Source organism: Novosphingobium profundi, assembly GCF_018491765.1.
Classification (GTDB): domain Bacteria; phylum Pseudomonadota; class Alphaproteobacteria; order Sphingomonadales; family Sphingomonadaceae; genus Novosphingobium; species Novosphingobium profundi.
Genome location: NZ_JABWCU010000011.1, coordinates 1 through 56,496, shown reverse-complemented (window position 1 = coordinate 56,496; position 56,496 = coordinate 1). Strand labels below are relative to the sequence as shown.

Below are 56,496 nucleotides of genomic sequence, written 5' to 3'. Positions count from 1 at the left end.
GCGTGTTCGGCCGCCTCGAGCGCGCGGTTGGGGCCTTCGCCCTCGCCGGTGCCCATCATCGCTTTGCCCATCTCGCCCATGACCGAGCGCACGTCGGCGAAATCGAGGTTGATGAGGCCAGGCATGATCATCAGGTCGGTGATCGAGCGCACGCCCTGCTGGAGCACCTCGTCGGCGAGCTGGAAAGCCTCCTTGAAGGTGGTTTCCGCCTTGGCGACCAGGAACAGGTTCTGGTTGGGAATGACGATGAGCGTGTCGACGTTCTTCTGCAGTTCCTCGATGCCCGATTCGGCGGCGCGCATGCGCCGCGTACCCTCGAACAGGAACGGCTTGGAGACGACGCCCACGGTCAGGATGCCCTTCTCGCGCGCGGCGCGGGCGATGATCGGCGCCGCGCCGGTGCCGGTGCCGCCGCCCATGCCGGCCGCGATGAAGACCATGTGCACGCCTTCGAGAATGCGCCCGATCTCCTCGAGCGATTCCTCGGCCGCCGCACGCCCCACTTCGGGACGCGCGCCCGCGCCGAGCCCCTGGGTGATCTCGTGTCCGAGCTGGATGCGGGTTTCCGCAATCGAGTTGTTGAGAGCCTGCGCATCGGTGTTGGCGACGACAAAGTCGACGCCTTCGATCTGCGCCTGGATCATGTTGGCGATGGCGTTGCCGCCCGCGCCACCTACGCCGATGACGACGATACGCGGGCGAAGTTCGTCGATCGTCGGCAGTCCGATGTTAATGCTCATTTGTGACTCCTGCCAGACACATGCGCGTCAGATAATACTTGACCATCCTGATTGCACGCTTCGACTCATCGAAGCAAAGGATAGCAACGTGTTGTCCACAGCCAAAACCCCCGAATCCAGCGGTCTTGACCACCCCCATCGCTCCTGCGGCACGACCCGTCCGAACGTTGGGAAATACTTTCCCGATCAGGCCACTATAGGCCAACTCAAAAATATTCCTTGAGCGCCTGAAAGATACGCCCGAACATTCCGTTCCAGCCCAGCTTCACCGTGCGGTTCTGGTGGCGCGCGAAGCTGCGGATGTCGACCGGGTCGTTCGAGGCATAGAGTACCAGACCCGTCAAAGTGGAGAAACCCGGCTTGAGGTGCGCCTCGGCAAGACCGGACAGGTGCGGCACGCGCCCGATACGCACCGGGCGCCCGATCGCGGCCTGCGCGTAATCGGCCAGGCCCACCAGCTCCGCCCCGCCGCCGGTGAAGACCACCTGCTTGCCGCGCTGGCTGGAGAACTGCATGACCTTGAGCGCCTTGTTGACCTCTTCCATCAGCGCACCGAGCTGCCCCGTGATCACCCCGATCAGTTCCGCGCGCGGGATGCGGTTCTTGTCGTCGGCGTGGCGCGCGATGGGGCCGGTGCCTTCCTCGCCCGGCGCGTTGACCGGGATCATCTCGCGATGGTCGTGCGGGCTGGCGATCGCCGAGCCGTTGACGCACTTCAGGCGCTCGGCCTGGTAGCGGCGGATGCCGAAGGCCGAGGCGATCGCGTCGGTGATGTCGGCCGAACCGATCGGGATCGAGACGAGGTCGCGCAGCATGCCGCCCGCGTAGAGCGAGACGTTGGTCACTTCCGCCCCGAACTCGACCAGCGCCACGCCTAGCTCGCGCTCCTCAGGCGAGAGGCAGGCGAAGCCCGCCGCGATCGGCGAGCCGACCACAGCCTCGACGTCGAGGTGTGCGCTCTGCACCGCCTCGGTGAGATTGCGGATCGGGGCCCCGTCGGCCAGCATGACGTGGATGTCGACCCCCAGACGCTCGGCGTGAAGGCCGCAAGGATCGGCAACCCCGTGCGCCCCGTCGAGCCGGTACTGCGCAGGCTGCGCGTGGAGCACCATGCGCCCGTCGGGCTGGATCGCGTCGCGCGCGGCGACGAGCAGCTGGTCGATGTCCTCCTGCTCGATCCGGCGTCCGCCGATCTCGGCGTCGAAGGGCAGCAGGCGGCTGGCGAGCCCCGCGCCCGAGCAGCCGATCCACACCTTCTGGACCGAAACGTCGGCCATGCGCTCGGCGCGCTCGATGGCATCGCGCACGGCATAAGTTGCCGCCGCCATGTCGGTGACGAAGCCGCGCTTGATCCCCTGGCTTGCCCGGTGCCCGGAGCCGAGCACGACGAGGTCGCCGCTTTCCGAGATCCCCGCGATGATCGCCGAGATGCGGAACGAGCCGATATTGACCGCCCCGAAAACCTTGCTGATCCGTGTGCCCGCCATCAGATCGTCCCTGTTGCCCACCGAGGGTTCATGGTCATTGCCCGTTGCCCTCCGAGGCGAGCGCCACTGCGCCGCCCGAGGTCGAAAGTTCCTGCCCTTCGCCTTCGGGCACGCGCATGTAGACGCGGTCGGGCGCGCGCATGTCGAAGGCCAGTGCCTTGCCGCCGATCAGGCGGTTGGTGCCGTCGAGCCGCGCGAAAGTGACGAGCGCGCCGCTCGCCTCCTGCGCGCCTTCGGGAAGCGCGAGGACCTGCCCGGTCTCGAACACCAGGTTCCAGCGCCGCTCACCCACCCACTGCGCCTCGCGCACGCGCGGTTTCAGCGCGGGCGCGGCGTCAAGCAAGTGCGAAAGCTGGAGGATCCGCTGCCCCGCCCCCTCGCCCGAGACGATCAGCTTGCCCTGCGCGTCCTTGCGGCTGATGTCCTGCAGCTCGTGTCCGGTTTCGTCGATCAGCGCGTACGTATCGGCCTTGCGCAGCACCGCGCGCGGGGTGCGCTCGACAATGTCGATGACGATTGTCGAGGGCAGCTGGCGCGAGACGCGCGCGTCCTTGACCCACGAGAGCTGGAGCAGGTCGTTGCGCAATTCGTCGAGGTCGACCAGCGGCATCGCGCGGTATTTCTGCGAAAGCGCGCGCTCGTAGACCTTGAGCCCGTTGATGTTCTTCACCCCGCGCAGCTCGATGTGCTTGACCTCGAAGCCGGCCTGCTTGGAGACTTGCGCGAAGCGGTCTTCCGCCAGACCCGGAACCCCGGCCGCCGAGGCGATGATCCACGCGATCGCCGCGACGCCCGCCAGGATCAGCAGCACGAACAGGCGCTGGAGCTGCGCTTCGGTGAAAGGCAGCCAGCCCATCGCCATGTCGAGCGCGCTGCCCCCCTTGGCCTTGGCGACGCGCACCTTCGCGCGGTTGCCCTGCGCCGCGGCGGCCTTGCGGGCGGTCTTGCCCTTGCGCTTGATCGTGGTGCTCATTTGGCCTTGGCCTTACGGGCCTTTTCGGCGTCTTCGAGCGCCTCGGCGATGATCATCTCGACGAGGTCGGGATATTCGATCCCGCAGGCCTTGGCCTGTTCGGGCACGAGGCTGAGCGGGGTCATGCCCGGCTGGGTGTTGGTCTCAAGGAGGAACAGGCCTTCCACCCCTTGCGTATCGTCCCAGCGGAAGTCCGAACGGCTGGTACCCTTGCAGCCGAGCAACTGGTGCGCGCGCAGCGCCAGCGCCTTGCAGGCCTCGGTGATTTCGGCCGGGATCTGCGCCGGGCACACGTGCTCGGTCATGCCGTCGGTATACTTGGAATCGAAGTCGTAGAAGCCCGACTTGGGCTTCAGTTCCGTGACCAGCAGCGCGCGGGTCCCGATCACCGCCGTCGTCAGCTCGCGCCCGCGAATGTAGGGCTCGGCAAGCAGCTGGTCGAATTCCTGCCACGGCCCCTTGGCCTCGGCCGAGATCGGGTTGCCGTAGTTGCCTTCGGCGGTGACGATCGCGACGCCGACCGAAGACCCCTCGTTGACGGGCTTGAGCACATAAGGCCGGGGCAGCGGGTCCTTGTCGAACAGGCTCGCGGTCTCGACCACGCGTCCGCCCGGCATCGGCACGCCGTGGGGGACGAGCGCCTGCTTGGTCAGCTCCTTGTCGATCGCGATGACCGAGGTCGCCAGGCCCGAATGGGTGTAGGTGAGGCCCATCAGGTCCATCATGCCCTGCACCGTGCCGTCCTCACCCGGCGCGCCATGGAGCGCGTTGAAGACGACGTCGGGCTTCGCCTCGGCCAGACGCTGCGCGACCTCGCGGTCCATGTCGATGCGCGTGACCTTGTGGCCCTTGCTCTCGAGCGCCTTGGCAACGCCCTCCCCGCTCATCAGCGAGACGGGGCGTTCGTTCGACCAGCCACCCATGAGGACGGCGACGTGGAGCTTGGGGAGAGTCACTTTGCGGTACCTATTCTCTGGATTTCCCATTCGAGCGTGATGCCCGAGTTCTCTTTCACGCGGCGGCGCACTTCCTCGCCCAGCGCCTCGATGTCGGCGCTGGTGGCATCGCCCGTGTTGAGCAGGAAATTGGTGTGCTTTTCGGAGACTTGCGCGCCGCCGATCTGGAGCCCCCGGCAGCCGGCCTCGTCGACCAGCTTCCAGGCCGAATGGCCTTCGGGGTTCTTGAAGGTCGAGCCGCCGGTCTTCGAGCGCAGCGGCTGGCTGGCCTCGCGGCTGGCGGAAATGCGGTCCATCTCGGCCTGGATCGCCGCGCTCTCGCCGGGGCGGCCACGGAAGCGCGCGGAAACGACCACCGCGCCTTCGGGCAGCTCGGAGTGACGGTAGGTGTAGCCCAGGTCCGCGTTGGCGAGCGTGACCAGCTCGCCCGAGCGCAGCACCACATCGCACGACACGAGGATATCCTTGACCTCGCCGCCATAGGCCCCGCCGTTCATCCGCACGAAGCCGCCCACGGTGCCCGGGATCGAGCGCAGGAATTCGGTCCCGGCGATCCCGGCGTCGCGCGCGGTCGACGAAACGAGGATGCCCGAAGCGCCCCCGCCACATTCGAGCGTCACCGCGTCGAGCGCGGCGACCTTGGCAAAAGGCTTGCCGAGCCGGATCACCACGCCCGGTACCCCGCCGTCGCGCACGATCATGTTCGAACCCAGGCCCAGGGCCAGGACCGGAACGGCGGGATCGAGGTCCTTGAGAAACGCCTGGAGATCGGCGACGTCCCTGGGCTCGAACAGCCACTCGGCCGCACCGCCCGCCTTGAACCAGACGAGCGGCGCCAGCGGCGCGTTGGCCGTCAGCTTGCCGTGAACGGCCGGCAGGGAGGAGGTCTCGGCGTTCATGCCTTGCGCTTTTCCCCGACCGCACCGGCAAGGCCGGCGGCCCACTTGGTGATGTCGCCCGCGCCCAGGCACACGATCATGTCGCCCGGAAGAATGGTGTCCGCCAGCGTCGCGGCGAGCGCATCCGGTCCGGCAATCTCGTGCGCGCTGCGGTGCCCGCGCGCCTTGAGGCCCTTGACCAGGTGCGCGCTGTCGACACCGTCGATCGGCTCCTCGCCCGCCGCGTAGACGGGCGCGACGTAGACCACGTCGGCGTCGTTGAAGCAGCTCTCGAACTCGTCCATGTGATCGCGCAGGCGCGTGAAGCGGTGCGGCTGCGCAACGGCGATGACACGGCCCTTCACGCCCTCGCGCGCGGCGGCGAGCACGGCGCGGATTTCCACGGGGTGGTGCCCGTAGTCGTCGATGACGGTGGCCTCGCCGCCCTCGAGCGCAATCTCGCCGACCTTGGTGAACCGGCGCTTGACCCCGCCGAACTTGGCAAAGCCGGTCTGGATCACCGCGTGCGCGCAGCCCATCTCGACCGCGACGCCGATGGCGGCGAGCGCGTTCTGCACGTTGTGGCGGCCGGGCATCGGCAGTTCGATGCCCTCGATCCGCCGGAAGCTGCCGTCGCGCTGGCGCAGCGCCACGTCGAAGCGGTTGCCGCCCGGGATCGGGGTGACGTTCTCGCCGCGGATGTCGGCCTGCGCGGAAAAGCCGTAGGTCACCACGCGGCGATCGCGCACCTTGGGGATCACCGCCTGGACTTCGGGATGGTCGATGCACAGCAGCGCGGCGCCGTAGAAGGGCACGTTCTCGATGAATTCGACGAAGGCCTCCTTGACCTTCTCGAACGAGCCGTAATGGTCGAGGTGCTCGGGATCGATGTTGGTGACGACCGCGATGGTGCCATCAAGGCGCAGGAACGAGCCGTCGCTCTCGTCGGCCTCGACCACCATCCAGTCGCTTTCGCCAAGCCTTGCGTTCGAACCATAGGCGTTGATGATGCCGCCGTTGATGACGGTGGGATCGATCCCGCCCGCATCGAGAAGGGCGGCCACCATCGAGGTGGTGGTGGTCTTGCCGTGCGTGCCCGCGACCGCGACCGTGGACTTGAGCCGCATCAGTTCGGCCAGCATCTCGGCCCGGCGCACGACGGGAATGCGGTTTTCCAGCGCGTAGACGACCTCGGGGTTCGAACGCTTGACCGCCGTCGAGGTGACGACGACCGCCGCCCCGTTCACGTTCTCCGCCTTCTGGCCGATCGCGACCGTGATCCCGCGCGCGCGCAAATGCTCGACGACGTAGCTTTCAGCCATGTCCGAGCCCTGCACCGAATAGCCCAGGTTATGCATGACCTCGGCAATGCCCGACATGCCGATGCCGCCGATGCCGACGAAATGGATGGTCCCGATATCGGTGCCGACGGCCTTCACTGCGCATTCTCCAAAGTCAGGCGGCGGGCAAGCGCCTCGCCACCTTGCGCCGGAGCCCCGCCTTCGGGCACCACGCGCAGCACGTCCATTATAGGGGCGGCGCCGAAGCTCTCGACAAGGTCGGCAAGATCCCTGGCGGCCTTGGGATAGCCGCAGTTCCACGAGGCGTGCGCCGCGTTGGCGAGCGTCTCGGGGTTCTTGGCGATGGCCTGGATCTGCAGGCAGATGTCCTTGGCCATCTTGTCGAAGATAGCGCCCTGTTCCTTGAGCAGCGCGTTGCGCTTGTCGAGGTCGGCGATCGCCTCGGGCTCCTCGGTGGTGACGGCGGGCTGGCGAATCACCCGCGCCCCGCCCGCCGCCACGATCTCGCGCGTGTTGGCGACCTGGTGGTCGTCCATGGCGTAAGGCAGCGGAATGAGGATGGCCGGGCGCCCCACCGCGGTCAGCTCGGCGATGGTCGAAGCGCCCGAGCGTCCGATGAACAAGTGCGCGCCGGCGAGCCGCTCGGCCATGTCCTCGAAGTAAGTCGCGAGTTCGGCCGGGATGCCGTGGTGCGCGTAGCGCTGGCGCACGCTTTCGATATCCTCGGGCCGGGCCTGCTGGATCACCTGCAGGCGCGAGCGCAGCGTGGGCGGCAGCATCGCCAGCGCTTCGGGTATCACCTGGCTGAGAATCCGCGCGCCCTGGCTGCCGCCGGTGACGAGGATGCGAAATAGGCTGTCCTCGCCGAATTCGGGGAACGGTTCCTCGCGCAGGGTCAGGACTTCGGGGCGCACCGGGTTGCCGACCAGCGTAACCTTGGCCTCGAACTTGCGGTCGAGGAAATCGACGTCCTCGCAAGGAGTGGCGATCGCATCGACCTTGCTCGCGAAGTAGCGGTTGACGCGCCCGAGCACGGCGTTCTGCTCGTGCAGGATCGTCGGGATCTTCGCCGAGGTCGCGGCCAGCATCGTGGGCAGCGAGGGGTAGCCGCCGAAGCCGACGACCGCGCTCGGCTGGAAGCTCTCGAACAGGCGCCTGGCCATCGAGCGCCCCTGGAGCACGCCGCGCGCGCCCTTGATCCAGTTCAGCGGGTTCTTGCCGGCGATGCGCCCCTGCGGCAGCACGTGGGCGGTCAGGTACTCGGGCTTGCCGGGAATCTTCGCGCCGCGCTCGTCGGTGATGAGCGCGACGTGGTGCCCACGCCGGTGCAGCTCGGCCGCCAGCGCAAAAGCCGGAATCAGGTGCCCGCCGGTACCCCCGGCGGCGAGAACGTAATGGCGCGTGACGGCGCTCATGAAAGGTCTCCGTTAGGACGCAGGCTGAACCGCTCGCGCCGGATAAAGGGGTTGCGCCGGGTGATCGCGAAAAGCAGGCCCATCGTCAGGCACAGCGCGATCGTCGACGAGCCGCCATAGCTGATCAGCGGCAGCGTCATGCCCTTGGAGGGGAAGAGCTGAAGATTGACCAGGATGTTGATGAAGGCCTGACCGCCGAACTGTGCGGCCATTCCCGAACCGGCGAGCACGGTAAAGAGGTCCTCCTCGTCCACCAGGCGCATCAGCACGCGCACCAGGAAGGCGATGTAGAGGCACACGATCACGATGCAGGCGATCAGGCCGAATTCCTCGCCGATCACCGAGAAGATATAGTCGGTGTGCGCTTCGGGCAACGCCATCTTGCGCACGCCCATCCAGAAGCCCTGCCCGGTCCACCCGCCGTTGAGCAAAGTGCGCTCGGCGAGGTCGACCTGGTCGAAGGCCGTGCCCCCGAACAGGAAGTTGTCGATGCGGTTGCGCCCGTTGGGATAGGTGAAATACATGATCACGATCAGCACCGCGCCCACGCCGCCAAAGGCCCCCATGCGGCGCATGTCGAAGCCCGAGAGCAGCACCATCACCAGGAACGTACCCGAGAACAGCATCGTCGAGCCGAAGTCGGGCTGAAGCATCAGCAAGGCGGCCAGCACCGCCATCACACCGAAGCAGATGCCCACCACCGGAATATTGGGATCGCGCGCACGCCACGAGAGCACCCAGGCGAGCAGGATCGGCCAGCCCACCTTGAGGAATTCGGACGGCTGGAGCGAGATGCCCAGGTTCAGCCAGCGCTTGGCGCCGTTCACCTCGTGGCCGACGACGGGCACGAGGAAAAGCGCGGCGAACATCAGTCCGGCGATGAGGATGGCGAAGCGACGCGCCGAATCCTTGTCGAGGCTGGAGGCCCACAGCATGGCCGCGATGCCCAGGAACTGCCAGCGCATGTGCAGGTAAAAGAAGTATAAGTCGGGCAACCGCTCGGCCGAAGTCGACAGGCGGCGCGCCGACGCGGGCGAGCCCGCCGCGACCGCGATCGCGCCGATACCCATGAGCAGCAGCACGATCAGCAAGGCGGGACGGTCGATCTCCTGCCACCACACCGCGAGCCGCTGGCGGCGGTTGCGACCGGCGGGGGACTTGCCTCCCGGCAAGGCACCGGCCGCAGGCGCGAAGTGGCTGGCCACCGTCCCCTTATGGGCACGGCCCTTGCGGCGGAATTCGGGCGCGATGCTGGCCATCAGGTCTGTGCCTCTCCCTCCCCGTGCACGCTTTCGGGCGTGAGCAGCGCCTCGACAATCTGCCGGAAGGCCTGCCCGCGCGCCTCGTAGTCACGGAACTGATCGAAGCTTGCGCAGGCGGGCGAAAGCATCACCACGTCACCGGGGCGCGCGGCTTCCATCGCCTGCTGGATGGCCTGCGCCATCATCTCGCTGCGCACGATGCGGGTGTGGGGTTCGAGGATCTCGGCGAAGAGCGGCCCGGCATCGCCGATGGTGTAGGCCGCCGCGATGTTGCCGAACCAGGGCTTGCACTCGTCGAGGTTGTCGCCCTTGGGCAGCCCGCCCACGATCCAGTGGATGCGCGGTTCGGGATCGGGCGGGAACGCGGCAATGGCGGGCGCGGCCGAGGCCGGGTTGGTCGCCTTGCTGTCGTTGATGTAGAGCACGCCCTTCGCCTTGGCGACGCATTCCATGCGGTGCGGCAGCCCGCGAAAATCGCGCAAGGCCGGCTCCCACTGCGCGCGGTCAAGCCCCAGCGCCTCGACGATGGCCACGGCGACGGCCGCGTTCTGGAGGTTGTGCGGGCCCTGCAACGAGGGCCAGTCCTTCTGCAGCGCGGCGAGGTCGGCGCCATCGACGCGGCGCACCGCACCCACCTCGCGACGTGCTTCCTCGCGCGCGGCAATGCCCAGCGTCGTCACGTCGCCCTTGCCGAAGACCGCCGCTTGCCCTTCGGACTGCATCGCGAAGAGACGGGCCTTGGAAGCCGCATAGCCTTCGAAGCCGTCGTAACGGTCGAGGTGGTCGGGGGTGACATTGAGCAGCGCGGCGACGTCGCAGGCAAGGCTGCGGGTAAGGTCGATCTGGTAGCTCGAAAGCTCGAGGACGTAGACGCCGGCACCGTTCTCGTTGGGCTCGAGCGGAACCGTACCCAGGATGGGCAAGCCGATGTTGCCCCCCATGCGCACGGGCACGCCCGCCTTCTCGAGCAGGTGGCGCACCAGCGCGGTGGTCGTCGACTTGCCGTTGGTCCCGGTGATGCCGACCACGCGGTGCGCGGGCAGGCTGGGGCGGGCCAGTGCGAAAAGCTCGATGTCGCCGATCACCGGGACCCCGGCCCGCGCGGCCGCGGCGGCGATGGCGTGGGTGTTGAGCGGAACACCGGGCGACACGACGACGCCTTCGTAGCCGGACAGGTCCGCACTGACCGGATCGGCCAGCTCGCACATGCCTTGCGCGCAGTCGGGCATGAGCACCTGCCGGGGCTCGTCGCGGCTGTCCCAGGCCATCACGTAGGCCCCGCTCGCCAGCAACGCGCGAACCGCCGTCATGCCGGAACGGGCGAGCCCGAGGACCGCGTAGCGTTTGCCGGCAAAGGCGGGGGAAACGATCACGGCGCCGCCTTCCTCATCGCAGCTTGAGCGTGGCGAGGCCAAGCACGGCCAAGACCAGCGAGATGATCCAGAAGCGCACGACCACGGTCGATTCCTTCCAGCCCAGCTGTTCGAAATGGTGGTGGATCGGCGCCATGCGGAAGACCCGGCGCCCGGTGCGCTTGAACCAGAAGACCTGGATGATCACCGAGGCCGCCTCCAGCACGAAGAGCCCGCCCACGACCGCCAGCACGATCTCGTGGTGCGCGGCAACGGCAATGCAGCCGAGCGCGCCGCCAAGGGCGAGGCTTCCGGTATCCCCCATGAACACCGCGGCCGGCGGCGCGTTGAACCACAGGAAGGCAAGGCACGCCCCCATGATCCCGGCGCAGAAGATCGCCAGTTCGCCCGCGCCCGGCACGTGCGGGATGCCCAGGTAATGCGCGAAGTCGTAGCGACCCGCGAGGTAGCAGATGATCGCGAAAGTGCCCGCCGCGACGAAGACCGGGAAGGTCGCCAGGCCATCGAGCCCATCGGTGAGGTTGACCGCATTGCCTGCGCCCACGATCACGAAGGCCGCGAACACGTAGTAGAGCGGACCCAGCGGGATGTAGCGTCCGGTCAGGAAGGGGACGTAGAGGTTGGTGTTCAGCTGGCTGACGATGATGTACGAGGCGACGCCCGCCACCGCGAATTCCAGGAGCAGGCGCACGCGCCCCGGAAGGCCGGCGGTGCTGCGCTTGGCCACCTTGTCGTAGTCGTCCATGAAGCCGATCGCGCCGAAGCCGACCGTCACCGCGATGCAGGCCCAGACGAACGGGTTGGTGATGTCCATGAACAGCACCATCGTGACGATGAGCGCGGTCAGGATCATCAGACCGCCCATCGTGGGGGTCCCGCGCTTGGCGAGGTGGCTCTGCGGGCCGTCCTCGCGGATCGGCTGGCCCTTGCCTTGCCGGATGCGCAGCATGTTGATGAAGCGGGGGCCGATCAGCAGGCCGACGAGAAGCGCAAACAAAAGCGCGCCACCGGCCCGGAAGGTCTGGTAGCGGAAGAGGTTTGCAATCCCCTCATAGTGAAACCATTCTGCGATGAGATACAGCATCTTGCGGGAGCGACCCTTCACCCTTCCTGCTTGTTCAGCTCCGAAACGAGGGACGCCAGGCCCACCGAATTGGACCCTTTGACAAGGATGGCATCCCCGCTTTCGAGACCGAAGGCGCGCACGCGATCCAGAGCTTCCCCTACGTTTGCGCAATGCGCGAAGGCGGCCGGTTTGCCAAGCGATTTGGCCGCGTTTTCCCCCGGCTCCACCCCGTTTTCAAGTTCGCGGGCAAGCGGCGTCATTTCGTCGCCGACCAGCACCAGATAGTCGACGCCGGCCTCGCGGATCGGCTCGATGAGCGCGGCATGGTAGCCGGGCCCGTGGGTACCCAGTTCCTTCATCGCGCCAAGCACGGCAATCCGGCGCTTGGCGCCCGTGCGGCCAAGTTGCGCGAGCGTGGCGCGCATCGAGGCGGGATTGGCGTTGTAGCTCTCGTCGATGAGCAGCGCGCGACGTTGCCCGGCCGCGTCCGGCTCGCCGCCCGGGACCACGATCTCGAGGCGCGCACCGCGCCCGGCAAGGCCACCCATTTCGGCGAGCGCCACACCCGCCGCACCCAGATCGCCGCCCACCGCGCGCACCGCGGCCATGACCGCCAGCGAATTGATCACCTGGTGCTCGCCCGGCGCGGCCACGCTGTAGCACACCCGCCGATCGCCCATGTCGACCGTCACCAGCGATCCGCCGCCGATCGCATCGACCGTGTCGAGCAGGCGCACGCTGGCGTGCGCCGAGCGCCCGAACGAGACGACATGCGCGCCGCAGCGCAGCGCCGCCTTGCGCAGGCGCTCGAAATGCGGGTTGTCGGCCGGGATGACGGCGGTGCCGCCGCGCTCGAGGCCCTGGAAGATTTCGGCCTTGGCGTCCGCGATGGCCTCTTCCGACCCCAGATTCTCGATATGCGCGGGCGCGATGGTGGTGATCACCGCCACGTTCGGACGCACCTGACGGGTCAGCGCGGCGATCTCGCCGGCGTGGTTCATGCCCATTTCGAACACGCCGTAGCGCGCCCTCGCAGGCATGCGCGCAAGGCTCAGCGGAACCCCGACATGGTTGTTGTAGCTCTTGACCGAACGGTGCGCATCGCCGCGCGTCGCGCGCTCGAGCCCATCGAACAGCATCTCCTTGACCCCGGTCTTGCCGACCGATCCGGTGACGCCGATGATCGGCCCGCGCGCGCGGGCCCGCGAGGCCGCGCCGAGCCGTTCGAGCGCCTCCATGGTATCCTTGACCAGCACGTGGGGGCCCGCCACCGGACGGTCGACCACGCAGGCCACGGCGCCCTTGGCAAAGGCCATCTCGACGAAGCGGTGGCCGTCCATCGCCTCGCCTTTCAGGGCAAAGAACAAGTCGCCCGGCTGCACGTCACGGCTGTCGATCTCGACCCCGGTGACGACGAAATCGGCACTGGCCGTTCCCTTCATCGCGCGTTCGAGCGAGCTTGCATCCCACAATCCGCCGTGCAGGGTGTCCTCGGCTTCGTCCGCAGGCCATTCGAGAATTCGTGCCAGTGCCGTCATGCTTCGCTCACCTTCCCCAGCGCGCCCGCCATCTCGCGAGCCACGCCGACATCGTCGAAGGGCAGCACGCGCATCTGCGCGCCACTGCCGATGATCTGCCCCTGCTCATGCCCCTTGCCGGCGATGAGGACGATGTCGCCCCCTTTCGCCTCGGCGAGCGCGGCGCCGATCGCCTCGCGCCGGTCGCCGATCTCGCGCACCTGTGCGCCCCCTTCCATGCCTTCGAGCACCATCGCGCGGATGCTCGCCGGGTCCTCGCCGCGCGGATTGTCGTCGGTGACGATGGCGATATCCGCCTGCTCGGCCGCGACCCGCCCCATCGGCGCGCGCTTGCCGGTATCGCGGTCCCCGCCCGCGCCGAAGACCACGATCAGGCGACCATGGACGTGCGGACGCAGCGCCGCAATCGCCGCTTCGAGCGCATCGGGCGTATGCGCATAGTCGACGTAGACCGGCGCGCCGGCCCCGGTAATCGCCGCGCGCTCAAGCCGCCCGCGCACTGTGACGAGGCGCTTCATCGCATCGAACACCGTGTCGGCCTTGCCGCCGCTCGCCAGCACCAGCCCCGCCGCGACGAGCGCGTTGGCGGCCTGGTAGGCGCCGATCAGCGGAAGCGCGATCATCCGCGAAACGCCCGCGTGTTCGACCTCGAGCTGCTGGCCAAGCCCGCCCGGAGTGCGGTCGACGAGACGGATGTCCTGCCCCTTCGCGCCGACCGTCAAGACCTTGAGGCCGCGCGCACGCGCATGGGCGATCGCCTTGTCCGACCAGAGGTCGTCGGCCCAGATCACCGCCGTGCCATCGGGGGCGACCACTTCGTCGAACAGGCGCATCTTGGCCGCGAAATAGTCGTCCATGGTCGCATGGTAGTCGAGATGGTCGCGGCTGAGATTGGTGAAGGCCCCGGCTAGGACGCGCGGCCCCTCGATGCGGAACTGGGCAAGCCCGTGGCTAGACGCCTCGTAGGCGACATGGCTCACGCCCTCGCGCGCCAGGCCGGTAAGGTTGGCGAGGAACGTCACGATGTCGGGGGTGGTGAGCCCGGTCGAAACGCTTTCCAGGCTTGTCGTCACCCCCAGGGTGCCGATCGAGGCCGCGCGCTCGCCCGCCATGTGCCACAGCTGGCGGGTGAGCTCGACGCTCGAGGTCTTGCCGTTGGTGCCGGTGACCGCGACCAGCGTCTCGGGTACGGGCGTGAAGAAGGGCGCGGCAAGGCGCGCGAAAAGACGCCGCGGTTCGGCATCGACGAAGGTTGCCGCGCCTTCGGTGGGCGCCGCGCTGGCGCAAACCACCGCCACCGCGCCCGAGGCGAGCGCGTCGGCGATGTAGTCCTCGCCATTGAAGCGCGCGCCCTTGAAGGCGCCGAACACCGTGCCGGGCGCCACCTTGCGATGGTCGATGGCGAACCCGGTCACCTCTGCATCAGGACCGGAAAGCGGAATGCCGGCGGCGGCGCAGAGGAGGGAAAGCTTCATTCGGGGTCTTCGCTTGTTTCCTGAGGGACCAGGTTCTTGAGGTCCGAGATGTCGATGTCGCGGGTCTCGTCCGGCATGATGCCGAGCAGCGGCCCGATGCGCGGGACGACGCGGGCCACCACCGGCGCCGCATTCCAGGCGGCGGTTCGCTGGTAGGACGTGGCGGCCGTCCCCTGCGGTTCGTCCATCATGGCTATGACGACATAACGCGGCCTGTCCATCGGAAAGGCCGAGGCGAACGTCGAGATGAGCGCGTGATGGCGATAGCCGCCCACGCCCGGCTTCTCGGCCGAACCGGTCTTGCCGCCGATGCGGAAGCCCGGGGCATCGCCCTTGCGACCGGTGCCGTAGAGCACGATCATGCGCAGCAGCTGGCGGATGCGCGCCGACGTCGCCGCGCTGAACACGCGCCGGCCCTGGGGCACTTCGGAAGGCGACAGCTTGCGCAGCGTCGCCGGGCGCCAGATGCCTCCGTTGACGAGCGCGGCATAGGCTTCGGCCAGGTGCAGCGGCGTCACCGCGAGGCCGTGGCCATAGGAAACCGTCATCGTACGCAGGCGCGGCCAGACGCCGCTCGGCCAGATCGGCATGCCGCGCGCGGGCAGCTCGATCGAGGGCCGCGCGTTCATGCCCAGGTTCTCCATCGTCTTCTTCAGCTTCACGCCGCCCAGTTCGTCGGCGATCTGCGCGGTCACCACGTTCGAGGAGTGGATCAGGGTCTCTTCCACGTTGAGCGTGGCGCCCATCGAGTGCATGTCCTTGATCGTGAAGCGGCCCATCTTGAAGGGCTTGGCCGACCAGCGGCGCGAGAGATCGGTGATCACGCCCGCATCGATCGCGGCCGCCACGGTGATCGGCTTGAAGGTCGAACCCAGCTCGTAGACCTGGTTGGTGGCACGGTTGAAGCCGCGCGGCACCTCGCCCATCTTCGCCTCTTCGGGCGTCACCACCATGTCGTTGGGCTTGACGTGGTTGGGATCGAAGCTCGGCAGCGAGGCCAGCGCCAGGACTTCACCGGTGTCGACATCGAGGATCACCCCCGCCGCGCCCTTGGCGTTGGACAGTTCGATACCCTTGGCCAGTTCGTCCTCGAGCGCGCTCTGGACGCGAAAGTCGATCGAGATGACCGACGGCTTGGCGCGTCCCTCGGGGCTGGCCAGCTCCTTGTCGTAGTACTCCTCCATGCCGACCTTGCCGTGCCCGTAGCTGTCGACATAGCCCAGCACGTGGGCGGCAAGCGAGCCCTGCGGGTAGTAGCGCGTGGTCTCGAGCGGGAATTCGAGCGCGGGTTCGCCCAGTTCGTGGACGCGGTTCGCCTCTTCGGGCAGGAGCGACTTGCGCAAGTAGCCCGGCTTGCCCGCCTTGAGCTTGGCGATGATCTCGGCCTGGTCGATGTCGGGGAAGATCCGGGCGAGGCCCGCGGCGATTTCGGCCGGCGAATGGATCAGCGGCGAACCCTCGGTCATCGCCTTGGGGTTGAACCAGAGCGAATAGACCCGGAAATCGCGCGCCAGCGGCGCCCCGTTGCGATCGACGATCTCGCCGCGCTGCGGGGTGAGCAGGTCGTTGAGGCTCACCTCGCGCGGCGAAGGGCCGGTGAGGCCGAGGTAGACGATGCGCAAGAACGCCAGGAGGCCCACCAGCAGGAACAGGCCGAGCACCCACAAGGTGCGCAGCTTGGCCACCAGCAAGGAGCGCTGGCGCACGTTCGCAAGCCCGCGCGAGCCGGCCGTCACCGTGATCGGCACCGTGCTCGGGTGGACCATCGCGTTCACTGGTTGGCCGCCTCCGCGACCTCGATGCTGGCCAGGCGCTGCGAGAGGTCGGCGGCCTGCCCGCGCAGGCGCTCGCCCTCGGCGTCACGCGAAGCGGCCTTGGCGCTCGCCAGTTCGCGGCGACGCTCGCTTTCGGGCATCGCGGCCGCGGTGGCACCGCTCACCGGATTGACCATAGCGAGCAGCGAGCCCGCCTTCTCCTCGGCCTCCTGCGCCGTACCCTCGCCGGGGACTTGCGCCGGATCGGCGTTGGCGTAGCGGATCGGCGCGGGCGCGTCGGGTCCCGGCGCGGCGCCAAGCGCGGCCAGCTGGCGCTCGCCCTCGAGGTACTGCCCCGCGCTCGGCGCCTGGTAGCCGAACTCCAGGTCATTGAGCTTCTTGAGCGCCTGCTGGTTGGAGCGGGTCTGGAACTCGGTCTCGAGGAAGTTGATCTGCTGCTGCGTGTAGACGATGCGCTTCTCGGTCACGAAGACCTCGCTCTTCACCGCGTTCACGCGCAAGGTCAGTGCCACCAGCATGGCCCCGCAGATCACCAGCACGGAAATCCACCCGATGGAACGGACGCGGTCGTGGGTCAGGTTCATGCGGATTTCCTTCCGGGGGAGCGGTCAGCCATTGTCTGGGAAGCGGGTTTGCGGGGACGGGTGGATGTGCGGATGGCGCTGCGCAAGGTCGCCGAGCGCGATCGGGGATTGACGTCGAGCTCGGCCTCGCCGGGCTTTACGGGCTTCGCCACTTTGGCAAAGGTCGCCTCCGGCCCCGATGCGACGAGAGGCAGGTGGCGCGAGGTGGACTGGCCCTGCCCGCTGGCTTCCTTGAGGAAGCGCTTGACGATGCGATCTTCCAGCGAGTGGAAAGTGACGACCGCAAGCCGCCCGCCTTCGCGCAGCATTTCCTCGGCCCCCGCCAGCGCCGCCTCGAGCTCGTCGAGCTCGCCGTTGACGTGGATGCGGATGGCCTGGAAGCTGCGCGTGGCCGGGTCCTTGGGCGCGCCGGGACGATGGCCGAGCGCCTTGCGGATGACCCGGGCAAGCTCGCCGGTGGTGGTCAGCGGACGCGCCGCGACGATCGCGCGGGCGACCCGGCGCGACTGGCGCTCCTCGCCGTAGAGGTAGAGCACGTCGGCGATCGCGGCTTCGTCGCCCTCGTTGACGAAGTCGGCGGCCGAGTAGCCGTCCTGGCTCATGCGCATGTCGAGCGGGCCGTCGCTGGCGAAGGCGAAGCCCCGTTCCGCCTGGTCGAGCTGCATCGAGGAGACACCGATATCGGCCACGACCCCGTCGACGGCCTCGAGCCCTGCTTCGCGCAGGGCCGCGACCATCTCGGAGAAGCGGCGGGGATGCAGGACCAGGCGGGGGGGAACGCTGGCCAGTTCGGGCCAACGCTCGGGATGCGCATGGACGGCCGCGATCGCATCGGGATCGCGGTCGAAGGCGTGAACGGTCGCGCCCGCGTCGAGCAGGCGGCGGGTATAGCCGCCCGCGCCAAAGGTGGCGTCGACCACGACCTGGCCCTCGAGCGGGAGCAGCGCGGCCTCGACTTCGTCGAGCAGGACCGGAATGTGGGGCGCCCCGGCGGCGTCGGACGCGCTCATTTCTTCTTCGCCTTGGCAAGTTCGGCCTCGGCCAGCGAACGGCAGGTGGCGACGATCGTCTCCATCTCGGGATCGCCGGCGAGCGCGTAGAGTTCCTCAGGGTTCCAGATCGTGATGAAACGGCCCACGCCCTGGAAGAAAAGCTGCTCGTCGACATTGGCGAGGCCCGAAAGCGCCTCGGGCAGGACGAAGCGGCCCGAACCGTCGAAGGGCACCTGCTGGAACGAATAAAGCTGCATCGCGCGCTTGTCGCGGTTGAAGGCGCGACCGGCGCGGTCCGCGCGCTCTTCCTCCGCATCGAGCTGCTTCTCGAACTCGTCGACGCGCGAGAGACCGAAACCGACGAGGCATTTCCACTCGGGATGCTTGGCCAGGCACAGCACGTCCTTGCCGCTCGACTCGCGCACGCTGGTGCGCAAGGAGTTGGGCAGCACGAAGCGCTTCTTGTCGCGTATAAGCGAGAAGCCCTGTCCGCTGTAGATGGTTGGCTGCCCAGCCATGCCGCCCTGTTCGATCCCCGTGGATTGCGCCGCCCGGAGCATGACCAAGATCACCCCCGAAGCGCAGGTGCGCGACAGGGTTCCACGCCCCTACAGACAGGGCGCAGCGAGACTCAGTCATTCCGATTGCCTATTCTTCTAACCCGGCATTTTAGGCGATTAAAGGGAAATTTGGGGATTGGTGGGAATTTTCGTCGCAAATGCGGGCTCCGGAGCTCTACCGAGCGTGCTTCTCCGCAAGAGGATAACCCTAAATTAACCTGCGATATTACTGAAATTACATGTTTTTATGTATTTTCCGAAGGCATTTTCGCACCTCGGAGGTGCGCAGCCCCACCGATCCCCGATCATCCCCACTCGGACCCAAAAGAGTGGCCATCCGGACGCAGCGACCTTGCGATGAGCGCGATCGAGAGCTGTCGAAGCCACTCCCTCCCCCCAATTCCCGAACTCGGCGAAACCCGAAAGCATCGAATCAACACCCCCGAAAACAGCGATTTAGCGAGGACGCGGGCAGGACATGGCCGCCATTAGAAAAATGAGAGGCGCCGTGGAGATGGGAAGCAGAGAATTGCGCCGCTCCCACGCGTCCCTGCAAATCCCCATAAGTGGCAAGCGCGTAGCCCATAAGCTGGGCAGATTGCACCAGGCGCACGCCGCAAGCCTCCCTCCCCAGCCATCAAGACCCGGAAATACGGGATATTTTTCGGCCAGAGCCGTGCAAAGCGGGACCAAGCCCCCTGCCCGGCAAAAACGGAAATTTCGGGGAGCTTCGGGGACGATGCGCTCCGCGCGGTCGCGAGCCGCGCGCAGGCGTCAGGACTGGGGCGCGGGGTTCCCCATCGCCGCACCGGCCGGGGCCGGTGGAGCTGGGTTCGCCGGCGCGCCCTGCTGCTCCGGGGCATTCGGAGTCGGGGACGGCGAAGGCTCCGCCGCGGGCATCACGCCGATGTCGGCCAGCGGATCGCTCGCCGGCTTCTTGTCGGGCGCATCGGCCGCAACGACATCATGAATGGGGTCCTGACGGTCCACCCGGCGCGCGCGATCCATGATGATGCTGGCAAGACCGACGATCAGCAGCATGGCGCACAGCCCGAACAACCCCACCTGCAGGCGGTGCACCGCCTGCGAGCGCAGTTCGCGCGAGCTGGGCGGCGCGTAATGCTGCGCCGAAGTCAGCGGCTCGAGAACCTGGGGGGGAAGCTTGGTTGCCATTACTTGGGAAGATTACCTCAGCGTGCCAACCACGGAAAGACGGGGAGCCCCTTGGCCTCGAGCCATTCCGGGTTGTAAAGTGTGGACAAGTAGCGAAAGCCGGTGTCGCACAGGATCGTGGCGACGCGCGCCTCGCGCTTGCCCTGTGCCACCAGGCTGCGACCGAGCGCGACCGCGCCGGCCACATTGATGCCCGAGGACAGCCCCAGGCACAGCCCTTCTTCGGAGAGGAGGCGGCGCACCCATTCGAGCCCCTCCTCGTCGGAAATGCGGAACTGCGTGTCGATCGGGGCGCCTTCGAGATTGGCGGTGATGCGCCCCTGCCCGATGCCCTCGGCAACCGAGGAGCCTTCAGCCTTGAGCTCGCCATGCGCGAAATAGTTGTAAAGCGCCGCGCCGTGCGGATCGGTGAGTGCCACCGTGATGCTCTCGTCGAAGGCCTTGAGGCCGAGCCCCGTGCCCGCGATCGTGCCCCCGGTCCCCGCTGCGCAGGTAAAGCCGTCGATGCGGCCGCCAAGCTGCTCCCAGATCTCGGGTGCGGTGCTCTCGATGTGCGCCTTGCGGTTGGCCACGTTGTCGAACTGGTTGGCCCAGATCGCGCCTTCGGCTTCCTCGGCAAGACGGCGCGAGGTGTGCACGAAGTGGTTGGGGTCGGCGAACTTGGTGGGCGGAACGAGGACCAGCTCGGCGCCAAGCGCCCGCAGCGTATCCATCTTTTCCTTGGACTGGTTGTCGGGCATGACGATGACGGACTTGTAGCCGCGCGCGTTGGCGACGAGCGCGATGCCGATGCCGGTATTGCCCGCCGTGCCCTCGATCACCGTGCCGCCGGGCTGGAGCTCACCCCGGTTTTCGGCGTCGCGGATGATCCACAAGGCCGCCCGGTCCTTGACCGAGGCCCCGGGATTGGCGAACTCGCACTTGCCCCAGATCTCGCATCCTGCGGCCGCGCTGGGCCCCTTGAGCAGGACGAGCGGCGTATTGCCGATGAGATCAATCGACGAAGCTGTAGCGTTGGGTGCTGTCATGGCCGATGACTTAGGAACTGTCCCTGCGTGTCGCAATCGAATTGCGCTTTAGGGGGGCAAAGCTGGACCATCGGTGAATGAAGAAGGGCGGACGCTTCCTTGCCAAGCGCCCGCCCTTCGAAATGGCTGGGGTGAGAAAGGGTCAGTCTTCCTGCGCGATCGTGACCTTGCAGCCCTCGAGCGCCGAGGTGACCGGGATCTGGCAGGAAAGGCGCGAATATTCGTTGCGGCTGTCCGAGCTGTCGAGCAGGTCGTTCTCGTCTTCGCCCATCTCGGGCAGCTTGTCCATGAAGGCCGGATCGATGTGCACGTGGCAGGTCGCGCACGAACAGCAGCCGCCACACAGCGCAAGAAGTTCGTCGAAGCCGTTGTCGCGGATGGTTTCCATCAGGGTGCGGCCTTCCTCGGCCTCGACGCTGGTTTCCACGCCCGATTGGTTGACGACGGTGATCTGCGGCATTTTCCTGTTTTCCCTCTTGTTTGCGAGTAAGCCCCCGGCGCGTCTACACGCCTTGCGCATGCGGTGCTAGAAGCGCCTTTCGGCTTTGGCAAGCGGGTTTGTTCATACTAAATCGCGAAAAGTTCATACTGAACAACCCCGGACCGCGCCGGGTGTGGACGAACGGGAAAAAGGAACGGGCATGGGCATCGCGGCAGAGCAGATCGAACAAGGGCTCGACGCCATCGCCGCGACCGAGCCGGCGCTGGCGCGCGCGCTCGAACTATGCGGTTATCCCGAGGCGCGCATCCGCCCAAAGGGCTATGCGACCTTGCTGCGCACGATCGTGGGCCAGCAGGTCTCGGTCGCGGCAGCAAGTTCGGTGTGGAACCGGCTCGAGGCGCTGCTCGGGCCCGACCTGCCGCCGGACGCCCTGCTCGCGGCCGAGTTTGATGCGCTTCGGGGCTGCGGCCTGTCGCGCCAGAAGCAGGGTTACGCCCGCTCCTTGTGCGAACTGGTAGTGGCCGGAACACTCGACCTCGACAACCTGCCCGAGGACGACGAGGCCGCGATTGCCGAGCTCGTGCGGATCAAGGGCATCGGACGCTGGTCGGCCGAGATCTATTTGCTCTTCGCCGAAGGACGCCCCGACATCTGGCCCGCCGGCGACCTTGCCGTGCAGGTTGGCATCGGCAAGATCCTGCGCCTGCCCGAACGCCCGAACGAGAAGGATACGCGCGCGCTCGCGCAAGGCTGGCGCCCGCATCGTGGCTCGGCGGCGATATTCACCTGGCATTGCTACAACAACGCGGCGCTCTAGCCGCTCGTCCGGACGCGCAGGGCCGTCCCTGTGCCGTTGGCCGGGAACTTTCGTCCTATAATTCCATTCTCGCCCCGGCAGGCAAGTTGCGGCGGATCAATGAAAAGACCCCCGCGATCGGCCAAGTGACGATACGTGAGAGAGCGCGCGCAGGCCGGTTCCGGAGCGAACCGTCGCGCCGAATGGACCTGAGGATACGCAATGCCCGTCTACCAGTTGCATTTCGATGAGGACGAGACCGGCCTCGCGCGGCGGCTTGAATTCACGGCCAGCGATTCGAGCGAAGCCCTGATCTTCGCGCACAAGGAAGCCCGCGACCGCAACGCGCAGCTCTATCTCGACGATACGCGTCTGTGCACCATTCGTCGGGTGCGTTCCCAGCCCCCCCGGCAAGCCCACTACTCCAGCGCGCTGAGCGCCTGAGCGCGCGGGAGTACGGGGCCTCGCTCAGGCAGGCCCGTTCAGAGCTTCCAGATAATACGTCACCGCGTCGCGCACGTGGCGAAACCGATCGCCCCCCAGGTGCTTGCCACCATACCAGCGCGTGACCACGACGAGGTGCCGTTCGAGCCCTGCGGCTTCGAGTTGCTGGAGGATGATCATCCCTGCCCCGCTCTCGCCATCGTCGTTCTTGACCGGGCCATCCTCGCCGATCAGCCCCCAGCTGTTGTGGGTGGCCTTGGCGAACTTGCGCGCGCTCTTGAGGCCTTCGATCAATCGGCGTGCCTCATTGGCGTCGCGGCACGGCGCCCCTGACACCGCGTATTTCGAGCCCCGGTCGGATATGATCTTGTCGAACGTGCGCATGGCCAGCGCCTCTAGTCCGCCGCGCCGCGACTTGCAAAGCGCGTGCGTTCTCAGCCATCGGGCGCAACCACCAGCAGCCAGCCGTCGCCGATCCGGCGCAGGTCCGCAGTTCCGATCGCAAAGCCACGCGCGCGCAGCGAAGCGATGATGGCCCCCGCCGAAGGCGACTGCCCGGCGACGTGCTCGGTCCAGAACACGGTGGGGCACGCCGGCGAAAGGTCACGCGAACGCGCGTCCGTCAGCGCAAAGCCATGGCGCTGCGCCACCCAGCGGTAGGCAAACGGGATCACCGCACGGTTGTCGCGCGGGGGAAGGTCAAGCGTGACGCGGTTCCAGGCCGTATCGCTGTAGACCCGCGTTGTCGGACAGGCGCGCACCAGCTCGCCGATGGCTGCCCCTGTTCCGTCCCAACTGGTGCGCGCCTCGACCAGCCGCTCTGCCGCCGCCATGGCCCAGATCGCCCCCGCCACAAGCGCCACGCAAAGCAGCGTGCGCCCTCCCTTGCCGAGCCGCTCCAGCGCAGAAGCGCTCCCGATCGCCATGATCATCCCGATCGGCGGATGAAGGCCGACGAGGTAGCGGTCGATGATGAACGGACGCTGGAGATGGATCACCACCAGCATCGCCACCGCCAGGGCCAGTCCACCGGCCAGCGTCAGGACCAGCCGGAGAGGTTCCGAAACGCGTCGACGGCGAAAATCGCCTGCGACAAGGAACGCGAGGCCAACCAGCCCCGCCAGGGTGAGTGCCGGATTGGCCGCGAGGTTGGCGAGGACTTCCAGCTCGATCGCCCAGCGCGCCGCGGAAAGGCCGCCTGCGATCCAGAAGACCTGCGTGTTGCCCGCGATGGTCGCCAACTGCACCGCCATGCACAGCACGAACGGCACCGCGGCGAGCGCACCGATCACGGCAAGGCGAGCGGCTTGCGGCAAGGCGCGCTCGAGCAGCAGGCGCAGGCCGAACGCAGCGCACACCCCCGCGACGATGACCGTCTCGGCCAGGTGCACGCAGAAGGCGAATGCAAGGACGGTGCAGAGCACCGCGGCCCTCCCCCTTCCCCGGCGGCTTTCCGGCGTGGCCAGACCGACCAGCGCCGCCACCGCCAGGGCCGCGCTCGCGTAGGCCAGGAAGTTGGAGCGCAGTTCGGCCACCTGCATCACGGCGGAAGGGTAGCTCGCACAGGCGACGAGATAGGCGAACAGCAGCGGCCGCAAGGCCGTGCACACCCGCGCCAAGGCCCAGAGCACCGACAGCGCCGCGCCTGCGATGACAAGGTTGATCAACCGATGCGCCACCAGCGCGGGGCCGAAGAGATTGGCCAGCCAAGCGAGGAAATAGTACGTCGGCGGATGGTTGTCGCGCAGCCAACCGGCCCACAGCGCGCCGAAGGGCTGCCCGGGGCGCGTCATGTAATAAGTGTAGAGCTCGTCGTACCAAGGTCCGCGATGGGCGATCGCCAAAAGGGCGAAAACGAGGAAAGCGCCACCCAGCGCGGCGTACAAGGCGGAGCGCTCACGCGCCCGCCATCGGCGCTCAGGCGACGACGGCCCGCGCATCGGGCACTCCCCGCTCGGGCAGGAAGCGCCGCTCCATCCAGCCACGAACATGCGGCGACTGGCGCTCGGTCAGGATCGAAAAGGCCGCGCTGAGCGTGACGACCAGTCCGAGCAAGGCCGCCCAGAGCCACGGGCTCTCGCCAGCCTGAAGGCCCCAGGAGCGCAGCAACTGGATCAGCGGCCAGTGGAACAGGTAGAGTGTGAAAGAAAAGCCCGCGAGCGCCTGCGCTGGCCGCTGCAGCTTCATCACCGGCTCCGCGAGCCAGTTGACGACCGGACGAAGCGCAATCACCGCCGCGCTCATGATCAGCCCCATGACGTAGTCCGAGAGGACGCAGGAGGACCATTTGAGCTTGTCCGGCCAGACCTCGGCCGCGAGCGGATTGAGCACTTCGCGATCGACCTGGAACAGACCCCAGGCAGCGAGCAGGCACCCCACCAGCACCACCGGAGCGCAAGCGAGCGGCAGTCTGCGCGCCGCGGGAACACGCGTCAGCGCCACTCCAAGCAGCCAGACCGGAAACAGCAGCAAGAGGGTCGAGCCCGCGAGAAAGCACGCCAGCGCCACCGCCGCCACCCGCCACCAGCCACGCAAGAAGAAGGCCAGCGCGAAGATCGCATAATACCACACCTCGTAGCACAGCGACCAGTAGGGCGGGTTCCAGACCGGCGCAGGCATGCCCGGCCAGGCGCTGATGAACACCAGTGGGGGCAGGATGCGCTCGGCAAAGAGCAAGGGGTCGTCCGGGCTGTTGTCGATCCGCACTTGCACTGGCCCGGTCAGCGCATAGGCCGCGAGCGCGGCGAAGAGCAAGGCCGGGATCGCCACGGGCAGGATGCGGCTGACGCGCGCGATCGTGTAGCGCGCGAGGCTTGAGCGACGCGCCGTCACCGAGGTCGAGATGACCAGCCCGGAAAGGACGAAGAACACGATCACGCAGTAATGCTGGAGCCGCCCGCTGAACGGGTAATATCCGGTATAGAGATGCAATTGCACGCTGTGCCCGACCACCACCAGGAAGGCGGCGAGGAAGCGCGCGAAATCGAGCGCGACCGACAGCGGCCGGGTGAGGAAGCGATCGTCCATTTCGCGGTTTTCGGGGCCCCGCTCGGCCATTCAGCCCGCGCCTGCCGCCGCAGCGGCCACGTCGATGAACTGCGCCAGCGCGACGTCGCGCTCGCTCAGGCCGTCGACGTCGTGCGTGGTGAGCGTGATCTCCACCCGGTTGTAGACGTTGCTCCACTCGGGGTGATGATCGAGCTTGTCGGCCTGAAGCGCGACGCGGGTCATGAAACCGAACGCAGTGTTGAAGTCGGCGAACGCGAAGTGGCGCACGATCGCCTTGCCGTCCGCGCGCAAGTGCCACGCGCCGTGCTCGGACAGAAGCGTGTCGCGCTGGGAATTCGTGAGGCAAGACAAGGGCATGACGAAACACTTCCAACGAATCGCCTGCCACGCCAGAACGCTTGGCAGAACGGGGGCTTTCCACTAGGGCACGGCGTCATGCAAGAGGTCAAAATCGCAATCCGTGAGCTTGCCTGCCGCCGCGGTGACCGGCTGCTGTTTCGCGGCCTGTCGATGGACCTCAACGCAGGGCAGGCCGTGCAGGTTGCCGGCGGCAACGGCATCGGCAAATCCAGCCTGCTGCGCATCGTCGCCGGGCTCGCCCCCGCCTTTGCGGGCACGGTCGAACGTGCCGGCGCGATCGGCCTCGTCGACGAACGCCCCGCGCTCGACCCCACCCGTTCGCTCGGCGACGCGCTGGCCTTCTGGCAAGCCATCGACGGCACCGCCCCGGACGAGGCCCGGGCCGCGCTCGAACGGCTCGGCCTTGCCGATCTCACCGACGTGCCCGTGCGCTATCTCTCGACCGGGCAGAAGAAACGCGCCGCGCTCGCGCGGCTGATCGGGCAGAACGCGCCGCTCTGGCTGCTCGACGAGCCGCTGAACGGGCTCGACGTCCACGCCGTGGCGTTGACCGAGACGATCGTGCGCGAACATTGCGCAGGCGGCGGCATCGCGCTCGTTGCCTCGCACCAGCCGTTCGCGCTGCCGGGCCTTCGCTCCCTCGCGCTGGCGGACTACGCGGCATGAGCGGGCGCGTGGCGTCTCTCCTGAAGCGCGACCTCGCGCGGCTGCTCCTGGGCGGACGCGGCGGCGGCGCGCTGATGCCGGTCCTGTTCTTCCTCTCGGTGGCGATGCTCTACCCCTTCGCGGTCGGTCCCGACGCCCCGCTGCTGGCCCGGACCGGTGGGGGCGTGATCTGGGTCGCCGCGCTGCTCGCCGCGATCCTCCCGCTCGATCGGCTGGTCGAACCCGACATCGAACAGGGCCAGTTCGACCAGTGGGCGCTGCGCGGCATCTCCGAGGAACTGGTCATCGCGGTGCGCGTACTGGCCCATTGGCTGAGCTTCGGCCCGCCGCTGATGCTGGCGACGCTGCCCGCCGCCGCGCTGCTGGGCCTCGAGGCGAAGACCTTGCGCATCGTCGAACTCGGCCTGCTCGCGGGCACACCCGGGCTTGCCGCGCTTGGCGTGACAGTGGCGGCGCTCACCGCGGGCCTCAGGGGCGGCGCCGCGCTGGCTGGCCTGCTGGTGATCCCGATGGCGGTACCGATCCTGATCTTCGGTGCGGGCAGCCTTGCCATCGGCGGCGAAAGCGGCCTTGCCTTGACCGGCGCGGCCAGCCTCGTGCTCCTGGCGATCGCACCGTTCGCGGGCGGCGCGGCGGTGCGCGCGGCGCGCGGCTGACGTCCAGCCCCTTGCCCCAGCGTGGGGACAGGGTTGTGCATAACTTCGGCAAAACCTCTGAACGACCGGGGGATCATTTTCGCCCTGCGCCAGTCGGCGCCGGATGTCCCTGTCTGTCCTCAAAAAAAGGCCGGGGCAGGCAAGGCAAGGAGCCGCCCCGGCCAAGGACACAGGATGGGAATTGCGAGGCCCCATGACGCGAGCCGGGGTAGGGCTCTGACCTCGAATTCCATGGGACTTGACGGAAGCATCAAGCCGCGTATCAATAGCTAATGATAATCATTCGCATCTGCAAGCCCAGATTCGATGGTTGCCGCTTTTTTGTTTTCACGGCCCTTTCCGGCCACGCCGCAGCCCCGATGGAGAACGTCCATGTACCAGTATGTCGACCGCCCGCTCAGCACACTCGACGAGGGTTGCCGCTTTCTCGTCTGGTCGATGCGCGCGTGGGTCACCGCGATCGGCAAGCGCCACTGCCCCGCGCAGATGCTTGCCCCGGCTTTCGCAAAGTGGCGCATGATCGGCGCCCTTCAGCCCTTCCACCGGGCCATGCTGCTGCTCAACCGCGAGGCGCTCGAGACGTTCCAGTTCTGCCCCGTGGGCTGCGACCATGTCTCCGAGCACGAGGCGATCCTGCTTGAACTCGTCAGTTCACTGCGCGATCGCGGCCCCGCTCCGACCCGCACGACGCTCGAGATGGTAGTCGCCGAGGACGCCGTGGGCGACATGCTCGCGACGCTCGGACGGATCGGCAGCGCGCTTGCCATTGCCGGGATCTTCCCGGGCGAGACGGTGGCCTTGCGCGACCGTCGCGACTGACGTGCTAGGCCATCTGGCCTAGCGCAGCCACCACCAGGCCAGCGCCCCGAGCAGCGCAAGCTGGGCAAGGGCGATGGCATGGAGCCGGGCGCTGAACGGCTGCTTCCGGGTCTTGTGCCGGAAGCGGCCGCGCGCCCAGTAGGCGCCGGGGCTGCCGCCCAGGAGCGCGGCCAGCAACAAGGTGCGCTCGGGCACGCGTGATCCGCGCAGCCGCGCCTGGCGCTTGTCGAGCGCGAAGAGCGCGGCACTCGCACCATTGATGAGCAATAGCGCCGCCAATCCGGCCAGGATCGCTTCCGACATGCCCTTCGCGCGCGCCCTAGGCGGGCGGGGAGGCGTCGAGCGGCGCCACGTCGACCGCGTAGAACATCGTCTGCTCCGAATTGCCCCGGAACGTCCCGTCGAGCGGGGCCACGTCCGAATAGTCGCGCCCCATGCCGACGAGGATGTGGTCGGCGTCGGCGAGCTTGTTGTTGGTGGGGTCGAACCCGACCCAGCCGAGCGTTTCACCGCACCATAAGTTGACCCACGCGTGCATCGCGTCCGCGCCGACCAGCCGCGCCTTTCCCTCGGGCGGGATCGTGCGCAAGTAGCCGCTGACATAGGCCGCCGGAATGCCACGCGCCCTCGCGGCAATGATCATCACATGGGTGAAGTCCTGGCACACGCCGTGACGGTTGCGGAACGCCTCGATCGGCGCGGTGTCGGTGGCCGTCGCGCGCGCATCGAAGGTGAATTCGGAGTGGATCGCCTCCATGAGCGTGCGCCCCGCTTCCATCACCGGCATCGCCTCGTCGAGGTGGTTCGCGGCCCAGAGCGCGATCTCGTGTTCGGCCACCGCGATCGGCGAGGCGAAGCTGTAGGACGCCGGTCCCAGCGCCGAGAGATCGGGCAAGGCCATCGCCTTCTCGCGCAAATCGTTGAGCGCGGGCCCCTTTTCGTCGGAAAAGAGGAACGGCGCGTCCTCGCGCTCGACAGTGAAGCGGCTCTCGATCGTCAGCCGCTCAATCGCCTCCTGCAACCCGAAGCGCGCTTCGTTGACGTAATAGCTGCCATCGCCTTCGGAAATGCGCGCCGGCTGCGGATCGACGGTGAGCGCATAGTCGCTGACCACCTGCCCCGGCCAGGCGGCGGGACGCAGCCGCACGTTGAATTGCGCGAGGCGCACCGGGGCGGCGTAGGCGAGCGTGGTCTTGTGGCTGACGGCGTAGCGCATCACATCAATCTCGTCCGCCTTTCGGCGCCTTCCCGGTCGAACTGGAGGAAATAGCGCTGCGAGATCGCGTCGGAGAGCGCGAACAGGCGGGTCTCGAAGCTGCGCAGGCGCGCCGGTGTAAGGTCGGCCACCACCGCCGCCTGCAATTCGCCGAGCAAAGCGCGCGCGGCGCGCAAGGGCGCCTCGGGCACGTTGTCGTCGCGCACGCTCGGCAAGGCCTGCAAGTGGGCGACGATGTCGGCCACCTGGAAGGCGAGCGCGCGCGGATTGTCGGGATCGAGCAGCACGAGGTCGCGCACCGGGTTGGGCTTGGGCGCGGTGAGGTAGCGGGTGCGGTAGACGATCTGACTGTCGCACAAGTCGAGCAGCACACCGCTCGCGCTCTCCTCTCCCTCGCCCACGATCGCAGCCAGGTCGTGCGCCATGCGGCAGATCGCCTGAGCCCGCTCGATCCGCTCGCCGATCTTGAGGAAGCGCCAGGCCGCCGAACGCACCATGTTCTCCGAAACGAGGCCCGAAAGAGCGCTGAAATGCTCGCCCAGCCAGCGCGCGCTCGCCAGCATCGCCTGCGGGCGGCTGACCGGAACGCTGGGCATCGGGCGGCTGACGATGCGCCAGAAGTCGCGCGCAAAACGTTCACGCAGGCTCATGCCCACGTCGAGACGCTGCTTGAGCAGGCTCGCCACCGAACCACCCAGATCGTTCGCCGAAAGCGCACGCCCGCACACGCTCTCGATCGGCTGGCCAACGCTGCCCGGATCGGCCGCCCCCCAGCTTTCAAGCAGGCGCAGCAACGTCGCGGCAACCGCACCGCTGCCACTCGGTCCGCTTTCGCCTTCCATCGAGTTGCCGAGCAGCGAACGCACGACGCGCAGCACGATCTCGGCGCGCTGGTTGTAGCGCCCGAACCAGTAGAGATTGTCCGCCGCCTGGCTGGCGAGGATGCCGCCCCCGCGCGAGATGGGCGGTTCGCCCGAGAGCGTGGTGCGCTGGTGCTGTTCGGCCGCCTTCTCGTCGACCACCCAGACGTCGGCGGAGAGATCCCCCTCGCCCATCATCGTGGTGGGCAAGGCATGATCCGAGGAAAGCCGTGCAAAGCCGCCGGGCATCACCGTCCAGCTCCCGTCGGCCCGGCGTGCGACGAACGCGCGCAAGGTGAACGGGCGCGGCACGACTGTCCCCTCGATGATCGCGGGCGCGGTGGACAACTGGACGATCTCCTGCCCGCAATAGTCCATGGGACGGCGCCTCAGCGCCTCGAGGAACAACGCGCGCGGCTCTTCGCAGAGGCGCGCACCGGCCACGGGATCGCGGCCGAGGAGACCCTCGACCGGCTGCCCGAACGCGGGCAACAGTGCGAGCTGGTCGAGCCGGCGGGCGACGGTTGCCCCCTCGCTCGCCTGGCCGCACCACCAGGTCGCAATCGAGGGCAGGATCGGCTCCTCGCCAAGCAGGATGCGGCACAGGCGCGGCATGAAGGCGGCAAGCGCCGGCGATTCGAGCACTTCGCTGCCCGGCGCGTTGGCCATGCCCACCCCGCCCGCCGCCCAGGCCTCGAACAGATTGGGCACGCCGATCTGCGTGCGCGCATCGAAGGCGAGCGGGTCGAGCAGGTCGGTGTTGAGCCAGCGCCAGACCCCGTCGACCCGCTTGGGCCCCGCGATCGTGCCGACGTAGAGACGGTTGTCGATCACCGAGAGGTCGCGCCCCTCCACCAGCGGCAGGCCGAGATAGCGCGCAAGATGCGCCTGTTCGGCGTAAGTCTGGTTGAAACGCCCCGGTGTCAGCAGTGCGACACGGGGCCGCTCGCGCCCGCAGGCCGCCGCCATGCCGTCGCGCATGTCCTCGAAGAACCCAGCCGTGCGCCGCACGTGGCTCGCCGAAAGCAGGTCGCCGGTCGTGCGCGAGAGCGCGAGCCGGTTCTCGAGCGTGTAGCCGATCCCGCTGGCGAGCCGCACCCGGTCCTGCAGCACGCGCCATTGCCCGCGCGGCCCCCGCGCCAGTTCGGCCGAATAGACCTGAAGGAATGTCCCGCCCTGCGGGGGATGGCCGATCATCCGGCGCACGAAGAACGGGCTTCCCGCGATCACCGCGGCCGGAAGGTGCCCCTGTTTCACCAGCGCCTGTTCGCCGTAGATGTCGGCCGCGAGCTTCTCGAGCATCTGCGCGCGCTGGACGAGGCCGCGTTCGAGCCGGGACCACTCCTCCGCGCCGATCACCAAGGGCATCGCGTTCACCGGCCAGGCGCGCTCCTCCTCGTCGCCAGTGACGCGGAAGGTCAGACCAAGATCGGCGGCGTTGCGGCTGGTCGCCTCCTGCAGGCTCGCCGCGTCGCCCTCACCCAGCCGCGCGAGTTCGCCCGCCACCGCTTTCCAGCGCGCGGCGACCCAGCGCGGGGCATCGACGAAAAGGTCACCGCCTTCGGGTGCCGCCGGGTAACCATCGAGCCATCCCCGGGCCCGCGCAGCCCCTCGCACGCCTGACCGCGCAGGAGGGCTAGTGGACACGCGGCGGTCGTCTGAGGTCGAGCGAATGGGGAAATTCGCCCGGCATTTCCTCGGGCGGCAGGGCCATCGAGCCGGGCGAATGGCCATGCGGGGTGAAGCGCGCCTTGCGCCGCGCCTCGGCCTCGTAGCCGTTGACGGGCACGGTGTCGTAGTTGCGCCCGCCGGGGTGCGCGACCTCATAGACGCACCCGCCCAGCGAACGCCCGTTCCACAAGTCGAAGATGTCGAAGGTCAGCGGGGTGTGCGGGGGCAGCAGCGGATGGAGGCACTCGGCCGGCCACCAGGCCTTGTAGCGCACGCCGCCCACGCCCTCGCCCATACCCGCGCCGGACCCGACCGGCGTCAGGGGCACGCGCCGCCCATTGCAGGTGATCACGTGACGCCCCTTGACGAGGCCCTTCGCGCGCACCTGAAGCCGCTCGGTCGAACTGTCGACATAGCGCACGGTGCCGCCGATCGCGCCGGTTTCGCCGAGGACGTTCCAGGGTTCGAGCGCGTGGCTGATCTCGAGGCTGACCCCGCCGCCCTCGACTTCGCCGTGGACCGGGAAGCGGAACATGCGCTGCGCCTCGAACCAGGCCGGATCGAAATCATAGCCTGCACGGGACAGGTCCCCAAGCACGTCGAGGAAATCCTCCCACACGAAGGCGCCGAGCATGAACTTGTCGTGGAGCTGGGTGCCCCAGCGCACCAGTTCGCCCTGCTGCGGCTCCTTCCAGAACCATGCGGTGAGCGCGCGCAGGAGCAGTTGCTGCGCCAGGCTCATCTTGCCGTCGGGCGGCATCTCGAAACCGCGGAACTCGACAAGGCCAAGCCGGCCCGTGGGCCCGTCGGGCGAGAACAGCTTGTCGATGCAGATCTCGGTGCGATGGGTGTTGCCGGTGACGTCGACCAGCAAATTGCGGAACAGGCGGTCCACCACCCAGGGCGCGGGCTGCAACGCCTCGGGCCCCGGCACCTGTGCCAGCGCGATCTCGAGCTCGTACAAGGCATCGTGGCGCGCCTCGTCGATGCGCGGGGCCTGGCTCGTCGGGCCGATGAAGAGGCCCGAGAAAAGGTAGCTGAGCGAGGGATGGCGCTGCCAGTAGAGGACGAAGCTCTTGAGCAGGTCCGGGCGGCGGATGAACGGGCTGTCGAGCAGGCTCGGGCCGCCAAGCACGATGTGGTTGCCCCCGCCCGTGCCGATCGAGCGCCCGTCGACCATGAACTTGTCGGCGGTGAGGCCCACCTCGCGCGCGCAGTCGTAAAGCGTCTCGGTGATCTCCACGCTCTCGCGCCACGAGGCGGCGGGGTGGATGTTGACCTCGATCACGCCCGGATCAGGCGTGACCTTGAGCACGGTGAGGCGCGGGTCGGGCGGCGGGGGATAGCCTTCGATCCGCACCGGCAAACCGGTGTCCTCGGCCACTTGCTCGATCGCCGCGACCAGTTCGAGGTAGTCCTCGAGCCACTCGGTGGGCGGGATGAACACCGCGAGGTAGTCACCGCGCGGCTCGACGGTGAGCGCGGTGCGCACCGCGCCCTCGATGATGTCCTGCTCGACGATCGCCTCGCCGAAACTGGCGGGCTCGGGCACCGTCTCGAAGCGCTGGTTCGTCCCGCGCTCGCCGGACATGGCCTCGCGCATCTGGCGCCCGCGCTCGGTGACCTGGCGGCGGATGTCGGCCAACGGCTCGCGCTCCTCGGCGGTGTCGCGCGGGTGGATGTAGGGGTAATTGGCCGGGGCCACATGCGGCAGCGAACCGAGCGGCAGGCGGTAGCCGAGCGAACTGTCGCCCGGAACCGCCGTCAGCACGCCCTTGCGCACCCGCCACAGCTCACTCTGCCAGTGGCGGCGGATCGGCGCGACCTTGGTCTGCCAGCGCTGGATCGGCAGCACGAAGCCGACCGGCCGCTCCATTCCGCGGCGGTAGGTGCGCTTGAAGCGTCGCGCGAGCTCCTCGTCCTCGATCGCGGGGTCCATCGGCGTGGTGTTCACCGGCAGCTCGTCCTCGCGCAGCATCCACACGCCCGCGTCCTCGTAGACCGGCTGGACGAAATCGGGCTCGACGCCCAGGTTCGTCGCCGCCATCATCAGGACCTTGGCAGCCTGTTCGACATCGAGCGAAGGGACAGGATCGGGATCGCCGCCTTTCTCCAAGGGCTTTTCACCCGCCAGCAGCGCATCGTCGCGCCAGATCGGCTCGCCGTCCTTGCGCCAGTAGATCGAATAGCCCCAGCGCGGCAGCGTCTCTCCGGGATACCACTTGCCCTGCCCGTGGTGGAGCAGCGAGCCCGGCGCGAACTTCTGGCGCAGGAGCCGGATCAGCCTGTCGGCATAGGCAGCCTTGGTCGGCCCCACCGCCTCGCCGTTCCACTCGCCCGCCTCGAAATCGCCATCGGCGATGAAGGTCGGCTCGCCGCCCATGGTCAGGTTGACCCCGCCCGCAACGAGGTCCGCATCGACCCGGTCACCGAGCGCCAGCAGGTTCTCCCAGCGCTCCTCGGTGAACGGCTTTGTGATGCGCACCGCCTCGGCGATGCGGCTGACGTCCATCTCGAAGTGGAAATCGACTTCGGCCGGCTCGGCGAGCCCCTCGATCGGAGTGGCCGAACGGTAGTGCGGCGCGGCGCAAAGGGGGATGTGCCCCTCGCCCGCGAACATGCCCGAGGTCGCGTCGAGCGCGATCCAGCCCGCGCCGGGCACGAAGGCCTCGGCCCAGGCGTGGAGGTCGGTGACGTCCTGGAGCACACCTTGCGGCCCCTCCTTGGGCAGCACGTCGGCGACCAGCTGGATCGAATAGCCCGAGACGAAACGCGCGGCAAAGCCAAGGCGGCGCAAGAGGTGCACCAGCAGCCAGGCCGAATCGCGGCACGAGCCCTTGCCCGCCTCGAGCGTCTCCTCGGGGGTCATCACGCCAGCTTCCATGCGGATCACGTAATCGATGCGCTGTTCGAGCTGGCGGTTGATCTCGACGAGGAAATCGACCGTGCGCCCCTCGTGCCCTGCGTACTGGGCCACTAGCGCCTCGAACAGCGGCCCCTGCTTCTCGACCTCGAAATAGGCGGCAAGGTCCGCCTTCATCGCCTCGGTGTACTGGAAGGGATATTCCTCGGCGTCGGGCTCGACGAAGAAATCGAACGGGTTGATCACCGCCAGTTCGGCGAGCAGGTCGACCTCGATCTGGAAATGGTCGATCGGATCCGGGAAGACGATCCGCGCGAGCCAGTTGCCGTGCGGGTCCTGCTGCCAGTTGATGAAATGTTCGGGCGGAGAGATCTTCAATGAGTAATTGGGCACCGCCGTGCGCGAATGCGGCGCCGGGCGCAGCCGGATTACCTGGGGGCCGAGCTTTATCCGCTTGGAATAGCGGTAGCGTGTGAGGTGGTGCAGAGCCGCTTTGATCATCGCGCATGACTTTGCGCGAAACGCTGTTGCACTGCAACGCTGTTCACTTGGCCTCACAGCAGAATTCAGTACAGTGTAACGGACGAGCCTCGATTGCCGCGAAACGGTAATGGAGACGTGGCAGGTGGCTCGCTTTTGAAGCCTCGCGCCGCCAGGGGGACAGATGGAAGGATCGACAGGTACCGTGATGCAGGATGCGCCCCAGACAGGCCCGACGGACGCGAAGACGCAAGGCCCGGCCAAGGCCTGCGAGATCGCCGCGCCCGACGTCTCCTCGCCCGACGTCGCCGCGCTTGCCACGATGCCCGAACGCTACTTCAACCGCGAACTGAGCTGGCTCGCCTTCAACGAGCGCGTCCTCGCCGAAGCCTCGAACATGAACTACCCGCTGCTCGAGCGGCTGCGCTTCCTCTCGATCTCGGGCAGCAACATCGACGAATTCCTGATGGTGCGCGTGGCGGGCCTTGCCGGGCAGGTGCGCCGCTCGATCGAGGAAGCCTCGATCGACGGACTGACCCCGGGCCAGGCGCTCGCGGCCACGCACGAGAAGGTGCTCGAGCTCGAGACGATCCAGCAGGAAACCTGGGCCGGGCTCAAGGCCGAACTGGCTGCGGCCGACATCCACGTCGTGGGCGACAGCCGCCTCGACGACGCGCGTGAGCAATGGCTGCGTGACTATTTCGCGACCGACATCATGCCGGTGATCACGCCCCAGGCGATCGACCCCGCGCACCCCTTCCCCTTCGTCGCCAACCAGGGCATCGGGGTGCTCTTTTCCCTCAGCCGCATCGCCGACAACGCGCCGGTCATGGAGATGGTGCTGATCCCGGCGCCGCTGCCGCGCTTCGTGCGCATCCCGGGCGAGGAAGCCGCCTGGATCTCGATCGAGGACCTCATCTGCCGCAACGCGGGTACGCTGTTCCCCGGCTTCAAGGTGGGCGGCCATGGCGTGTTCCGCATCCTGCGCGACAGCGACCTGGAGATCGAGGAAGACGCCGAAGACCTCGTGCGCTACTTCCGCAGCGCGATCCAGCGCCGCCGCCGCGGCCTCGTCATCGTACTCCAGCTCCAGGGCAAGTTCGATCCGGCCGCCGAGGACATGCTGCGCGGTCAGCTCGGGCTCGACCAGGCGCTGATCATGAAGACCGAAGGACTGATCGGCTTCTCGGGCGTCTCGGCGCTGTGCGACGAGGACCGCCCCGAACTGAAGTTCGAGCCCTATTCGCCGCGCTACCCCGAACGCGTGCTCGAACACGATGGCGACATCTTCGCGGCGATCCGCGAGAAGGACATCATCATCCACCACCCCTACGAGAGCTTCGAGGTGGTGATCGACTTCCTGCGCCAGGCCGCGCGCGATCCCGACGTCGTCGCGATCAAGCAGACGCTCTACCGCGCGGGCAAGCAGTCGGGCATCATCAACGCGCTCATCGCCGCGGCCGAACAGGGCAAGTCGGTGACCGCGGTGGTCGAGATCAAGGCCCGCTTCGACGAGGAGCAGAACCTGCTCTGGGCGGGCCAGCTCGAACGCGCGGGCGTCCAGGTGATCTACGGCTTCATCGACTGGAAGACCCACGCCAAGACCTCGATCGTGGTGCGCCGCGAGACCGATGGCTACCGCACCTACTGCCACTTCGGGACGGGCAACTACCATCCGATCACCGCGCGCGTGTACACCGACTTGTCCTACTTCACCGCCGACCCGGCGGCAGGGCGCGACGCGGGCAAGCTGTTCAACTTCATCACCGGCTACGTCGAACCCGAGGAAACCGAGCTGCTCTCGATCTCGCCGATGACGCTGCGCTCGCGCCTCTACGAGCTGATCGAGGCCGAGACGGCAAACGCCAAAGCCGGCAAGCCCGCCGCGATCTGGGCCAAGATGAACTCGCTGACCGATCCCGACCTCATCGATCACCTCTACGCCGCCAGCCAGGCGGGGGTGGAGATCACGCTGGTGGTGCGCGGCATCTGCTGCCTGCGCCCGGGGATCGAGGGTTTCTCGGAGAACATCTCGGTCAAGTCGGTGATCGGCCGCTTCCTCGAGCACAGCCGCATCTGGGCCTTCGCCAACGGCGCGGACCTGCCCAGCCGCCAGGCCGAAGTGCTGATCACCTCGGCCGACGGCATGAGCCGCAACCTCGACCGGCGCGTCGAGATCATGATCCCGATGCGCAACAAGACGATCCACGACCAGGTGCTCGACCAGGTCCTGCTCGCCAACCTGCTCGACACCGAACAGTCCTGGCTGCTCCACCCCGACGGCACTTCCGAGCGGGTCGGCGAGGTCGAGGAGCCCTTCAATCTCCACCGTTATTTCATGACCAATCCTTCGCTTTCGGGACGCGGCGCATCGCTTGCCAGTGGACGAAAGGTCCCCAAGCTCTCGCTTCGGCGTGGCAATATCTGACATAGGGGCCAACTTCTGCCATTAGGGGACACAGCAGTGCCCCGATACGGATTCGCCTGGAACGCATGATCGGCATCAGCCACTCGAACGAAAAGCGCGCGATAATCGACATCGGCTCGAACACCGTGCGCCTCGTCATCTACAACGGGCCGCTGCGCGCGCCGGTGGTGATGCTCAATGAGAAGGTCAACGCCCGCCTCGGGCGCGACCTCGACCGCGACGGCACCTTGTCGGAAAAGGCGCTCAAGACCGCGCTCGGCGCGCTCGCGCGCTTTGCCCGCCTGCTCGCGCTGCACCGCGTGCGCGACGTCGACTGCGTGGCGACGGCGGCCGCGCGCGACGCCTCGAACGGCCCCCAGTTCCTCGACGCGGTGCGCGCCTTCGGCCTCTCCCCGCGCCTGCTCTCGGGCGACGAGGAAGCCCGTGCCAGCGCCAACGCGGTCTTGGCCGCCTTCCCCGGCGCGCACGGCACGGTGGCCGACCTTGGCGGCGGCAGCCTCGAACTGATCGGCGTGGAGAACGGCGAGATCGCGCGCCACGGCATCACCATGCCCTTCGGCACCTTGCGCCTGCCCGAATTGCGGCGCGAAGGGGCGGCGACGTTCGCGGCCCTCGTGCGTGGCCGGATCGAGGCCGACACGTGGCGCACGGCGCAAGGCGAACCGCTCTACATCGTGGGCGGCTCCTGGCGCGCGCTCGCGCTTCAGGCGATGCGCGAACTGCAATGGCCGGTCGACGATCCCCACGGCTTCACCTTGTCGGCCGAGGAGGTAATTTCCGGGGCGCGCCGGTTCGCACGGGGCAAGATCGAGGACCCCGACCCGCGCATTTCCTCCTCGCGCCTCGCCAGCCTGCCCGACGCGGCCGCCCTGCTCGGCGAAGTGGTGAAAGTGCTTCAACCGAGCGAAGTGGTGTTCTCGTCCTGGGGCCTTCGCGAAGGGCTGCTCTACGCCCAGCTCGAACCGCAGGTGCAGGCCGAGCCGCCGATGCTGGCCAGCGTCGCGGGGTTCGCGCTCGCTGCAAGGGTCTCGGCCGAGGAAGCGGTCTCGGTCGCCGACTGGACCGCCCCTGTCTGCGACGACGATGACGGGCGCGACCGCGACTTGCGCCAGGCTTCCACGCTGCTGGCGCTCGCCGCGATGCGCACCGAGCCCAACTTGCGCACCGAAGAAGCAACGACCTGGGCGCTGCGCAAGCGCTGGATCGGGCTCGACATGCGCGGTCGCGGGATGATGGCGATGACCGTCTTCGCCAGCGCCGGGCTATCGGGTACGCCCGATCCCTTCCCCCGCCTCGCCAGCCGCGAGGATCTCGACCACGCGATCGGCTGGGGGCTCGCCATTCGCCTGTGCCGGCGCCTCCACGGCGGGTGCCTTTCGGCGCTCGGCCTGACCCGGCTCGCAGCCACCCCCGAACGCATCACGCTGCACTTGGGCGAACGGGCCCTGCCGCTCTACAACGCTTCGGCCGCCAAGGACCTGAAGGCGCTCGCCGAATGGCTGGGCCGCGAATGGAACGTCGTCGGGCCCGATGGAACGGCGATCACGCCCTAGGCGCCCCGCCGCCCGACCTCAGCCGACGAGAGACTGGCTCTGGGCGATCTGGCTGATGCCGCGCTTGCCGTCCTGGCGGTCGAGCTGGACGACGATGTCGATCACCGAGGCTGCGTATTCGAGCGTTTCGGCGCGGGTGAGCCCGATGTTCGACTGCATCGACATGAGCGCGATCTGCTCGAGCGCGCCGCGCGGGGTATTGGCGTGAACGGTCGAGAACGAGCCGGGGTGCCCGGTGTTGATCGCGCGCAGGAACGAGACCGTCTCGGTGCCGCGCAGCTCGCCCAGCACGATGCGATCGGGGCGCAGGCGCAAGGCGGCCTGGAGCAGGTCGTTGGCCGAGACCTTCGCTTCGCCCAGCTCCCCCTTCACCGCGATCAGGCCCACCCCGTTGGCACCGGGCAGCTTGAGCTCGGCGGTGTCTTCCACCAGCACCACGCGTTCGTGGACCGGGATCTCGGCAAGCATGGCGTTGAGGAACGTGGTCTTGCCGGTCGAGGTGCCGCCCGAGATCAGGATCGTGCGGCGGCGGCGGATGGCGTCCTTCAGGAAAGCGATCGGCTCGGCCATCGGGTCGGGGGTCGGCTCCTCGCGAGGGGGCACGATCGGCCCGCGATCGTAGGCGTCGAGCGGCAGGTTGAGGAGGCGGTGGCGCCGGATCGCCATGGCCCAGTTGCTGCGTGTGGCGGGCGGACCGACGAGCTGGATGCGCGCGCCCGACTGTCCGGCGTAGGCGGGGAGCGTCGCGGAAAGCAACGGATGCTCGCGGTTGATGCCCTGGTGGCTGATGCGCGCGACCTGCTCGGCCAGGCGCTGGAGCAGGCGGTTGTCCATCTCGGGCAGCGCGATGCAGCGCATGCCGCTGGAGCCGTCGGCGTGAGCGGCGTCCTCCACCCAGATCTCACCGGGGCGATTGACCAGAATTTCGGTCACGCTTTCGCGGTCGAGCCAGGGGCGCAAGGGGGCGAGATAGGCGTCGAGGTAGACGCTGCGCGCCATCGCCGGTTCGGCGAGCCCCGGCACGATCGCCTCGGGTCCCGCCTCAGCCATGACTGGCGCGACACCCGCAGTGCGGGATGCATTCGGCAAGGGTAGGACGTCGGCCATGCGCGTTACGGCTCCCTGCGATCACTGAACCGGACCGAAGTCGAGGTCCTTGGCGGTGAACACGCGGATCGGCTCGCCCTGGCGCACGCGGATCGTCGGGCCGATCTGCGAATTGCCCTGCACGGCCTGCGCGGCCGCCGAAGAGCCGCCCGCGATGACCACCGAGGACCCGCTCGAGGCGAGCGCGGTGAGCCCGTCGACCACCGAGAGCAGGATCGCCGAGCCGAAGCGCGCGAAGAAATGCGTGTTGACCTTGCCCGACAGGCCCGTTTCGCCACCGAAGGCAATCGCGGGCGAGCCGATGTCGACCGAGACCCCGTCGGGCCGGATCACGCGCGTCCAGATCACATAGGCGCGCTTCTGGCCCGCGGTCAGCCCGCTCTTGTACTGGCCGATCAGGCGCGAGGAGCGCGGGATCAGCACGTGGCGACCGTCGAAGCTGCGCACGTCGGTCGAGACGATGGCGCGCACGTAGCCAGGCACTTCGGTGTCGATCGCGGTTTCGAGCACCGCCGGGATCAGCGTGCCTTGCGTGACGGTGGTCGCCGGGTTGAACGAGCGCGCCGCCGAGGCGGTGGCGTTGGTGCCGCCGATGCGCGCGGCGAAATCGTCACCACCTGCGGGCGCCTTCGCGTCCCCGGGCGCACCTGGACCGGGCGCGGGCGCGGCGGCGCCGGCCGGTCCGGCACTGGAATCGTAGACCACGGTCGGATTGGCGAAGGGATTGCCCTGCGCCGCCGGAGCCGCATTGGGCGCAGCCGCCAGCACCGGCGCGGGCGCGGGCGCGGCGAGCGGGGCGGCCGGCATCGGTGCGGGCAGCGGGCGCTGCGGGGTCAACGGCGCCGGCGCGGGTGTCGCGGGCTGGATCGCAGGTGTCGCGGCCAGGTCGGGCTGGACCGGCGCGTTGCGCGCCGCGTCCATCGTCCAGAGTGTCAGACCACCGAGCGCGGCGACGATGAGCACGCCTGCGGCAAGGCCCAGGCCATCGGCCTTCTTGCGCTGGGTGACCTGCGGCAGGACATTGCGGGTGGCGAGATCGATGACCTCGGCGCCCTGGCCGTCACGCGGATCGCTCTCGTCAGGAGCGAAGCGGCGCACGTTCGAATGGGAATTGGGTGCCATGGTTCAGGTCCCCTCTCAGTTGGCCGAGGCCGGTGCGGACGGCGCATCGCTGCGCGCCATGGTGGGCGAAGACTTGGCCGTGGCGGCAGGCGGCGTACGCCGGGCTAGCGGCACGGTGTTGACCAGTTCGGCCACCTCCTTGCCCCGGCGCAGGATGATCTTGTCGGGCACGTCGGCGACCACGATCGTGGGCCCGCGCACCGCGAAGTTGACCGGGCCCTCGTCACCCTTCTCGTTGGCGACCAGGATCGCGGGCAAGGCCGTGTTGCGATCGGGCCAGACGAGATAGGTGGAGACGCCGTCGTCGTAGATCCGGGTGGGCTGGAGCCCCGCCGCACCCTTTCGCTCCCAAGCAAAGTTGAGCGCGGCCGCATCGGCGGGCATTGCCAACGGGTCGCCCTCGGCCACCGCGCGTTCGGCAGGATCGAGCGCGGCCAGCCCCTGCTCGGGGCCGCGCATCGGCACCGGCGCCTCGACCGGCTCGTCCTTGTAGGTGAAGCGCAGCATGTAGAGCGGGCGCGCCTTGCTCCCGGCAACGAGGTCGAAGAAGTAGGTGTGCTTGTTCGTGACCACCGTCATGTTGGTGCGCGCGGTCGCTTCCAGCGGCTTCACGAAGAGCAGGTCGGCGCGCTTGTTGGGCGTGATCTGCCACTTCGAGCTGTCGCCCACCGCCACGTTCTCGATCGCCTCGTCACGGCCGAAGGCGATCGTCGCCTGGACGCTGGTGCGCCCCGCGATCGTGACGACCTCGTTGTCCCTGAAGGCGTGGTCGACCAGGCGATCGTCGGCCTGCACAGGCGCGGCGAACAGGGCCGAGGCAAGCGCGCCGCCAAGCGCCAGGCGGGCAATGGCGCGACGCGGGTTGGAAGCGTGCGTCATGACTTCTTCTCCTTGACCGGCAGACGGCCGGTATCGTTCGAGGCGCTGCGAAAACGGCTGCCGATGCCGCGTGCGCGCGACTCTGGTCCTTGTCCGAGCGGCGCGATGCCGCCTCCTGAAACCTGGGTAACAACGGTACGGCGGTCACTGCCGCGTACGCCATCGCCGCCGCCCTGGCCCACCGCTCCACTCGCGGCCGGACCTTGCGCACCGCGTGTCCCTAAGCCCTGCATGTGCCCGGTGCGCGAGGTTGCGACCGGCGCGGGAGCCGGCATGGGCACCGCGGCCGCCGGAGCAGATGCGGCCACGCTTGCCGAGCCGCGTTCCTCGCGCGGGGCCGCGAGGCCGAAGACCTTCCAGCCCGCAACCATCGTGCCCGCGACCTTGAAGACCATGACCATGAGCGCGACGTGGACGGCGGCCACGGTGAAGAAGGCCATCGCCGCGCGCCCGTCGAGCTCGCCCATCTGCGAAGAGCGCACCAGCGCCGACGTGATCGGCACCAACAGTTCCAGGATGATTCCGCCGCCCAGCACCACGAAGAGCGGGGTGAAGGCGGTCAGCACCATGGCGCGCAACCAACCGGCGGTGAGGCCCCGGCTCGCGCCGAACAGGCCCAGCAGTACGAAGAGCGGCCCAAGCGCGATGAGGATGCCAAGCGCGATGCGCGCGGTCAGCAACACACCCACGGTGCCGAGCAGCAGCAGGATCGCGCCCAGCCACATGATCCCCTGCGGCGACATGACGCTGGTGGTGTCGGCCACCGCCTTGGCGCCTTCCTTGGCGGCACCCGCCGAGGAGGCCGCCGCGGCCTTGACCGGTGCGGCGTTCGTTGCGACTTCGTTGACGATCCCGAAGACGATGTCGATGCGGTCGGCGAAGATCTGCGTCGCCGAACCGTTCGCGCCCATCAGCTGGCCCGCGATCCAGTCGGGCCCGGCGAGCGCGAAGCTCCAGACCATGCCCTGGTAGGCGATCCAGCTGCTGGTGAAGAGCAGCACCACGCCGATCGTGATCATGCGCGGCATCAGCGAGGAGATCCCCACCGAGGCCCGGCCCGTGATCAGCAGGAAGGCGAAGAAAGCGATGTAGAGCGTGAGCAGGATGGTGATGGCGGGCACGAGCGCGCCATCGCTGCCGAACAGGCGACCGAAGGCGCCCGCCGCCATCTCGTTCGAGACGCAGTCGACCGCACGCAGCGCCGGCGCGACCCCGTTCGAGGCCAATTCGGTGAGCTGTTGGCAGGTGCTCGCCATGGCGCCTACTCGGCCGCCTCGGTCCACAGGCCCGGAGCCGCGCCCCCGGCCCCGACCTCGTCGTCGCCCGGCCAGGGCTGACCGGTAAGTGCGGGATACCAGGCGCGCGGCGCGTCGCCGAAGCGCTCGCGCAGGGCATCGAGCTTGCGCACGGTGCTCTCGCGACCCGAGAGGACGGTGAGCACCTCGGGCATGCCCGAAAGATCGAGCCGCACCACCACCGAAGCGTCGCTCTGGCGGATCAGGAAGCAGCGCGAGTGCGCGGGCAGCGTGCGGATCACCTCCAGCTCGTGATAGGAAAGGCCGAAGCCCTCGCAGTAATCCTCGGGCCGCGCGCGCGAATTGGGCATGAACACCATCGTCGCGGTCTGTTCGACGAGCGCGGTCGAGATGCGGCTGTCGAGCGCGTCGCGCGCCGACTGGGTCGCGAAACCAACGAGCGCGTTGCGCTTGCGCAGGGTCTTGAGCCAGTCGCGGATGCGCGCGGCGAAGACTTCGTCGTCCAGAGCCTTCCACCCCTCGTCGATGAGGATCATCGTCGGCTCGCCGTCGAGACGCTCGTCGATGCGGTGGAACAGGTACATCATGACCGGCGTGCGCAGGCGCGGGCTTTCCAGCAGCGCGGTCATGTCGAAGCCGAGCACGCGGGTGTCGAGATCAAGACGGTCCTCGACGTTGTCGAACAGCCAGCCATGCTCGCCCGAACCGTTGGGACCATGCGCGATCCAGGCGTCGAGGCGCGAGGCCAGATCGCCCGGTTCGGGACGGCGTGCGCCCGCCAGAAGTTCGCGAAAGTGCGAAAGGCGGCGCAGCGCGGGATCGTTGTGGTAGGCGGCATCGACCGCGCCCGCGATCGTCGCCATCTCCTCGGGCCCCTTGGCCTCGAGCAGGACGCCGAGCCAATCGCGCAGGAAGGCGCGGTTGCCCTCGGTGTCGGGCAGCGAAAGCGGGTTGAAGCCGGTGGGATGGCCCGCCGCGATGCGGCTATAGGTGCCCCCGATGCCGCGCAGGAAGACCTCGGCGCCGCGATCCTTGTCGAACAGGATGGTGCGCGGGGAGAACTTCTGCGCCTGCGCGGCCAGGAAGTTCATGACCACCGTCTTGCCCGAACCCGACGGTCCGATGACGGTGAAGTTACCAAGATCGCCCTGGTGGAAGTTGAAGAAGAACGGGGTCTGGCTGGTGGTTGCCAGCAAGGTGACCGCATCGCCCCAGTGATTGCCGCTCGCCTGGCCCAGCGAAAAGCCGTGGAGCGAACCGAAGCAGGCCATGTTGGCGCTGGAGATGAGCGCGCGGCGCACGAGGAAGTCCTCGTTGCCGGGCAGCTGCCCCCAGAACGCGGGCTCCATGTTCGCATCCTCGCGCACGGCGACCGCGCCCGCGTCGGCCAGCGCCGCCGCACAGCTCGCGGTCATCGCGTCGAGCTCGTCGAGCGTCGCGGCGCGCACCAGGACCGAGAGGTGGTGATCGCCAAAGCCCACCGCGCCGGTGCCCAGCGCGTCGCGCGCGGACACCATCTCGGTGCGCTCGGCGGTCGCTTCCTCGTCGGCCGAACGCAGGCGGCGAATGGCAAGATCGATGCGTTCGCGCGCGATCTGGCGATCGCAGGGCGCGTAAGTCTCGGTCAGAACCAGTTCGGTCGGCAGGCGCAGCAGCCCGTCGGTCAGGCCCGGCGAGGTCGAATCGGGGTATTCCTTCAGGCTCACCATCGCGCCGAAGCTGGGCTTGCCGTCGGCCCCGCGCAGCTCGAGCGCGTCGAGGCCGAAGTTGATGCGCCGGTAGGGCAGCATGTGGCCGATGTCGGTGCCTTCGACCGGGCGGCGCACCGGGCGCATCTCGCCGTTGTAAAGCGCGCTCAGCAGTTCGAGCACTTCCGAGCAGGTCCCCGCCGCACCCGCGTAATCGCCCAAAAGGCGCGCGCCGTAGCTGCCGAGCGAGGCGACCATCGCGGTCGCCGCCGCGCGCAGCGCGCGCACGTCGCCCGGATCGACCGTGGCGGCGTCCTCGCCCTTCTTGCTGCGCATCAGGCGCGAGAGCTTCTCGGGCCAGCCCGCCTTGCCCCTTGCGGGACGGCGCACCAGGGTGATGAACTGGTCGTTGACAAACAGATCGCCCGAGCGCGTGCGCTGGCGCCAGCGGGCATCGATGTGCGCGGCGAGCGGATCGTCGAACTGGCCGTCGAGCTCGATGTCGACGCGGCGGCGGATGACGTGGTGGTAGAGCACGAAGCGCGCATCGAGCGAGGAACGCAGCAGCACCTCGCGCGTGGCGACGTGGGCGTTGAGCTCCTCGGTGTCCGCGGTCTCGAAGGCAAGCCCCGGCACCATCAGCGCCAGCATGACCGACCCGTCGCGCAGGCGCACCACGTTCTCGTCGACCAGCTGCGCGTAAGGCAGCCGGTCACCCGCGACCGCTTCCTTCGCCGCCCAGCCCGTCAACACGTCCTTGAAGCTACGACCCATCGCCAATTCCCCGCCGTGCCCTGCCTCAGGGCGCGTAACTGTTGCAGCCCCAGCGCTTCCAATTGCGCACGCGGGGGCACTTGCTGACTTTCTTGAGCCAGAGATCGAACACCCGCGGCTCGCGCAGGCAGGCCAGGTACCCGATCACGTGCATCACCGCGAAGGCGAGCAGAGCCAGGAAATTCTTGGTGAGCAGGAACACTTCCGTGGTCACCAGGCCGTTGATGATGAAATAGCTGAAGGTCACGCCCGCGAACATCTGCGGCCGGGTCAGCGCCCTGTGGACCGGGAAGCGAGCGAGCGCCATCGGCTCAGCCCGAAACCTGCTGGATGCCCGAAACGATCGCGCCCGCGCCGAACAGGATGAACACGCCGATGATCACGGTCGCCCCGAAGCGCCAGTTCATGCGGCCGGTCAGCATGCCGAAGCCGACGGCGGCCACCGCCATGACCGCGACCGCGGTGGCGACATTGCCGAGCAGCGTGCCCTGCAGCCAGCCCAGCGCGTTGACGATCGGGCCCGAACCGGCCGGATCCTGCGCACCGGCGACTTGCGCGTGCGCCGTGCCCGAACCGAGCGCCAGCGCGATGAGCGCGCCAAGCCCCGGGAATGCTTTGGAAAGAGTACGCCTAGCTGCGGTTGCGAACGTCATATCTCGAATCACCATGCCCTTTGTATGAGGGCGCAGTGCGTGAATCGGATGACAGAAGTGTGACGATCAGACGGCAAACGTGTCATTCGCCCCCGCCCGAACTCCCTCTTCCTTCCAGACCGTTGCCGATCTGCCGCGCCTTGGCAGCCCATGTCTCCTTCATAGAGGAAAATCTTGCCGCTCGGAAGAAATCGACGGGAATTTATTGCCTAGCGCCCGAACGCGATCCGCGCCCGTGTCTCGAGCCGCGAATTGAAACGACGCGCGCCGGCGAACATCGCCAGCCCCGACGGGCCCGTTCCGGGAAGGCACGAAGGTGCCAATCCCGGGTCCGCGCACAACCGGTCAGAGCATGGCGAGCGTAGCTGCCGCGTCCATGCCTCCGCGCTTGGCCGCACGGGCAATATAGCGCGAATCCATCCACTTGCCGCTGCCGGTCTCGAGGTCATAGCGCTGGTCGCTGAGGATCGCGGCGTCGTAGGCGGCGCGCGATTCGGCCAGGCGCCCGAGGCGGGCATAGGCCGCACCCAGATTGATCAGCACGGCCGGATCCTGACGGTCCTGCTCGCGCGCCGCGAGAAGCTTGGCGAGCGCGGCCTGGTCCTGCCCGGCGACGAGCTCCTCGTAAGCCACGTCACGCGATTCGGTCCGGGGCAGCTCGACCGTGAGCGACAGGACCGACTGTCCCGCCAGAAGCGCCAGTGCAGCAGCCGTCATGGACATGAAAAATACTCCCTTGTGTTCTTCGATGCCCCGATTGTGCGCGAAAAACCACAGCCCACAAGGAAAATGACGCGAGTGTCATAAAACTGCAATTTTAGCGTGAGTCGCTTGGAAATCCGTGAGTCGGCCTGGCTCCCGAGATCGGTTTCGGCGCCCTGCCATGCCAATGTCATGCCATCGTCGCAAAAGTCCATTTTACTGTCATGGGAACGCCAACAAACTGTCACCCACCCCCCCTAGACGCCGCCTTCAACGATGGCGGGGCCGCCGCATCGTCGACATCCGATCCAACGGTCCAAATCCGTTTCAACGGGGGAATACACGTGACGAAATTCTCTGGCCTGCTGCTCCTGGGTTGCAGCGCGCTCGCTCTCGCCGGCTGCGGCGCCGATGACATCGCCTCGCCGGGCGCAGGCAGCGTCGTCGTCAACAACGACAACACCTCGACCACCCCGACCCCGACCCCGACCTCGTCGCTGGTCGAAGCGGCCGACAGCTGCCCCAGCTTCAACGCCACCGGCGGCCTTACCGACGACGGCACCATCGAGGATGCCTCGGGCAACTCCTGGCGCGTGTGCACCCTGCCCTCGCTGGTCGATGCCAGCTCGGTGCTCTCCTCGGTCAGCGGCGTGATCTATCGCCTCAACGGCCGCGTCGACGTGGGCTGCGACGGCGGCCCGACCGCCCCGACCTCGGCCTCGCCCTATGCCACCTCGACCTCGGCCTGCACCGCCGCCGGCACGACCTCGCTCAGCGCCGACACCAACGTCACGCTGACGATCGATCCGGGCGTGGTGATCTACGGTGAAAACACCAGCGACCCGGCCTGGCTCGCGGTCAACCGCGGCAACAAGATCATGGCCGACGGCACCGCCTCGCGCCCGATCGTCTTCACCAGCCGCCAGAACGTCATCGGCACCGCGACCGATGCCTCGCAGGGCCAGTGGGGCGGCGTCGTGCTGCTCGGCCGCGGCGTGACCACCGACTGCTCGTCGACCGCGGGTACCTCGCCCTGCCAGCGCGAGACCGAAGGCGCTGCCACTCCCGCCCGCTTCGGCGGTTCGGACAACACCGACAGCTCGGGCTCGATGAGCTACGTCCAGATCCGCTATTCGGGCTATGCGCTTTCGGCCGACGCCGAACTGCAGTCGCTCACCGCGGGCGCGATCGGCACCGGCACCAACCTGGAATACATCCAGTCGGTCAACAGCTCGGACGACGGCGCCGAATTCTTCGGCGGTGCGGTGAACCTGAAGCACTACATCGCGGTCAACGCCGACGACGACAGCCTCGACACCGACACCGGCGTCCAGGGCAACTACCAGTACCTGCTGCTGCTCCAGCGTGCGAGCGACGGTGACGCCTTCTTCGAGATCGACTCGAACGGCAACGAGACCAGCACCCCGCGCCAGAAGTCGAACTACGCGAACTTCACCGCGATCCAGTCGGGCTCCAACCCCCAGAACTCGGACGCAGCAAACATCCTGGTGCGCGGCAACTCGGACGTGAACTTCATCAACGGCGTGATCTACACCCCCAACAACGAGTGCATCCGCGTCAACGGTTCGGGCACCACGCCCGCCACCTTCAACGCCTACTCGGTGGTCATGACCTGCGGCGACACCGGCCCGTTCCTGGGCACCGGCACCTACACCGCCTCGGATGCCGAAGCGATGTTCACCGCGGGAAGCAACAACAACTCCGCCTTCACCTCGACCCTCGCGAGCACCTTCGTGAACGGCTCGAACGAGAGCGGCGTGACCGCCTATGCCAACATCACCAGCATCTCGAGCTACTTCGACGCGGTGAGCTACATCGGCGCCGTGAACGGTTCGTCGGACACCTGGTACCAGGGCTGGACCTGCGACAACGCGACCGCCGACTTCGGTTCGGACAGCGCCTGCACCGCGCTGCCGAACACCTGATCGGCCGCCCAGCGAACCACAGGAAGGGGCGGCCCGACGTGGCTGCCCCTTTCTTGCACGGCCTGCCCATCCAAGCGATTCCCAGGGGGATAATTTCATGACCAAGCTGCGGCTTGTCCCGTTCCTGCTCATGTCCACGGTGCTGACACCCGGCATCGTCCACGCGCAGGAAAGCGATACCACCACCGATCCCGCGACATCGACGACAGCCGCAAGCGACGCCGAACCCGAAGCGCAGGACAACGACGCGCAGGCGCCCGACGTATCGATCCCGGGCGGCGCGATCGTCGTCACCGGCCGTCGCACGGTCAACATCGAGCGCGCCGCGCCCGAAGTCGTCTCGGTCCTCTCGAGCGAGGACATCGCGCGCACGGGCGAAGGTGACATCGCGGGCGCGCTGGGCCACGTCACCGGTCTTTCGGTGGTGGGCAACGGCTATGTCTACGTGCGCGGCCTGGGCGATCGCTATTCGCTGGCGCTGCTCAACGGCTCGCCGCTGCCTAGCCCCGAACCGCTCAAGCGCGTCGTCCCCCTCGACCTGTTCCCCACCAGCATCGTCGCCTCATCGCTGGTGCAGAAGACCTATTCGGTCAATTTCCCGGGCGAATTCGGCGGCGGCGTGATCAACCTCACCACCGAAGCCGTGCCCGAGGAAACCTTCCTCACCGTCGGCGGCGGCATCGGCTGGGACACCGAGACCACCAACCAGCTGAGCTACGGCTACTACGGCTCGAAGACCGACTGGACCGGCTACGACAACGGGTTGCGCCGCGTGCCCTATGACCTGCGCGCACTGTTCAAGAGCAACGAGGCGCTCGACGCGACCAGCGAACAGGCCAACGACATCGGCGCGGTGCTGTTCACCCCGCGCAATTCGGTGATCCAGAAGATCAACAAGACCCAGCCGAACTTCTCGGCCGACCTCTCGTTTGGCACCTCGTTCGACCTTGGCGGCGCAACGCTGGGCGTGATCGCGGCGGGAGGCTACTCCAACACCACCCAGACCCGCATGGCCAAGCGCCAGTCGACGCAGGGCCTGACCGCCGCCGAGGACCAGCTCCTCGACGACAACACCGCGGTGCAGACCGACAATCGCGTCGTCGTCAACGGGCTGTTCGGCCTCGGCCTCGAATGGGGTGACAACTCGATCCGCTGGACCAACGTCTACATCCACGACACCGACAAGAACACCGTTCTCACCTCGGGCAAGAAGCCCTCGCAGAACGCCAACTACGATTACATGGAGCAGCACACCGGCTGGTACGAACGCCAGCTGATCGACTCCCAGATCGCCGGCGAGTTCAAGCCCGAGGACAACACCACGATCAGCGTGCGGGCGGGCTATGCCAACTCCAAGCGCCTCGCACCTTATGAAATCAACGCCGAATACGTGCGCCTCAACGATGGCACCACCACCGGCGACAACTACGTCAACTACCTCGGCTCGAACAGCGGCACCTCGCCCACCACGATCACCTTCTCGCGCCTGAACGAGAACGTGTGGTCGGCCGGCGCCGACGTCACGCACAGCTTCTCAACCAGCTGGAGCGCAACCACCGGCTACGCCTTCCAGCTCAATTCGCGCTCGAACATGCAGCGTGAATTCGACGTCTACGCCCAGGGCGACAGCCAGACCATCGCCGACCTCGGCCTGCTGCGGCTCGACGTGCTGCTCCAGCCGGGCATGTGGTATCTCGCCAGCTCGGACACCGGGGTCGACTACGACCTCGAGCTGCGCGACGTGAACGCGGCGTACGGCGCCTTCCAGGCCCGCCTGCTCAACCACGCCTACTACGGCAAGGTCGACGGCCAGATCACCGACGCGCTCTCGATCGATGCGGGCCTGCGCTACGAATGGGCCAGGCTCCAGACGATCCTCAAGCCGGTGGTCACCGCCACCGGCTCGACCGTCAGCGACACCAACGAATACCTGCTCCCGGCCGTCACGCTGACCTACCAGTTCGACCCCGAACTGCAGCTGCGCGTGGCCGCTTCCAAGACGGTCGCCCGCCCGCAGTTCCGCGAACTCGTCTACCAGGTGTTCTACGACCCGGAATCGAACCGTAGCTACCAGGGCAACTCGGCGCTCATCGACAGCAAGCTGACCAACGTCGAGGGTCGCCTCGAATGGTACTTCGCCAAGGACGACCACGTCTCGGGCGGCGCGTTCTACAAGCACATCGAGAACCCGATCGAGAGCTTCCTCTACTACTCGAACGGCTACTACACGAGCTACGCCAACGCCCCGGCGGCGGACCTCTATGGCGCCGAATTCGAGCTCGAGAAGCACTTCGACCTCTACCAGATGGGCAAGTTCTTCGAGACCCGCCAGTTCGTCGTCAACGCCAACTACACCTACTCGCAGTCGGAGCTGAGCGTAGGCGCGGACGACGTGGTCCTGCTGGGTTCGGGCACCAACGTCACCTCCTCGCCCGCCACCGACTACTTCGCCGACGGCGCGCCGCTTACCGGCCAGTCCAAGCACATCGTCAACCTGCAGCTGAGCCTCGAGGACACCGACAGCCTCTCGCAGCAGACGATCATGCTGAACTACGCCTCCAAGCGCGTGACCAGCCGCGGCGTCATCGGCGACGGCATCCGCCAGCCCGACATCTACGAATACCCCGGCTTCACGCTCGACGTGGTGCTGCGCCAGGGCGTGATGATCGGCAACAGCGAGCTCGAACTCAAGCTCGAGGGCCGCAACCTCACCGGCCAGTCGCACAAGGAATACCAGACGTTCGACGACGGCCGGGTGGAGTTCAACTCCTACGACCTGGGCCGCCTGTTCAAGGCCTCGGCCTCGATCAAGTTCTGATCGACCCATCTTGCGAACACGCCGCGAGGGCCCACCCTCGCGACGTGCCCTTGGAGCCCGGTCGCAGCGATGCGACTGGGCTTCTTTTTGCAAGGAGGGAGCTTGCCAGCGCAGCGCGGGCCCGGTAGAGGACCGGCACGTCCTTCGGGGAGTAGCCGCCTGCATCCATGTGCAGGCCCTGTCGTCAACATACTTGGCCGAGAGGCCATGGCGCATAGGAGTTGCCGCCCGGCCATCGGCCGCGCGGGGTTTCGGGCAAGACCAAAGACGTCTGCAACCTCGCCTCGCCGGGCGGGGGGATGTAGACGTTTTTCGTTTTTGCACTGCCGCCCGGCCCGGAGATACCCGCTTGGAAGCCTTCCTCACCTCCACCGCCGTGGTCGCGCTCGCCGAGATCGGCGACAAGACCCAGCTGCTCGCGATCCTGCTCGCCACGCGCTTCAAGAAGCCCTGGCCGATCGTCGGCGGGATTTTCGTCGCGACGGTCGCCAACCACTTCCTCGCCGCGCTCGTCGGCGAACAGGCCGCCTCGTTCCTGCAGGGCGAATGGTTCCGCTATCTCGTCGCCGCCAGCTTCATCGTGATGGGCCTGTGGACACTGATCCCCGACAAGTTCGAGGAGGACGACGAACCCAAGGCCGGGCGCTTCGGCCCCTTCATCACCACCGTGATCGCCTTCTTCCTGGTCGAGATGGGCGACAAGACACAGATTGCCACGATCGCGCTTGCCGCGCGCTTCGAGACGGTCGTGCCGGTGATGATCGGCACGACACTGGGCATGATGCTGGCGAACGCCCCGGCGGTGTTCCTCGGCAATGCGCTGCTCGAACGCGTGCCGATGCGCGTGGTGCACCTCGTCGCCGCCGTGCTGTTCATCGCCATCGGCGCCTGGCTGCTGGTCCAGACCGCCGGCCTCGTCGGCTGACCCTTCGCGCTTGCTTCGCGCGAACCCGGAACGGACCCGTCCCTCCTCGCGTTGATGGATGAGACACCATCGACACGAGGAGAGACACCATGGACAAGGACGTCCAGCAGACCTTCTGGAAAAGCTTCGCCGCCAGCCCCTTCATCATGATGCGGCTGCAGGGCGCATCGGGTCATTCCGAACCGATGACCGCAATGCTCGACAAGGAGGCGACCCATGCGATCTGGTTCTTCGCCAAGCGCGGCAACCGGATCGCGGGCGGCGGTCCGGCGATGGGCCAGGTCATGACCAAGGGGCACGACGTCTTCGCCTGCCTTTCGGGTACCATCCGCGAGGATACCGACCCGCGCCAGCGCGAAAAGCTCTGGAACAACGCCATCGAAGCCTGGTTCCCCCGTGGCAAGACCGACCCATCGGTCCTCATGCTGCGCTTCGACATTGCCGACGGTGAAGTCTGGACCGCGGACATGGGGCTCAAGCAGGCTTACAAGCTCCTGACCGGCAAGCCGCTCGATCCCGCCGAAATGGGCGAGCACGCCCAGGGCGCGGTCTGAACGCGGTTCAGGCCGCGTCGAATACGTAGCCGAGCGAACGCACCGTGCGCAGCGGGTTGCCCGCGCCCGCGTTCTTGAGCGCGCGGCGCAGGCGCCCGATCCACACGTCGACGGTTCGCTCGTCGACCGGGGGTTCCTGCTTGCCCAGCGCAGCGATCAGCTGGCCGCGTGTGAACACGCGGCCCGGATGCTCGATGAAATAGCGCAGGAGACGCAATTCGTTGGGCATGAGCGGAATCGGCTTGCCCTGCCAGCGCGCCTGGAACGCCGCGACGTCGACCGTCAACTCGCCTTGCATCAAGGTGCGGATGCCGGTGGCGTCATGGTCGGTGATGCTGGCGCCCAGGACCCGGTCAAGCAATGCGGTGCGCGTGAGCGGACCCACCAGATAGTCGTCCGCCCCCATGCGCAACGCGCGCTTGCGGTCATCGACATTGTCCTCTTCGAGCACCATCGTGACATGCGCGTGCGCCGTCAGCGTGTCGGCGCGCAAGCGGCGGCACAGTTCGAGCCCGGACATCTCGGGCAGGACCCAGTCCACGAAGATCCACAGCGCCCCCTCGATCAGGGGAAGCTCGCAAAAGTCCGTCCAGCGATGCAACGCGACGTCGAGATCATCATGACGGAAGGGCATGTAGCCCCCTGCAAGATCACTGGCCAACAGGATATCGATACGCCGCATTGCCCCCCTTTCGGCTCAGGTACGGCGGGTACTTGCAGACGAAGTATGACGGACAGGTGACAGAATGGCGACCTTGGCGTGAATTCTGCGGGCCAGCCCCGCACGCCCTCTGCAACTGTCACAGAACTGCCCTGCAAACGTCACGTCCACGCCACGTCGCGCTGGCAAGAGATGCACACACGCTGGAGCAACCGGGAGGCCATCGATGGCCAAGGACGTGGACGCACTTTTCGAGACCCTCGGGCGCATTCCCGAATGGCTGGACCTTCCCGATCCCAAGGGGTTTCGTCCCAAGCGCAAATACCAGACGATCTGGATTTCGGACGTTCACCTGGGAACGCGCGGCTGCAACGCCGACATGCTGGTCGACTTCCTGCGTTCGGTCGAGTGCCGTACGCTCTATCTGGTGGGCGACATCGTCGACGGCTGGCGCCTGCGCAAGAACTGGTACTGGCCCGACGCGCACAACGAAGTGATCCGCCGCATCCTCAAGATGGCGCACCGGGGCACGCGCGTGGTGTTCATCGCGGGCAACCACGACGAGATGCTGCGCGACTACGCCGGGCTCACCTTCGGCGGGGTCGAACTGGTGACGGAAGCGGTCCACGAGACGCGCGACGGGCGCCGCCTCCTGGTCACCCACGGCGATGCCTATGACGGCGTGGTGCTCTACCACAAGTGGCTCGCCTACCTCGGCGATCAGGCCTACGGACTGCTGCTGCGCGCGAACATCGTCTTCAACCTCGTTCGCCGCAAGCTCAAGATGCCCTACTGGTCGCTCTCGGCCTACATGAAGAAGCGCGTGAAGAACGCGGTCGCCTATATCTGCAGCTTCGAGGAAGCGGTTGCGGCCGAAGCCACCGCGCGCGGCTTCGACGGGGTGGTCTGCGGGCACATCCACTGCGCCGAGATCCGTGAATTCGGCGGGATCACCTACTACAACGACGGCGACTGGGTGGAGAGCTGCACCGCGCTCGTCGAGGATTTCACCGGTACCCTATCGATCCTCGACTGGGTTGCCGAGACCGGCGGCCACACCGCCGCCGGCACCGCGACCGGAACGGCCCCGGAGGCCGCCTCTCCCCCGTCGGGCGTGCCCGTCCCCTCGCGCCCGACGGGGGCGCTGGCATGAAGCTTGCTCTCGCGACCGACGCCTGGCTCCCGCAAGTCAACGGCGTCGTCCGCTCGCTTTGCGCCACCCTCGAGGAATTGACCCGGCGCGGCCATGAGGTCGAGACGGTGACCCCCGAAGGCTTCTTCACCGTGCCCATGCCCGGCTATGCGGAAATCCGCCTGGCCATGGCGCCGCGCTTCGGCGTGCGGCGCGCCCTCGATCGGGCCCGGCCGCAGCTCGTCCACATTGCCACCGAGGGACCGATCGGCTGGGCCGCGCGTGGCTGGTGCCTCTCGCGCGGGGTTCCCTTCACCAGTGCCTTCCACACCCGCTTTCCCGAATACGCCGCGGTGCGCACCGGCATCAGTGCCGAGCGCTTCTGGCCGATCATGCAGCGCTTCCACGCGCAGTCGAGCGCGGTTCTGGTCTCCACCCGCAGCCTCGCCGACGAACTTGCCGGCCGCGGCATCCGTCATACCCTGCCCTGGAGCCGGGGCATCGACCATACGCTGTTTCGCCCCGATGGTCCACGCCACCGTGCGCTCGCCGCGCTGCCCGGCCCGGTCCTGCTCAACGTCGGGCGCGTGGCGCCCGAAAAGAACCTCGAGGCCTTCCTCGAGGCGAACGTGCCCGGCAGCAAGGTGGTGATCGGCGAAGGGCCCGCGCTCGAGAGCCTGAAGCGGCGCTATCCGCACGTGCATTTCCTGGGCGCGATGCGCGGAGAGGAGCTTGCAAGCGCCTACCGCACAGCCGATTGCTTCGTCTTTCCCAGCCTGACCGACACCTTCGGGCTCGTGGTGATCGAGGCGCTGGCCAGCGGCGTACCGGTCGCGGCCTTTTCGGTGACCGGCCCGATCGACATTCTGGGCGCCGAGGGCTGCGGGGTCGACCTTCCCGTCGTTTGCCCCGCCGGGGTCATCGATGCGGACCTTGAAAAAGCGATCGAAGGCGCGCTCGCCATCCCGCGCGAGGACGCCGCCACGCTCGGCAGCCTCTATTCGTGGGAACGCGCGACCGACCAGTTCCTGCGCGCCATCCGCGCGGCCGTCGAAGCGGCCGAAGCGCAGGACGAAACGGTCGCGGCCTGAACGCCACTGCCGCGCCGCCGGGCGGGGCTTGCCCGGCCCGGCCGCGCCCGTTTAACTGGCGCGATGGTTCAGATCGTCCCCTATCTCGATACGCATTTCGAAGGCGTCCGGCTTCTGTGGGAAACCGTGTTTCCCGAAGATCCCGCGCACAACCGCGCCGAAGTCGCCATTCCCGCCAAGCTCGCCGTGCAACGCGAGCTGTTCCTGGTAGCGCTCGAACATACGCGCGTGATCGGCACCGCGATGGCCGCGGTCTCGAAGTCGAGCTGGGCGTAGAAGCTGGCGGTCTTTTCACGCACCTTGAACGAGGAACCCTCGTCGAGGCCGGTGTCGACGTAAGTGCCGTTTT

The 56,496-nt window shown here is 67.7% G+C and carries 50 protein-coding genes and 1 riboswitch (1 of these 51 only partly in view); of the genes, 14 read left to right on the top strand and 36 right to left on the bottom strand.

Annotated elements, in window-relative coordinates:
- From ftsZ to HT136_RS13595, 19 genes are all read right to left on the bottom strand, one after another.
- Nucleotides 1-740, bottom strand: the 5' end (the start) of a protein-coding gene (gene ftsZ, locus HT136_RS13685; protein WP_214200358.1) for a cell division protein FtsZ. It extends 787 nt beyond the left edge of the window; only the first 740 of its 1,527 coding nucleotides appear in the window; the start codon lies at nt 738-740; its stop codon lies beyond the left edge, outside the window.
- A gap of 206 nt (nt 741-946) precedes the next feature.
- Nucleotides 947-2,227: a cell division protein FtsA gene (ftsA, locus tag HT136_RS13680; protein ID WP_214200357.1), complete on the bottom strand. Its 1,281-nt coding sequence runs from the start codon at nt 2,225-2,227 to the stop codon at nt 947-949.
- A 34-nt stretch (nt 2,228-2,261) separates the two neighbouring features.
- Nucleotides 2,262-3,200, bottom strand: a complete 939-nt coding sequence (locus HT136_RS13675; protein WP_214200356.1) for a cell division protein FtsQ/DivIB — start codon at nt 3,198-3,200, stop codon at nt 2,262-2,264.
- Entirely contained in the window at nt 3,197-4,156 is a 960-nt protein-coding gene (locus HT136_RS13670) for a D-alanine--D-alanine ligase (protein ID WP_214200355.1), read from the bottom strand. Before HT136_RS13670 ends, HT136_RS13675 begins: the two co-directional genes overlap by 4 nt.
- Nucleotides 4,153-5,055, bottom strand: a complete 903-nt coding sequence (gene murB, locus HT136_RS13665; protein WP_214200354.1) for a UDP-N-acetylmuramate dehydrogenase — start codon at nt 5,053-5,055, stop codon at nt 4,153-4,155. Before murB ends, HT136_RS13670 begins: the two co-directional genes overlap by 4 nt.
- Nucleotides 5,052-6,473 carry a UDP-N-acetylmuramate--L-alanine ligase gene (gene murC / locus HT136_RS13660; protein WP_214200353.1) on the bottom strand — a complete coding sequence of 474 codons (1,422 nt, stop codon included), beginning with the start codon at nt 6,471-6,473 and terminating at the stop codon, nt 5,052-5,054. The genes murB and murC overlap by 4 nt, the downstream gene beginning before the upstream one ends.
- Entirely contained in the window at nt 6,470-7,750 is a 1,281-nt protein-coding gene (murG, locus tag HT136_RS13655; RefSeq protein ID WP_214200352.1) for an undecaprenyldiphospho-muramoylpentapeptide beta-N-acetylglucosaminyltransferase, read from the bottom strand. The genes murC and murG overlap by 4 nt, the downstream gene beginning before the upstream one ends.
- Nucleotides 7,747-9,009 (bottom strand): FtsW/RodA/SpoVE family cell cycle protein, encoded by a 1,263-nt coding sequence (locus HT136_RS13650; protein ID WP_214200351.1) that lies wholly within the window; start codon nt 9,007-9,009, stop codon nt 7,747-7,749. Before HT136_RS13650 ends, murG begins: the two co-directional genes overlap by 4 nt.
- A complete protein-coding gene (gene murD / locus HT136_RS13645) occupies nt 9,009-10,385 on the bottom strand; it encodes a UDP-N-acetylmuramoyl-L-alanine--D-glutamate ligase (protein WP_214200350.1) in 1,377 nt (458 codons plus the stop codon). The genes HT136_RS13650 and murD overlap by 1 nt, the downstream gene beginning before the upstream one ends.
- Nucleotides 10,386-10,398: 13 nt before the next feature.
- Nucleotides 10,399-11,469, bottom strand: coding sequence for a phospho-N-acetylmuramoyl-pentapeptide-transferase (gene mraY / locus HT136_RS13640; RefSeq protein WP_214200349.1), 1,071 nt, complete (start codon nt 11,467-11,469; stop codon nt 10,399-10,401).
- A 17-nt stretch (nt 11,470-11,486) separates the two neighbouring features.
- Nucleotides 11,487-12,989: a UDP-N-acetylmuramoyl-tripeptide--D-alanyl-D-alanine ligase gene (locus HT136_RS13635; protein WP_214200348.1), complete on the bottom strand. Its 1,503-nt coding sequence runs from the start codon at nt 12,987-12,989 to the stop codon at nt 11,487-11,489.
- Complete coding sequence (locus HT136_RS13630; protein ID WP_214200347.1) at nt 12,986-14,464, bottom strand: UDP-N-acetylmuramoyl-L-alanyl-D-glutamate--2,6-diaminopimelate ligase; 1,479 nt, start codon at nt 14,462-14,464, stop codon at nt 12,986-12,988. The genes HT136_RS13635 and HT136_RS13630 overlap by 4 nt, the downstream gene beginning before the upstream one ends.
- Nucleotides 14,461-16,230: a peptidoglycan D,D-transpeptidase FtsI family protein gene (locus tag HT136_RS13625; protein ID WP_214200487.1), complete on the bottom strand. Its 1,770-nt coding sequence runs from the start codon at nt 16,228-16,230 to the stop codon at nt 14,461-14,463. Before HT136_RS13625 ends, HT136_RS13630 begins: the two co-directional genes overlap by 4 nt.
- 5 nt (nt 16,231-16,235) lie before the next feature.
- Nucleotides 16,236-16,823: a hypothetical protein gene (locus HT136_RS13620; RefSeq protein ID WP_214200346.1), complete on the bottom strand. Its 588-nt coding sequence runs from the start codon at nt 16,821-16,823 to the stop codon at nt 16,236-16,238.
- Nucleotides 16,820-17,833, bottom strand: a complete 1,014-nt coding sequence (gene rsmH, locus HT136_RS13615; RefSeq protein WP_214200345.1) for a 16S rRNA (cytosine(1402)-N(4))-methyltransferase RsmH — start codon at nt 17,831-17,833, stop codon at nt 16,820-16,822. Before rsmH ends, HT136_RS13620 begins: the two co-directional genes overlap by 4 nt.
- On the bottom strand, nt 17,830-18,333 hold the full coding sequence (locus HT136_RS13610; RefSeq protein WP_214200344.1) for a division/cell wall cluster transcriptional repressor MraZ: 504 nt from the start codon (nt 18,331-18,333) through the stop codon (nt 17,830-17,832). Before HT136_RS13610 ends, rsmH begins: the two co-directional genes overlap by 4 nt.
- 816 nt (nt 18,334-19,149) lie before the next feature.
- Nucleotides 19,150-19,548 (bottom strand): hypothetical protein, encoded by a 399-nt coding sequence (locus HT136_RS13605; protein WP_246543697.1) that lies wholly within the window; start codon nt 19,546-19,548, stop codon nt 19,150-19,152.
- A 17-nt stretch (nt 19,549-19,565) separates the two neighbouring features.
- A complete protein-coding gene (locus HT136_RS13600) occupies nt 19,566-20,576 on the bottom strand; it encodes a cysteine synthase A (protein ID WP_214200343.1) in 1,011 nt (336 codons plus the stop codon).
- Between the two features lie 142 nt (nt 20,577-20,718).
- Complete coding sequence (locus tag HT136_RS13595) at nt 20,719-21,036, bottom strand: 2Fe-2S iron-sulfur cluster-binding protein (protein WP_214200342.1); 318 nt, start codon at nt 21,034-21,036, stop codon at nt 20,719-20,721.
- A gap of 181 nt (nt 21,037-21,217) precedes the next feature.
- On the opposite strand from HT136_RS13595, the gene HT136_RS13590 reads away from it, so the two are divergent.
- Nucleotides 21,218-21,835 (top strand): DNA-3-methyladenine glycosylase family protein, encoded by a 618-nt coding sequence (locus HT136_RS13590; protein ID WP_214200341.1) that lies wholly within the window; start codon nt 21,218-21,220, stop codon nt 21,833-21,835.
- A 201-nt stretch (nt 21,836-22,036) separates the two neighbouring features.
- A complete protein-coding gene (locus tag HT136_RS13585) occupies nt 22,037-22,258 on the top strand; it encodes a hypothetical protein (RefSeq protein ID WP_214200340.1) in 222 nt (73 codons plus the stop codon).
- Nucleotides 22,259-22,282: 24 nt separating this feature from the next.
- On the opposite strand, the gene HT136_RS13580 is transcribed toward HT136_RS13585, so the two are convergent.
- The 4 genes from HT136_RS13580 to HT136_RS13565 are packed head-to-tail and all read right to left on the bottom strand — an operon-like array spanning nt 22,283 to nt 25,624.
- Nucleotides 22,283-22,642, bottom strand: coding sequence for a YigZ family protein (locus tag HT136_RS13580; RefSeq protein WP_214200339.1), 360 nt, complete (start codon nt 22,640-22,642; stop codon nt 22,283-22,285).
- Between the two features lie 50 nt (nt 22,643-22,692).
- Nucleotides 22,693-24,198, bottom strand: coding sequence for a hypothetical protein (locus tag HT136_RS13575; protein WP_214200338.1), 1,506 nt, complete (start codon nt 24,196-24,198; stop codon nt 22,693-22,695).
- A complete protein-coding gene (locus tag HT136_RS13570) occupies nt 24,176-25,315 on the bottom strand; it encodes an acyltransferase family protein (RefSeq protein WP_246543696.1) in 1,140 nt (379 codons plus the stop codon). Before HT136_RS13570 ends, HT136_RS13575 begins: the two co-directional genes overlap by 23 nt.
- A complete protein-coding gene (locus tag HT136_RS13565) occupies nt 25,316-25,624 on the bottom strand; it encodes a 4a-hydroxytetrahydrobiopterin dehydratase (protein WP_214200337.1) in 309 nt (102 codons plus the stop codon).
- A 78-nt stretch (nt 25,625-25,702) separates the two neighbouring features.
- Here HT136_RS13565 and ccmA point away from each other — a divergent pair, with 78 nt between their 5' ends.
- From ccmA to HT136_RS13550, 3 genes are all read left to right on the top strand, one after another.
- Nucleotides 25,703-26,293, top strand: coding sequence for a heme ABC exporter ATP-binding protein CcmA (gene ccmA / locus HT136_RS13560; RefSeq protein WP_214200336.1), 591 nt, complete (start codon nt 25,703-25,705; stop codon nt 26,291-26,293).
- Nucleotides 26,290-26,949 carry a heme exporter protein CcmB gene (locus tag HT136_RS13555; protein ID WP_214200335.1) on the top strand — a complete coding sequence of 220 codons (660 nt, stop codon included), beginning with the start codon at nt 26,290-26,292 and terminating at the stop codon, nt 26,947-26,949. Before ccmA ends, HT136_RS13555 begins: the two co-directional genes overlap by 4 nt.
- A 372-nt stretch (nt 26,950-27,321) precedes the next feature.
- Nucleotides 27,322-27,768 carry a hypothetical protein gene (locus HT136_RS13550; protein WP_214200334.1) on the top strand — a complete coding sequence of 149 codons (447 nt, stop codon included), beginning with the start codon at nt 27,322-27,324 and terminating at the stop codon, nt 27,766-27,768.
- 18 nt (nt 27,769-27,786) lie between these two features.
- Here HT136_RS13550 and HT136_RS13545 read toward each other — a convergent pair whose 3' ends face one another.
- From HT136_RS13545 to HT136_RS13530, 4 genes are read right to left on the bottom strand one after another with little or no spacing between them, the layout of a single operon-like run.
- Nucleotides 27,787-28,071 (bottom strand): DUF1294 domain-containing protein, encoded by a 285-nt coding sequence (locus HT136_RS13545; RefSeq protein WP_214200333.1) that lies wholly within the window; start codon nt 28,069-28,071, stop codon nt 27,787-27,789.
- Nucleotides 28,072-28,087: 16 nt separating this feature from the next.
- Entirely contained in the window at nt 28,088-28,984 is an 897-nt protein-coding gene (locus HT136_RS13540; protein WP_214200332.1) for a transglutaminase family protein, read from the bottom strand.
- On the bottom strand, nt 28,984-31,491 hold the full coding sequence (locus tag HT136_RS13535) for a circularly permuted type 2 ATP-grasp protein (protein ID WP_343222185.1): 2,508 nt from the start codon (nt 31,489-31,491) through the stop codon (nt 28,984-28,986). Before HT136_RS13535 ends, HT136_RS13540 begins: the two co-directional genes overlap by 1 nt.
- Nucleotides 31,481-34,879 carry a transglutaminase family protein gene (locus HT136_RS13530; RefSeq protein WP_214200330.1) on the bottom strand — a complete coding sequence of 1,133 codons (3,399 nt, stop codon included), beginning with the start codon at nt 34,877-34,879 and terminating at the stop codon, nt 31,481-31,483. The genes HT136_RS13535 and HT136_RS13530 overlap by 11 nt, the downstream gene beginning before the upstream one ends.
- Nucleotides 34,880-35,180: 301 nt before the next feature.
- Between HT136_RS13530 and HT136_RS13525 the strand changes: the two genes are divergently transcribed.
- Nucleotides 35,181-37,286, top strand: coding sequence for an RNA degradosome polyphosphate kinase (locus HT136_RS13525; protein ID WP_246543716.1), 2,106 nt, complete (start codon nt 35,181-35,183; stop codon nt 37,284-37,286).
- Nucleotides 37,287-37,351: 65 nt separating this feature from the next.
- Nucleotides 37,352-38,839, top strand: coding sequence for a Ppx/GppA family phosphatase (locus tag HT136_RS13520; protein WP_214200329.1), 1,488 nt, complete (start codon nt 37,352-37,354; stop codon nt 38,837-38,839).
- Nucleotides 38,840-38,857: 18 nt separating this feature from the next.
- Here the strand turns inward: HT136_RS13520 and virB11 are convergent, their stop codons facing one another.
- The 8 genes from virB11 to HT136_RS13480 form a co-directional block, all read right to left on the bottom strand.
- Entirely contained in the window at nt 38,858-39,946 is a 1,089-nt protein-coding gene (virB11, locus tag HT136_RS13515) for a P-type DNA transfer ATPase VirB11 (RefSeq protein ID WP_214200328.1), read from the bottom strand.
- A gap of 21 nt (nt 39,947-39,967) precedes the next feature.
- Complete coding sequence (locus HT136_RS13510; RefSeq protein WP_214200327.1) at nt 39,968-41,068, bottom strand: TrbI/VirB10 family protein; 1,101 nt, start codon at nt 41,066-41,068, stop codon at nt 39,968-39,970.
- Between the two features lie 15 nt (nt 41,069-41,083).
- Complete coding sequence (locus HT136_RS13505; protein ID WP_214200326.1) at nt 41,084-41,947, bottom strand: TrbG/VirB9 family P-type conjugative transfer protein; 864 nt, start codon at nt 41,945-41,947, stop codon at nt 41,084-41,086.
- Nucleotides 41,944-43,203 (bottom strand): TrbL/VirB6 family protein, encoded by a 1,260-nt coding sequence (locus HT136_RS13500; RefSeq protein WP_214200325.1) that lies wholly within the window; start codon nt 43,201-43,203, stop codon nt 41,944-41,946. Before HT136_RS13500 ends, HT136_RS13505 begins: the two co-directional genes overlap by 4 nt.
- 5 nt (nt 43,204-43,208) lie before the next feature.
- Nucleotides 43,209-45,665 carry a VirB4 family type IV secretion/conjugal transfer ATPase gene (locus HT136_RS13495; protein ID WP_214200324.1) on the bottom strand — a complete coding sequence of 819 codons (2,457 nt, stop codon included), beginning with the start codon at nt 45,663-45,665 and terminating at the stop codon, nt 43,209-43,211.
- A 25-nt stretch (nt 45,666-45,690) separates the two neighbouring features.
- Nucleotides 45,691-45,972, bottom strand: a complete 282-nt coding sequence (locus HT136_RS13490; RefSeq protein ID WP_214200323.1) for a VirB3 family type IV secretion system protein — start codon at nt 45,970-45,972, stop codon at nt 45,691-45,693.
- A 4-nt stretch (nt 45,973-45,976) separates the two neighbouring features.
- On the bottom strand, nt 45,977-46,318 hold the full coding sequence (locus HT136_RS13485) for a TrbC/VirB2 family protein (RefSeq protein ID WP_214200322.1): 342 nt from the start codon (nt 46,316-46,318) through the stop codon (nt 45,977-45,979).
- A gap of 345 nt (nt 46,319-46,663) precedes the next feature.
- A complete protein-coding gene (locus tag HT136_RS13480; protein WP_214200321.1) occupies nt 46,664-47,041 on the bottom strand; it encodes a hypothetical protein in 378 nt (125 codons plus the stop codon).
- A 323-nt stretch (nt 47,042-47,364) separates the two neighbouring features.
- Between HT136_RS13480 and HT136_RS13475 the strand changes: the two genes are divergently transcribed.
- The 4 genes from HT136_RS13475 to HT136_RS13460 all read left to right on the top strand — a co-directional run bounded on the left by HT136_RS13475 (nt 47,365) and on the right by HT136_RS13460 (nt 53,263).
- Nucleotides 47,365-48,966, top strand: coding sequence for a hypothetical protein (locus HT136_RS13475; protein ID WP_214200320.1), 1,602 nt, complete (start codon nt 47,365-47,367; stop codon nt 48,964-48,966).
- A gap of 97 nt (nt 48,967-49,063) precedes the next feature.
- On the top strand, nt 49,064-51,784 hold the full coding sequence (locus HT136_RS13470; RefSeq protein ID WP_214200319.1) for a TonB-dependent receptor domain-containing protein: 2,721 nt from the start codon (nt 49,064-49,066) through the stop codon (nt 51,782-51,784).
- A gap of 141 nt (nt 51,785-51,925) precedes the next feature.
- Nucleotides 51,926-52,116: riboswitch (yybP-ykoY riboswitch) on the top strand.
- Nucleotides 52,117-52,133: 17 nt separating this feature from the next.
- On the top strand, nt 52,134-52,709 hold the full coding sequence (locus HT136_RS13465; RefSeq protein WP_214200318.1) for a TMEM165/GDT1 family protein: 576 nt from the start codon (nt 52,134-52,136) through the stop codon (nt 52,707-52,709).
- 89 nt (nt 52,710-52,798) lie between these two features.
- Nucleotides 52,799-53,263, top strand: a complete 465-nt coding sequence (locus HT136_RS13460) for a pyridoxamine 5'-phosphate oxidase family protein (RefSeq protein ID WP_214200317.1) — start codon at nt 52,799-52,801, stop codon at nt 53,261-53,263.
- Nucleotides 53,264-53,270: 7 nt separating this feature from the next.
- Here the strand turns inward: HT136_RS13460 and HT136_RS13455 are convergent, their stop codons facing one another.
- Nucleotides 53,271-53,945: a response regulator transcription factor gene (locus HT136_RS13455; protein ID WP_214200316.1), complete on the bottom strand. Its 675-nt coding sequence runs from the start codon at nt 53,943-53,945 to the stop codon at nt 53,271-53,273.
- A gap of 205 nt (nt 53,946-54,150) precedes the next feature.
- Between HT136_RS13455 and HT136_RS13450 the strand changes: the two genes are divergently transcribed.
- From HT136_RS13450 to HT136_RS13440, 3 genes are all read left to right on the top strand, one after another.
- Entirely contained in the window at nt 54,151-55,077 is a 927-nt protein-coding gene (locus tag HT136_RS13450; protein WP_214200315.1) for a UDP-2,3-diacylglucosamine diphosphatase, read from the top strand.
- Entirely contained in the window at nt 55,074-56,147 is a 1,074-nt protein-coding gene (locus HT136_RS13445; protein ID WP_214200314.1) for a glycosyltransferase family 4 protein, read from the top strand. The genes HT136_RS13450 and HT136_RS13445 overlap by 4 nt, the downstream gene beginning before the upstream one ends.
- Nucleotides 56,148-56,210: 63 nt before the next feature.
- Nucleotides 56,211-56,423, top strand: coding sequence for a GNAT family N-acetyltransferase (locus HT136_RS13440; protein ID WP_214200313.1), 213 nt, complete (start codon nt 56,211-56,213; stop codon nt 56,421-56,423).
- The last annotated feature ends 73 nt before the right edge of the window (nt 56,424-56,496 follow it).

Excerpts from the sequence above, each read along its gene's own strand:
- HT136_RS13575 (WP_214200338.1), bottom strand. The coding sequence starts at position 24,198 with ATGCGCGGGCCGTCGTCGCCTGAGCGCCGATGGCGGGCGCGTGAGCGC.
- mraY (WP_214200349.1), bottom strand. The coding sequence starts at position 11,469 with ATGCTGTATCTCATCGCAGAATGGTTTCACTATGAGGGGATTGCAAAC.
- HT136_RS13570 (WP_246543696.1), bottom strand. The coding sequence starts at position 25,315 with ATGGCCGAGCGGGGCCCCGAAAACCGCGAAATGGACGATCGCTTCCTC.
- HT136_RS13590 (WP_214200341.1), top strand. The coding sequence starts at position 21,218 with ATGGGCATCGCGGCAGAGCAGATCGAACAAGGGCTCGACGCCATCGCC.
- HT136_RS13530 (WP_214200330.1), bottom strand. The coding sequence starts at position 34,879 with ATGATCAAAGCGGCTCTGCACCACCTCACACGCTACCGCTATTCCAAG.
- HT136_RS13600 (WP_214200343.1), bottom strand. The coding sequence starts at position 20,576 with ATGACAGCACCCAACGCTACAGCTTCGTCGATTGATCTCATCGGCAAT.
- HT136_RS13445 (WP_214200314.1), top strand. The coding sequence starts at position 55,074 with ATGAAGCTTGCTCTCGCGACCGACGCCTGGCTCCCGCAAGTCAACGGC.
- HT136_RS13450 (WP_214200315.1), top strand. The coding sequence starts at position 54,151 with ATGGCCAAGGACGTGGACGCACTTTTCGAGACCCTCGGGCGCATTCCC.
- HT136_RS13650 (WP_214200351.1), bottom strand. The coding sequence starts at position 9,009 with ATGGCCAGCATCGCGCCCGAATTCCGCCGCAAGGGCCGTGCCCATAAG.
- HT136_RS13505 (WP_214200326.1), bottom strand. The coding sequence starts at position 41,947 with ATGACGCACGCTTCCAACCCGCGTCGCGCCATTGCCCGCCTGGCGCTT.
- HT136_RS13440 (WP_214200313.1), top strand. The coding sequence starts at position 56,211 with ATGGTTCAGATCGTCCCCTATCTCGATACGCATTTCGAAGGCGTCCGG.
- HT136_RS13565 (WP_214200337.1), bottom strand. The coding sequence starts at position 25,624 with ATGCCCTTGTCTTGCCTCACGAATTCCCAGCGCGACACGCTTCTGTCC.
- HT136_RS13550 (WP_214200334.1), top strand. The coding sequence starts at position 27,322 with ATGTACCAGTATGTCGACCGCCCGCTCAGCACACTCGACGAGGGTTGC.
- HT136_RS13555 (WP_214200335.1), top strand. The coding sequence starts at position 26,290 with ATGAGCGGGCGCGTGGCGTCTCTCCTGAAGCGCGACCTCGCGCGGCTG.
- HT136_RS13510 (WP_214200327.1), bottom strand. The coding sequence starts at position 41,068 with ATGGCACCCAATTCCCATTCGAACGTGCGCCGCTTCGCTCCTGACGAG.
- HT136_RS13625 (WP_214200487.1), bottom strand. The coding sequence starts at position 16,230 with ATGGTCCACCCGAGCACGGTGCCGATCACGGTGACGGCCGGCTCGCGC.
- HT136_RS13580 (WP_214200339.1), bottom strand. The coding sequence starts at position 22,642 with ATGCGCACGTTCGACAAGATCATATCCGACCGGGGCTCGAAATACGCG.
- HT136_RS13520 (WP_214200329.1), top strand. The coding sequence starts at position 37,352 with ATGATCGGCATCAGCCACTCGAACGAAAAGCGCGCGATAATCGACATC.
- HT136_RS13470 (WP_214200319.1), top strand. The coding sequence starts at position 49,064 with ATGACCAAGCTGCGGCTTGTCCCGTTCCTGCTCATGTCCACGGTGCTG.
- HT136_RS13635 (WP_214200348.1), bottom strand. The coding sequence starts at position 12,989 with ATGACGGCACTGGCACGAATTCTCGAATGGCCTGCGGACGAAGCCGAG.
- ftsA (WP_214200357.1), bottom strand. The coding sequence starts at position 2,227 with ATGGCGGGCACACGGATCAGCAAGGTTTTCGGGGCGGTCAATATCGGC.
- HT136_RS13455 (WP_214200316.1), bottom strand. The coding sequence starts at position 53,945 with ATGCGGCGTATCGATATCCTGTTGGCCAGTGATCTTGCAGGGGGCTAC.
- rsmH (WP_214200345.1), bottom strand. The coding sequence starts at position 17,833 with ATGAGCGCGTCCGACGCCGCCGGGGCGCCCCACATTCCGGTCCTGCTC.
- murG (WP_214200352.1), bottom strand. The coding sequence starts at position 7,750 with ATGAGCGCCGTCACGCGCCATTACGTTCTCGCCGCCGGGGGTACCGGC.
- HT136_RS13585 (WP_214200340.1), top strand. The coding sequence starts at position 22,037 with ATGCCCGTCTACCAGTTGCATTTCGATGAGGACGAGACCGGCCTCGCG.
- HT136_RS13485 (WP_214200322.1), bottom strand. The coding sequence starts at position 46,318 with ATGACGTTCGCAACCGCAGCTAGGCGTACTCTTTCCAAAGCATTCCCG.
- ccmA (WP_214200336.1), top strand. The coding sequence starts at position 25,703 with ATGCAAGAGGTCAAAATCGCAATCCGTGAGCTTGCCTGCCGCCGCGGT.
- HT136_RS13630 (WP_214200347.1), bottom strand. The coding sequence starts at position 14,464 with ATGAAGCTTTCCCTCCTCTGCGCCGCCGCCGGCATTCCGCTTTCCGGT.
- HT136_RS13675 (WP_214200356.1), bottom strand. The coding sequence starts at position 3,200 with ATGAGCACCACGATCAAGCGCAAGGGCAAGACCGCCCGCAAGGCCGCC.
- HT136_RS13620 (WP_214200346.1), bottom strand. The coding sequence starts at position 16,823 with ATGAACCTGACCCACGACCGCGTCCGTTCCATCGGGTGGATTTCCGTG.
- HT136_RS13610 (WP_214200344.1), bottom strand. The coding sequence starts at position 18,333 with ATGGCTGGGCAGCCAACCATCTACAGCGGACAGGGCTTCTCGCTTATA.
- murB (WP_214200354.1), bottom strand. The coding sequence starts at position 5,055 with ATGAACGCCGAGACCTCCTCCCTGCCGGCCGTTCACGGCAAGCTGACG.
- HT136_RS13595 (WP_214200342.1), bottom strand. The coding sequence starts at position 21,036 with ATGCCGCAGATCACCGTCGTCAACCAATCGGGCGTGGAAACCAGCGTC.
- HT136_RS13605 (WP_246543697.1), bottom strand. The coding sequence starts at position 19,548 with ATGGCAACCAAGCTTCCCCCCCAGGTTCTCGAGCCGCTGACTTCGGCG.
- HT136_RS13500 (WP_214200325.1), bottom strand. The coding sequence starts at position 43,203 with ATGGCGAGCACCTGCCAACAGCTCACCGAATTGGCCTCGAACGGGGTC.
- HT136_RS13540 (WP_214200332.1), bottom strand. The coding sequence starts at position 28,984 with ATGCGCTACGCCGTCAGCCACAAGACCACGCTCGCCTACGCCGCCCCG.
- HT136_RS13495 (WP_214200324.1), bottom strand. The coding sequence starts at position 45,665 with ATGGGTCGTAGCTTCAAGGACGTGTTGACGGGCTGGGCGGCGAAGGAA.
- virB11 (WP_214200328.1), bottom strand. The coding sequence starts at position 39,946 with ATGGCCGACGTCCTACCCTTGCCGAATGCATCCCGCACTGCGGGTGTC.
- HT136_RS13490 (WP_214200323.1), bottom strand. The coding sequence starts at position 45,972 with ATGGCGCTCGCTCGCTTCCCGGTCCACAGGGCGCTGACCCGGCCGCAG.
- HT136_RS13460 (WP_214200317.1), top strand. The coding sequence starts at position 52,799 with ATGGACAAGGACGTCCAGCAGACCTTCTGGAAAAGCTTCGCCGCCAGC.
- HT136_RS13525 (WP_246543716.1), top strand. The coding sequence starts at position 35,181 with ATGCCCGAACGCTACTTCAACCGCGAACTGAGCTGGCTCGCCTTCAAC.
- HT136_RS13545 (WP_214200333.1), bottom strand. The coding sequence starts at position 28,071 with ATGTCGGAAGCGATCCTGGCCGGATTGGCGGCGCTATTGCTCATCAAT.
- HT136_RS13480 (WP_214200321.1), bottom strand. The coding sequence starts at position 47,041 with ATGTCCATGACGGCTGCTGCACTGGCGCTTCTGGCGGGACAGTCGGTC.